Origin of the sequence: Streptomyces sp. NPDC059010, assembly GCF_042740355.1 — a bacterium.
Lineage (GTDB): Bacteria > Actinomycetota > Actinomycetes > Streptomycetales > Streptomycetaceae > Streptomyces.
The window spans coordinates 174502-218781 of the sequence record NZ_JBHYJA010000013.1 but is presented as its reverse complement, the minus strand read 5'-3'; the positions used below and the strand labels follow the sequence as shown (position 1 = coordinate 218781).

The 44280-nt window shown below is 70.8% G+C and carries 41 protein-coding genes and 1 pseudogene (1 of these 42 only partly in view); 24 read left to right on the top strand and 18 right to left on the bottom strand.

Going from position 1 to position 44280, the window contains the following annotated elements:
- Positions 1-141: 141 nt before the first annotated feature.
- From mmsA to iolC, 5 genes and pseudogenes are all read right to left on the bottom strand, one after another.
- The gene (mmsA, locus tag ACFWYS_RS16555) at positions 142-1650 is read right to left on the bottom strand and encodes a CoA-acylating methylmalonate-semialdehyde dehydrogenase (RefSeq protein WP_384768476.1); all 1509 of its coding nucleotides are present in this window, start codon (positions 1648-1650) and stop codon (positions 142-144) included.
- 14 nt (positions 1651-1664) lie between these two features.
- Positions 1665-3548: a 3D-(3,5/4)-trihydroxycyclohexane-1,2-dione acylhydrolase (decyclizing) gene (gene iolD, locus ACFWYS_RS16550; protein WP_384768473.1), complete on the bottom strand. Its 1884-nt coding sequence runs from the start codon at positions 3546-3548 to the stop codon at positions 1665-1667.
- Between the two features lie 59 nt (positions 3549-3607).
- Positions 3608-3727 (bottom strand): annotated as a pseudogene (locus ACFWYS_RS16545) (5-deoxy-glucuronate isomerase); the annotation flags it as partial.
- A 34-nt stretch (positions 3728-3761) separates the two neighbouring features.
- Positions 3762-4643 carry a deoxyribose-phosphate aldolase gene (locus ACFWYS_RS16540; RefSeq protein WP_384768470.1) on the bottom strand — a complete coding sequence of 294 codons (882 nt, stop codon included), beginning with the start codon at positions 4641-4643 and terminating at the stop codon, positions 3762-3764.
- Positions 4640-5605 (bottom strand): 5-dehydro-2-deoxygluconokinase, encoded by a 966-nt coding sequence (gene iolC / locus ACFWYS_RS16535; protein WP_384768467.1) that lies wholly within the window; start codon positions 5603-5605, stop codon positions 4640-4642. The genes ACFWYS_RS16540 and iolC overlap by 4 nt, the downstream gene beginning before the upstream one ends.
- A gap of 124 nt (positions 5606-5729) precedes the next feature.
- Here iolC and ACFWYS_RS16530 point away from each other — a divergent pair, with 124 nt between their 5' ends.
- From ACFWYS_RS16530 to ACFWYS_RS16515, 4 genes are all read left to right on the top strand, one after another.
- Entirely contained in the window at positions 5730-6647 is a 918-nt protein-coding gene (locus ACFWYS_RS16530; protein ID WP_384768464.1) for a sugar phosphate isomerase/epimerase family protein, read from the top strand.
- Between the two features lie 107 nt (positions 6648-6754).
- Positions 6755-7690 (top strand): helix-turn-helix domain-containing protein, encoded by a 936-nt coding sequence (locus ACFWYS_RS16525; protein ID WP_384768461.1) that lies wholly within the window; start codon positions 6755-6757, stop codon positions 7688-7690.
- Positions 7691-8019: 329 nt separating this feature from the next.
- A complete protein-coding gene (locus ACFWYS_RS16520) occupies positions 8020-8220 on the top strand; it encodes a helix-turn-helix transcriptional regulator (RefSeq protein ID WP_384768458.1) in 201 nt (66 codons plus the stop codon).
- A gap of 53 nt (positions 8221-8273) precedes the next feature.
- Positions 8274-8837 (top strand): GNAT family N-acetyltransferase, encoded by a 564-nt coding sequence (locus tag ACFWYS_RS16515; RefSeq protein WP_384768455.1) that lies wholly within the window; start codon positions 8274-8276, stop codon positions 8835-8837.
- On the opposite strand, the gene ACFWYS_RS16510 is transcribed toward ACFWYS_RS16515, so the two are convergent.
- Complete coding sequence (locus tag ACFWYS_RS16510; protein WP_384768452.1) at positions 8818-9861, bottom strand: zinc-dependent alcohol dehydrogenase family protein; 1044 nt, start codon at positions 9859-9861, stop codon at positions 8818-8820. The genes ACFWYS_RS16515 and ACFWYS_RS16510 overlap by 20 nt on opposite strands.
- A gap of 114 nt (positions 9862-9975) precedes the next feature.
- Positions 9976-12210 (bottom strand): MMPL family transporter, encoded by a 2235-nt coding sequence (locus ACFWYS_RS16505; RefSeq protein ID WP_384768449.1) that lies wholly within the window; start codon positions 12208-12210, stop codon positions 9976-9978.
- 159 nt (positions 12211-12369) lie between these two features.
- On the opposite strand from ACFWYS_RS16505, the gene ACFWYS_RS16500 reads away from it, so the two are divergent.
- The 3 genes from ACFWYS_RS16500 (at position 12370) to ACFWYS_RS16490 (ending at position 15651) form a co-directional block, all read left to right on the top strand.
- Positions 12370-13041 carry a TetR/AcrR family transcriptional regulator gene (locus tag ACFWYS_RS16500; RefSeq protein WP_384768446.1) on the top strand — a complete coding sequence of 224 codons (672 nt, stop codon included), beginning with the start codon at positions 12370-12372 and terminating at the stop codon, positions 13039-13041.
- A 104-nt stretch (positions 13042-13145) separates the two neighbouring features.
- Entirely contained in the window at positions 13146-13385 is a 240-nt protein-coding gene (locus tag ACFWYS_RS16495) for a heavy-metal-associated domain-containing protein (protein WP_384768444.1), read from the top strand.
- A 10-nt stretch (positions 13386-13395) separates the two neighbouring features.
- Positions 13396-15651 carry a heavy metal translocating P-type ATPase gene (locus ACFWYS_RS16490; protein WP_384768442.1) on the top strand — a complete coding sequence of 752 codons (2256 nt, stop codon included), beginning with the start codon at positions 13396-13398 and terminating at the stop codon, positions 15649-15651.
- A gap of 602 nt (positions 15652-16253) precedes the next feature.
- Here the strand turns inward: ACFWYS_RS16490 and ACFWYS_RS16485 are convergent.
- Together ACFWYS_RS16485 and ACFWYS_RS16480 are read right to left on the bottom strand one after the other, a co-directional pair.
- Complete coding sequence (locus tag ACFWYS_RS16485; protein WP_384768440.1) at positions 16254-17543, bottom strand: citrate synthase; 1290 nt, start codon at positions 17541-17543, stop codon at positions 16254-16256.
- A 265-nt stretch (positions 17544-17808) separates the two neighbouring features.
- Positions 17809-20067, bottom strand: coding sequence for an ATP-dependent RecD-like DNA helicase (locus ACFWYS_RS16480; RefSeq protein WP_384768437.1), 2259 nt, complete (start codon positions 20065-20067; stop codon positions 17809-17811).
- Positions 20068-20367: 300 nt separating this feature from the next.
- Between ACFWYS_RS16480 and ACFWYS_RS16475 the strand changes: the two genes are divergently transcribed.
- On the top strand, positions 20368-20796 hold the full coding sequence (locus ACFWYS_RS16475; protein ID WP_384768434.1) for a VOC family protein: 429 nt from the start codon (positions 20368-20370) through the stop codon (positions 20794-20796).
- Here ACFWYS_RS16475 and ACFWYS_RS16470 read toward each other — a convergent pair.
- Complete coding sequence (locus ACFWYS_RS16470; RefSeq protein WP_384768432.1) at positions 20781-21170, bottom strand: VOC family protein; 390 nt, start codon at positions 21168-21170, stop codon at positions 20781-20783. The genes ACFWYS_RS16475 and ACFWYS_RS16470 overlap by 16 nt on opposite strands.
- A 102-nt stretch (positions 21171-21272) precedes the next feature.
- Between ACFWYS_RS16470 and ACFWYS_RS16465 the strand changes: the two genes are divergently transcribed.
- From ACFWYS_RS16465 to ACFWYS_RS16435, 7 genes are all read left to right on the top strand, one after another.
- Complete coding sequence (locus ACFWYS_RS16465; protein WP_384768429.1) at positions 21273-21929, top strand: TetR/AcrR family transcriptional regulator; 657 nt, start codon at positions 21273-21275, stop codon at positions 21927-21929.
- 210 nt (positions 21930-22139) lie between these two features.
- Positions 22140-23177, top strand: coding sequence for a LacI family DNA-binding transcriptional regulator (locus ACFWYS_RS16460; protein WP_384768426.1), 1038 nt, complete (start codon positions 22140-22142; stop codon positions 23175-23177).
- Positions 23174-24694 (top strand): sugar ABC transporter ATP-binding protein, encoded by a 1521-nt coding sequence (locus tag ACFWYS_RS16455; RefSeq protein ID WP_384768423.1) that lies wholly within the window; start codon positions 23174-23176, stop codon positions 24692-24694. Before ACFWYS_RS16460 ends, ACFWYS_RS16455 begins: the two co-directional genes overlap by 4 nt.
- A complete protein-coding gene (locus ACFWYS_RS16450) occupies positions 24684-26630 on the top strand; it encodes a substrate-binding domain-containing protein (RefSeq protein ID WP_384768420.1) in 1947 nt (648 codons plus the stop codon). The genes ACFWYS_RS16455 and ACFWYS_RS16450 overlap by 11 nt, the downstream gene beginning before the upstream one ends.
- Positions 26631-26799: 169 nt before the next feature.
- Positions 26800-27720: a ribokinase gene (locus tag ACFWYS_RS16445; RefSeq protein ID WP_384768417.1), complete on the top strand. Its 921-nt coding sequence runs from the start codon at positions 26800-26802 to the stop codon at positions 27718-27720.
- A complete protein-coding gene (rbsD, locus tag ACFWYS_RS16440; protein WP_250085840.1) occupies positions 27717-28106 on the top strand; it encodes a D-ribose pyranase in 390 nt (129 codons plus the stop codon). Before ACFWYS_RS16445 ends, rbsD begins: the two co-directional genes overlap by 4 nt.
- Before the next feature lie 206 nt (positions 28107-28312).
- The gene (locus ACFWYS_RS16435) at positions 28313-28699 is read left to right on the top strand and encodes a DUF937 domain-containing protein (protein ID WP_384768413.1); all 387 of its coding nucleotides are present in this window, start codon (positions 28313-28315) and stop codon (positions 28697-28699) included.
- Between the two features lie 31 nt (positions 28700-28730).
- On the opposite strand, the gene ACFWYS_RS16430 is transcribed toward ACFWYS_RS16435, so the two are convergent.
- Positions 28731-29000: a hypothetical protein gene (locus tag ACFWYS_RS16430; RefSeq protein ID WP_384768411.1), complete on the bottom strand. Its 270-nt coding sequence runs from the start codon at positions 28998-29000 to the stop codon at positions 28731-28733.
- The gene (locus tag ACFWYS_RS16425; protein ID WP_384768408.1) at positions 28997-29170 is read right to left on the bottom strand and encodes a hypothetical protein; all 174 of its coding nucleotides are present in this window, start codon (positions 29168-29170) and stop codon (positions 28997-28999) included. The genes ACFWYS_RS16430 and ACFWYS_RS16425 overlap by 4 nt, the downstream gene beginning before the upstream one ends.
- A 129-nt stretch (positions 29171-29299) precedes the next feature.
- Between ACFWYS_RS16425 and ACFWYS_RS16420 the strand changes: the two genes are divergently transcribed.
- From ACFWYS_RS16420 to ACFWYS_RS16410, 3 genes are all read left to right on the top strand, one after another.
- Positions 29300-30124: a Scr1 family TA system antitoxin-like transcriptional regulator gene (locus tag ACFWYS_RS16420; RefSeq protein WP_384768406.1), complete on the top strand. Its 825-nt coding sequence runs from the start codon at positions 29300-29302 to the stop codon at positions 30122-30124.
- The gene (locus tag ACFWYS_RS16415; protein WP_384768403.1) at positions 30111-30323 is read left to right on the top strand and encodes a DUF397 domain-containing protein; all 213 of its coding nucleotides are present in this window, start codon (positions 30111-30113) and stop codon (positions 30321-30323) included. Before ACFWYS_RS16420 ends, ACFWYS_RS16415 begins: the two co-directional genes overlap by 14 nt.
- A 416-nt stretch (positions 30324-30739) precedes the next feature.
- Entirely contained in the window at positions 30740-31096 is a 357-nt protein-coding gene (locus tag ACFWYS_RS16410) for a class I SAM-dependent methyltransferase (RefSeq protein ID WP_384768400.1), read from the top strand.
- A 68-nt stretch (positions 31097-31164) separates the two neighbouring features.
- On the opposite strand, the gene ACFWYS_RS16405 is transcribed toward ACFWYS_RS16410, so the two are convergent.
- The 3 genes from ACFWYS_RS16405 to ACFWYS_RS16395 are packed head-to-tail and all read right to left on the bottom strand — an operon-like array spanning position 31165 to position 34309.
- Complete coding sequence (locus tag ACFWYS_RS16405; RefSeq protein WP_384768549.1) at positions 31165-31965, bottom strand: sugar phosphate isomerase/epimerase family protein; 801 nt, start codon at positions 31963-31965, stop codon at positions 31165-31167.
- Positions 31966-32003: 38 nt separating this feature from the next.
- Complete coding sequence (locus tag ACFWYS_RS16400; RefSeq protein ID WP_384768397.1) at positions 32004-33155, bottom strand: dihydrodipicolinate synthase family protein; 1152 nt, start codon at positions 33153-33155, stop codon at positions 32004-32006.
- The gene (locus ACFWYS_RS16395; protein WP_384768395.1) at positions 33152-34309 is read right to left on the bottom strand and encodes a Gfo/Idh/MocA family protein; all 1158 of its coding nucleotides are present in this window, start codon (positions 34307-34309) and stop codon (positions 33152-33154) included. The genes ACFWYS_RS16400 and ACFWYS_RS16395 overlap by 4 nt, the downstream gene beginning before the upstream one ends.
- Positions 34310-34638: 329 nt before the next feature.
- Here ACFWYS_RS16395 and ACFWYS_RS16390 point away from each other — a divergent pair, with 329 nt between their 5' ends.
- Positions 34639-35685 carry a LacI family DNA-binding transcriptional regulator gene (locus tag ACFWYS_RS16390; protein WP_384768392.1) on the top strand — a complete coding sequence of 349 codons (1047 nt, stop codon included), beginning with the start codon at positions 34639-34641 and terminating at the stop codon, positions 35683-35685.
- Positions 35686-35826: 141 nt separating this feature from the next.
- On the opposite strand, the gene ACFWYS_RS16385 is transcribed toward ACFWYS_RS16390, so the two are convergent.
- On the bottom strand, positions 35827-36621 hold the full coding sequence (locus ACFWYS_RS16385; RefSeq protein ID WP_384768389.1) for a DUF4389 domain-containing protein: 795 nt from the start codon (positions 36619-36621) through the stop codon (positions 35827-35829).
- Positions 36622-36896: 275 nt separating this feature from the next.
- On the opposite strand from ACFWYS_RS16385, the gene ACFWYS_RS16380 reads away from it, so the two are divergent.
- From ACFWYS_RS16380 to ACFWYS_RS16365, 4 genes are all read left to right on the top strand, one after another.
- Complete coding sequence (locus tag ACFWYS_RS16380; protein WP_384768386.1) at positions 36897-37496, top strand: dihydrofolate reductase family protein; 600 nt, start codon at positions 36897-36899, stop codon at positions 37494-37496.
- 75 nt (positions 37497-37571) lie between these two features.
- Positions 37572-38504: a GNAT family N-acetyltransferase gene (locus ACFWYS_RS16375; RefSeq protein ID WP_384768384.1), complete on the top strand. Its 933-nt coding sequence runs from the start codon at positions 37572-37574 to the stop codon at positions 38502-38504.
- Positions 38505-38586: 82 nt separating this feature from the next.
- Positions 38587-39387: a sugar phosphate isomerase/epimerase family protein gene (locus tag ACFWYS_RS16370; RefSeq protein ID WP_384768381.1), complete on the top strand. Its 801-nt coding sequence runs from the start codon at positions 38587-38589 to the stop codon at positions 39385-39387.
- A 134-nt stretch (positions 39388-39521) separates the two neighbouring features.
- Complete coding sequence (locus ACFWYS_RS16365; protein ID WP_384768378.1) at positions 39522-40829, top strand: MFS transporter; 1308 nt, start codon at positions 39522-39524, stop codon at positions 40827-40829.
- Here the strand turns inward: ACFWYS_RS16365 and ACFWYS_RS16360 are convergent.
- Both ACFWYS_RS16360 and aroA read right to left on the bottom strand, forming a co-directional pair.
- On the bottom strand, positions 40826-41467 hold the full coding sequence (locus ACFWYS_RS16360) for a GNAT family N-acetyltransferase (protein WP_384768376.1): 642 nt from the start codon (positions 41465-41467) through the stop codon (positions 40826-40828). The genes ACFWYS_RS16365 and ACFWYS_RS16360 overlap by 4 nt on opposite strands.
- A gap of 13 nt (positions 41468-41480) precedes the next feature.
- On the bottom strand, positions 41481-42719 hold the full coding sequence (gene aroA, locus ACFWYS_RS16355; RefSeq protein WP_384768373.1) for a 3-phosphoshikimate 1-carboxyvinyltransferase: 1239 nt from the start codon (positions 42717-42719) through the stop codon (positions 41481-41483).
- A gap of 454 nt (positions 42720-43173) precedes the next feature.
- Here aroA and ACFWYS_RS16350 point away from each other — a divergent pair, with 454 nt between their 5' ends.
- A protein-coding gene (locus tag ACFWYS_RS16350) for a glycoside hydrolase family 3 protein (protein ID WP_384768370.1) crosses the window boundary here: on the top strand, positions 43174-44280 show its 5' portion. It continues 729 nt past the right edge of the window; only the first 1107 of its 1836 coding nucleotides appear in the window; it begins with the start codon at positions 43174-43176; its stop codon lies off the right edge, out of view.

The window sequence follows — 44280 nt, the reverse complement described above, 5'->3', positions numbered from 1 at the left end:
CCACCTCACCCCCGCCCCCCACCCCCCACCCGGGGGGGCGGGCGCGGGCGCGCCCCCCCCGCGCGCCCACACACAACCGGGGGCGCCCCGCCGGCGCCGCCCCCCCCCCCGGACGCTCGGCGCCAACAGCGGCGCTCGGTGTCAGTGGTTGCGCGGGAAGCCCAGGTCCACGCCGGTGGGGGCGTCGGCCGGGTCGGGCCAGCGGGTGGTGACGACCTTGCCGCGGGTGTAGAAGTGCGTGCCGTCGTTGCCGTAGATGTGGTGGTCGCCGAAGAGCGAGTCCTTCCAGCCGCCGAAGCTGTGGTAGCCGACGGGGACCGGGATCGGCACGTTGACGCCGACCATGCCGGCCTCGATCTCCAGCTGGAAGCGGCGGGCGGCGCCGCCGTCCCGGGTGAAGATCGCGGTGCCGTTGCCGAACGGCGAGCTGTTGATCAGCGCCACGCCGTCCTCGTAGGTCTCGGCGCGCAGCACGCACAGCACGGGGCCGAAGATCTCGTCCTGGTAGGCCTTCGCGGTGGTGGGCACCTTGTCGAGCAGCGAGATGCCGATCCAGTGGCCGTCCTCGAAGCCGGCGCCTTCATAGGTGTACGCCGAACCGTCCAGGACGACCTCGCAGCCCTCGGCCGCCGCGCCCGCGACGTAGGAGGCCACCTTGTCGCGGTGGACGGCGGTGATCAGCGGGCCCATCTCGGAGGTCGGGTCGTTGCCCGGACCGATCTTGATCTTCTCGGCGCGCTCGCGGATCTTCTGCACCAGCTCGTCGCCGATCGCCCCGACCGCGACGACCGCGGAGATGGCCATGCAGCGCTCGCCCGCCGAGCCGTAGGCCGCGCTCACGGCGGCGTCGGCGGCCGCGTCCAGGTCGGCGTCGGGCAGGACCAGCATATGGTTCTTGGCGCCGCCGAGGGCCTGGACGCGCTTGTGGTTGGCGGAGGCGGTGGTGTGGATGTAGCGGGCGATCGGGGTCGAGCCGACGAAGGAGACCGCCTTGACGTCCGGGTGCTCCAGGAGGCGGTCGACGGCCACCTTGTCGCCGTGCACGACGTTGAACACGCCGTCCGGCAGCCCTGCCTCGGCCAGCAGCTCGGCAATCTTGATCGACGCCGACGGGTCCTTCTCCGACGGCTTCAGCACGAAGGTGTTGCCGCACGCGATGGCCATCGGGAACATCCACATCGGCACCATCGCCGGGAAGTTGAACGGCGTGATGCCCGCGACGACACCCAGCGGCTGCCGGATGGACGAGACGTCGACACGGCTGGCGACCTGCGTCGACAGCTCACCCTTCAGCTGCACGCTGATGCCACAGGCCAGGTCGACGATCTCCAGACCGCGGGCGACCTCGCCGAGCGCGTCGGAGTGCACCTTGCCGTGCTCGGCGGTGATCAGCTCGGCGATCTCGTCGCGGTGGGCGTCCAGCAGGGCGCGGAACTTGAACAGGATCGAGGTGCGCTGAGCCAGCGAGGACTGGCCCCAGGTCAGATACGCCTCCTTGGCGGCGGCGACGGCGGCGTCCACCTCCTCGACGGAGGCGAAGGCGACCTTCGTGGTGACCGCGCCGGTCGCCGGGTCGGTGACCGGCCCGAACGTGCCCGACGCGCCTTCGGCGGTCTTGCCGCCGATCCAGTGGTTGACGATCTTCGTCATGACCGGTTACTCCTTCACAGATGGCGGCGTCGGGTGGAGACGTGCCGTTCGTACAGCTCACGTGCCTTGACCGCCGACGGTCGGGTCGCGGTCTCGGCCACGGGAACATCCCACCAGGCCTGCGCGGGCGGCGCGCCCGACACTGTGTCTGCCGTTTGGGTCTCGACGTAGACACATGTGGGAGTGTCGGCCGCGCGGGCCTCGGCGAGCGCCTCGCGGAGATCGCTCACGGTCTTCGCACGCAGCACCCGCATACCCAGGCTCGCGGCGTTGGCGGCCAGGTCGACGGGGAGCGGGGCGCCGGTGAACGTGCCGTCGTCCGCGCGGTGGCGGTACGCCGTGCCGTAGCGCTCGGCGCCGGTCTCCTCCGACAGGCCGCCGATGGACGCGTACCCGTGGTTCTGCACCAGCAACACCTTGATCGCGACGCCCTCCTGCACGGCGGTCACGATCTCCGTCGGCATCATCAGATACGTGCCGTCACCGACCAGCGCCCACACGTTGCGCTCGGGCGCGGCCAGCTTCACGCCGATCGCGGCCGGGATCTCGTAGCCCATGCAGGAGTAGCCGTACTCCAGGTGGTACTGGTCCCGCGAGCGCGCCCGCCACAGCTTGTGCAGATCGCCGGGGAGGGAGCCGGCCGCGTTGATGATCACGTCCGTCTCGTCGACGATCGCGTCCAGGGCGCCCAGCACCTGCGGCTGCGTCGGCCGTACGTCGGGCTCGTCGGCCTCGTAGCAGGCGTCGACGCGCTGCTCCCAGCGCTCCTTGTCCTCGGTGTACTCGGTGACGTAGCTGTCGGCGACCCGGTGGGCGTGCATGCCCAGGGCCGCGGTCAGTTCCGCCAGGCCGCTGCGGGCGTCCGCGATCAGCGGCATCCCGGCGAGCTTGTGGCCGTCGTAGGGCGCGATGTTGAGGTTGAGGAAGCGGACGCCGTCGCCCGCGAAGAGGGTGCCGGAGGCGGTGGTGAAGTCGGTGTAGCGCGTCCCCACGCCGATCACCAGGTCGGCGGTGCGGGCGAGTTCGTCGGCGGTCGCGGTGCCGGTGTGGCCGACGCCGCCGACGTCCTGGGGGTGGTCGAAGCGCAGGGAGCCCTTGCCGGCCTGGGTGGAGGCGACCGGGATGCGGGTGACCTCCGCGAACTCGGCGAGGGCCGCCTCGGCGCGGCTGTGGTGGACGCCGCCGCCCGCGATGACCAGGGGCCGGCGGGCGGACCTGATCGCCGTTACCGCCTCGGCGAGTTCGGTCGGATCGGCGCCCGGACGGCGGACCACCCAGGTGCGCTCGGCGAAGAGCTCGTCCGGCCAGTCGTACGCCTCGGCCTGCACGTCCTGTGGAAGCGCCAGGGTGACCGCGCCGGTCTCGACGGGGTCGGTGAGGACCCGCATGGCCTGGAGGGCGGACGGGATCAGGGCTTCGGGGCGGGTGATCCGGTCGAAGTACCTGGACACCGGGCGCAGACAGTCGTTGACCGACACATCGCCGGCGTACGGCACTTCGAGCTGCTGGAGGACCGGGTCGGCGGGGCGGGTGGCGAAGACGTCGCCGGGGAGGAGCAGGACCGGGAGGTGGTTGATGGTCGCGAGGGCGGCGCCGGTGACGAGGTTGGTCGCGCCCGGGCCGATGGAGGTGGTCACCGCGTGCGTGGACAGCCGGCCCGACTGCCGGGCGTAGCCGACCGCCGCGTGCACCATCGCCTGCTCGTTGCGGCCCTGGTGGTACGGCATGACATCGGCGTACTCGATCAGCGCCTGGCCGATCCCGGCGACGTTGCCGTGGCCGAAGATGCCCCAGGTGGCGCCGATCAGGCGCTGTCGTACGCCGTCACGCTCGGTGTGCTGGGCGGACAGGAAGCGGACGAGCGCCTGTGCGACCGTGAGCCTCGTCGTCGAGGTCATCGGTACCCCCCTGTGTTCTCCGGGTGAGCCGGATGGAAGCGGATCCGCCCCTCTGGTACGGATCCACCACCCCGTACGACTCGACGGACCTCCGGCGCGGGGCCGTAGCGGGCGGGGAGTCTTCGCTCGCACTTCGCTCCTGCCAAAGCAAAGCGGCTACCCGCGCCGGAGGCGATCTGGGGGTGGAACATACGGCTCGTGGTCATGGGGACCTCACAGCAGTCCTACGGCAGTGTCCACCGCGGCGGCAACGTCCCCGTCCGCCGGGTAGAGCAGTGAACGGCCGACCACCAGGCCCCGCACGGTGGGCAGTTGGAGCGCGCCGCGCCACTTCTCGTATGCCCCCTCCTGGTCGTCCCCGACCTCGCCGCCGAGGAGTACGGCCGGCAGCGTCGATGTCGCCATGACCTCGGCCATGTCGTCGGGGTTGTCGGTGACCGGCAGCTTCAGCCAGGTGTAGGCGGAGGTGCCGCCCAGGCCGGAGGCGATGGCGATGGACTTGGTGACGGCCTCGGCGGACAGGTCGTTCCTGACCCTGCCCTGCGGGGTGCGGTGGCTGATGAACGGCTCGACGAAGACCGGGAGCCGACGCGCGGCCATGTCGTCGATGGCGCGGGCGGTGGACTCCAGGGTGGTGAGGGAGCCCGGGTCGTCGTAGTCGATCCGCAGGAGCAGTTTGCCCGCGTCGAAGCCGAGGCGCTGGATGTCCTCGGGGCGGTGGCCGGTGAAGCGGTCGTCCATCTCGAAGGACGCCCCGGCCAGCCCGCCGCGGTTCATCGAGCCCATGACGACCTTGCCGTCGAGGGCGCCGAGCAGGAGCAGGTCGTCCAGGATGTCGGCGGTCGCGAGGACCCCGTCCACGCCGGGGCGGGACAGCGCCAGGCAGAGGCGTTCGAGCAGGTCGGCGCGGTTGGCCATGGCGAGGCCCCGGTCGCCGACGCCGAGGGCGCCGCGGGCCGGGTGGTCGGCGGCGACGATCATCAGCCGGCCGGAGTCGCCGAGGAGGGGCCGCCGGGTGCGGCGGGCGGCGGCCTCGGCGATCGCCTCGGGATGCTGGGTGCGAAGGCGGACGAGCTCCGCGATGTCGACGCTCACTTGACGGCTCCCGCGGCGATGGCGGCCTCGATCTCGTCCGGCGTCGGCATCGCGGAGGAGCACTCCAGACGGGAGGCGACGATGGCGCCGGCCGCGTTGGCGTGCCGCATGACCTTCTCCAGGCCCCAGCCTTCGAGCAGCCCGTGACAGAGCGAGCCGCCGAAGGCGTCACCGGCACCGAGGCCGTTGAGGACGTGCACGGGCAGCGGCGGGACCTCCGCCTGGTCGCCCGCGCTGTTGACGGCGAGGACACCCTTCGGCCCCTGCTTGACGACGGCGACCTCGACACCGGCGTCGAGGAGTGCGCGGGCGGCGGCATGGGGCTCGCGTACGCCGGTCGCGACCTCCACCTCGTCGAGGTTGCCGACGGCGACGGTGGTGTGCTTGAGGGCCTCGGCGTAGAAGGTGCGGGCGGCGTCCGGGTCCGTCCAGGCTGTGTCTTTCCAGAACATGGGGCGCCAGTCGAGGTCGAAGACCGTCGTGCCCGACTTGGCGCGGTGGGCGAGCGCCGCCAGCGTCGCCGTACGGCTCGGCTCCTCGCTCAGGCCGGTGCCGGTGACCCAGAAGATCCGGGCCTCGCGGATGGCGTCGAGGTCGAGCTCATGGGCGTCGATCTCCAGATCCGGGGCCTTGGGCCGCCGGTAGAAGTACAGCGGGAAGTCGTCCGGCGGGAAGACCTCGCAGAAGGTGACCGGGGTGGGCAGGCCGGGGACGGGGGTGACCCAGCGGTCGTCCACGCCGAAGCCCTGGAGTGCCTCGTGCAGATAGGCGCCGAAGGGGTCGTCGCCGGTGCGGGTGATCACCGCGGTGCGCCGTCCCAGCCGGGCCGCGGCGACCGCGACGTTCGTCGCCGAGCCGCCGAGGAACTTGCCGAAGGACGTGACCTGCGGCAACGGGACACCGGTCTGCAGCGGGTAGAGGTCCACTCCGATCCGCCCCATGGTGATCAGGTCGTACGCCATCGCGTTCCCTTCGTATCGGCTCTCCCGGCTTTCTAGTCCGGCGCGCACACCCCTGTCAATGTTTTGTCCAGACATTCGGACCAGACCTTGACAGCGCTTGCCGTGCGCACGGAAGCTGACCGCCATGACGTCGTTGTCACCTCAGTCCTCACTGTCCCGCATCCGGATCGGTTCGGCTCCCGACTCATGGGGTGTGTGGTTCCCCGACGATCCCGCCCAGGTCCCCTGGCTGCGCTTCCTCGACGAGGTCGCCGAGTCCGGCTACGAGTGGATCGAGCTGGGCCCGTACGGGTATCTGCCGACCGACCCCGCGGTGCTCTCCGAGGAAGTGGGCCGACGCGGGCTGAAGGTGTCGGCCGGCACCGTGTTCACGGGGCTGCACCACGGCGAGGCCGTGTGGGAGAAGACCTGGGCGCATGTCGCGGACAACGCGGTGCTGGCGCAGGCCATGGGCGCGAAGCATCTGGTCGTCATCCCGTCGTTCTGGCGGGACGACAAGACCGGTGAGGTGCTGGAGCCGGACACGTTGACGCCGGAGCAGTGGCGCAATCTCACCTCGCTGACCGAGCGGCTGGGGCGGGAGGTGCGGGAGCGGTACGGCTTGCAGATCGTCGTCCATCCGCATGCCGACACCCACATCGACAGCGAGGAGAACGTCGTCCGGTTCCTGGACGGGACGGACTCGTCGGTGGTGTCGTTGTGCCTGGACACCGGGCACTACGCGTACTGCGGCGGGGACAGCGTCAAGCTGATCGAGACGTACGGGTCGCGGATCGGGTATCTGCATCTCAAGCAGGTCGACCCCGAGATCCTTGCCGATGTCCGGGCCAAGGGGACGCCGTTCGGGCCGGCCGTCGCTCAGGGCGTGATGTGTGAGCCGCCTTCGGGGGTGCCGGCGTTGGGGCCGGTGCTGGAGGCTGCGCAGAAGCTGGATGTCGACCTGTTCGCGATCGTGGAGCAGGACATGTATCCGTGTGCGCCGGACGCTCCGCTGCCCATCGCTCGGCGGACTCGGGCCTTTTTGAGGTCGTGCGGGGCGTGATGGGCGCCTAGTGGGGTGCCGGGTTCTGTGGTTGTGCGCGTGCGGGTTGTGTGTGGCTTGTCGCGCAGTTCCCCGCGCCCCTTGAAAGGGCGTTGCAGGATGGGGGGATGACCAGTCCCGTGCGTGTTCGGTCGGGGCACGGGGCCTGGGGTTCCTGGGAGGTCGCTCAGGCCCTGCCCCATCCCCGGCTGCGGCCCGGGGTGATGAGTTATCGCGGGGTGCGGCTTGCTCTGGACCGGCCTCGGCGGCGACTGGAGGTGCCGATCGGGGCGGCGACGTTGCTGCTCGGGTTCGATGAACCCGTACGGATCACCCGCCCCGGCCGCCCTCCGGACACCCTCGTCTGCGTGTACTGCGGGCCCACGACCACCCCGGCCGTCGGTGAGCACGGTGGGCGGCTCGGCGGTATCGAGGTGCTGTTGATGCCGTGGGCGGCGTTCACGCTGTTCGGGACGCCGCAGTACGAACTCGCCAACCGCACCGTCGATCCCGACGATCTGCCGCACGCCCTGCACACCCGCGTCGGCGAACTCGCCGCCGCGCTGGCCGCGTTGCCGACCTGGGCGGACCGGTTCGGGCTGCTGGACGATGTGTTCGCGCGGTGGTCGCGGGCGGGTACGCCCTGTTCGGCGCGGGTGGTGCGGGCCTGGGCGGAGCTGGTGCGCACGGGCGGTTCGGTGCCGGTACCGCGGCTCGCCGACGAGGTGGGGTGGAGCGTACGGCAGTTGGAGAACCGGTTCCGGGAGCAGATCGGGCTGGGCCCGAAGGCCGCGGCCCGCGTACTGCGGCTGCAACGGGCACGCAGGCTGCTGGCGGCGGGGCGCGGTCAGGCGGAGACGGCGGCGGCCTGCGGGTTCTACGACCAGGCGCATCTGAGCGGCGAGTTCAAGGCGATGACCGGGTGCACCCCGCGCGAGTTCACGGCGGCGCGAGAGGTGCCGGTCGGGACGCCGGCGTCGGACCGGCTGGCGGGCGAGGCGACGAGTCTTGTCCTCGCATCCGACCGCGGTGCGCATTTTTCCAAGACCCACGAGCTCGGCTGAATGCAGTCTGTGGCCCTCGGCGGAGCCGCAGGATGCGGGGGAGCTGGTGGGTCGGGCCCGGCGCAGCGGGTCCGGCCCACCGTTGTGTCAACTCACCACGCCCTTGCCCCGGCGAGCGCGTCTGCTGCACCTCTGTCACAAGCGCACCGCTCCTGTCACGCATGTCACATGTACGCGGACCCTGCGTCACACCCCGCACACAGCCCCTGCCCCGCACTCACTCTGTGTCGTTGACCGGTCACGGAACTTTGTGATCGCCAGCGCAGCGCCCGGTCCCCCCGACGACCGCCCCCGGTCGCCGCCGCGGCGCACGCAGGGAGGTACAACCGATGACCGACCGAATTCTCTGGTCCTACAAGGAGATCGCGGCACACATCAAGGTGCAGCCGGACACCGTGCGGTCGTATCGCAAACACGGGCTGCTGCCACCGCCCGACCATGTGGAGGGCGGCAAGCCCTACTGGTACCCCGACACGGTCCGGGCGTGGGTGGCGTCAAGGCCCGGCAACCGCGGGCGACGGACGGACTGACCTCCCGGAACACCGCCTGTGCCCCACCCGTCGGCGTGGGGCACAGTGACCCCATGAACTTCTCCGTCAAGCCCACGCTCACCGGCGCGAAGACCGTACTGCGGCCGTTCGGCGAGGCCGACGCCGAGGTCATGTGGGAGATCGTCACGGACCCCGAGGTCCAGCACTTCGCCTTCGACCCCGGCACCGAGATCACCCGCGAGCGGCTGCGCTCCTGGTACGCCTCCGCGTCCGGGCAGTCCGACCGTCTCGACCTCGCCGTCACCGACCGGGCCACCGGCGAGGTGCTCGGCGAAGTCGTCCTGTGCGGCTGGGATCCGGATGCCCGCTCCTGTACGTTCCGCACGCTCATCGGCCCCCGGGGCCGCGGCCGGGGCATCGGCACCGAGGCCATCCGCCTGATCGTCGGCCACGGCTTCGCCCAACTCGGCCTGCACCGCATCCAGTTGGGCGCCTACGGCTTCAACCACCGTGCCCTGCACGTGTACAAGAAGGTCGGCTTCGTGGTCGAGGGCGTCCGGCGCGACGCCCAGATACGCGACGGCGAGTGGGTCGACGAGATCCTCATGGCCATCCTCGACCACGAGTGGACCGCGGTCAGCTCCACGGCTCGATGACCGTCACCCCCGCCCCCGGCGCCGTCCCCATCGCCGTCAGTGCCGACGGTGCCGCGTCCAGCGGGATCGTCGATGTCACCAGCAGATCCGGCCGCAGCGTCCCCGCCCGGACCAGCTCCAGCATCGGCGGGTAGGTGTGCGCCGCCATCCCGTGGCTGCCCAGGAGTTCGAGTTCGAGGGCGATCGCGCGGGCCATGGGGACGGGTGTCGTACCGGATGCCGAGGGCAGCAGGCCCACCTGGATGTGCCGGCCCCGGCGGCGCAGGCCGTCCACGGAAGCGGCGCAGGTGACGGGGGAGCCGAGGGCGTCCAGCGAGAGATGGGCGCCGCCGTCGGTCAGGGCGCGGACGGCGGCCGCCGTGTCCGGTGTGCCCGACACGTCCACGCACTCCGTCGCCCCGAACTTCCGCGCCAGGTCCAGGGCCCCCGGGGAGACGTCCACCGCGACGACCCGCGCGCCGGACGCCGCCGCGATCATCACGGCAGACAGGCCGACCCCGCCGCAGCCGTGCACCGCGACCCACTCCCCCGCCGCCACCCGGCCCTGCTGCACGACCGCCCGGAACGCCGTGGCGAACCGGCAGCCGAGCGAGGCCGCCGTCGCGAAGGACATGCCCTCGGGCACGGCGACGAGGTTGACGTCGGCGTGGTCCAGCGCCACGTACTGCGCGAAGGAGCCCCAGTGGGTGAAGCCGGGCTGGGTCTGCCGCTCGCACACCTGCTGGTCGCCCGCCGCACATGCCGCGCAGCTGCCGCAGGCGCACACGAAGGGCACGGTGACCCGGTCGCCGGGGCGCCATCGGGTCACCCGGTCGCCCACCGCCTCGACGACACCGGCGAGTTCATGCCCCGGCACATGCGGCAGCGTGATGTCCCGGTCGTGCCCCTGCCAGCCGTGCCAGTCGCTCCGGCACAGCCCGGTGGCCTCGACCCGCACGGTCACTCCGTGGGGCGCGGGGTGCGGGTCGGCCACTTCACGCACCTCGGCAGGTTCCCCGTACCGCTCGAACACGACTGCCCGCATCCCGCTCTCCTCTCGGCCGCGCCCTTGCACGGAGATCATCGCGAACGCTAGACGCTCCATCCGCTCCGCGATACGGCACCCACCGTGCGTGCGGCCGGCCGGCCTCCGGGGAGGTCAGCCGTGTGCGCTCACCTTGTCCCGTTCCGGCGCGGGCTGTGTCTCCGGGGCGGCCGCCGACTCCCCCTCGCTCACCCCGAACCGCTGATGGAACCGCCGCAACGGCCCCGGCGCCCACCAAGTCGCCCGCCCCGTCAGGCGCATCACCGCCGGGACCAGGAGGCTGCGGACGATCATCGCGTCCATCAGGACCGCCAGGGCGATGCCCAGGCCGAGCATCTTGGTGTTGGTCACCCGGGAGGTGCCTATCGCGACCATCACCACCGCGAGGATTACCGCGGCCGCCGTGATCAGTCCGCCGGTGCGCTGCAGCCCGTGGCGGACCGCCTGGTCGTGGTCGCCCGTCGTGTCGTACTCCTCCTTGATGCGGGAGAGCAGGAACACGCCGTAGTCCATGGACAGGCCGAAGGCGACGCAGAACATCAGCACCGGGAGGGTCGTCTCGATCGAGCCGGGGCTGGTGAAACCGAGCAGGCCGGAGAGGTGGCCGTCCTGGAAGACCCAGACCACCGCACCGAACATCGCGGTGAGGCTCAGCGCGTTGAGCACGACCGCCTGGATCGGGATCAGCACACTGCCGGTCAGCAGGAACACCAGCAGCAGGGTGACGACGGCGATGAAGGCGGCCGCCAGCGGCAGGCGTTCGGCTATCGCGTCCTTGGAGTCGACCAGGACCGCCGCCGCGCCGGTCACCTTGGTGTCGAACGGCGCCTGGGTGGCGCGCAGTTCATCGACCAGATGCTGGGCCGGGGCGTCCACCGCCTCGCCCTTCGGCTGCACCGTGAAGTACGCCGAGTCGCCCCGCACCAGCGGCCCGTCGACCCGGACCACATCCGGGAGGGCGGCGATCCGCTCCTTGTAGTCGGCGTACTGCGCCTGCGTCGCCCGTCCCTCGGCGAGCACCTCCAGGCCACCGCCCGGGCTGCCCGGGAAGCCGTCGCGGATGTGCTGCTGCACCACATGGGACTCGGCGCTCGACGGCAGCTGACGGTCGTCCGCCGTGCCGAACTTCACGCCCAGGAAGGGCAGTCCGAGCAGCACCAGGACGGCGGTGGTGCCCAGGGCGAAGAACGGGGCGCGGCGCATGACGACGTCGGCCATGCGGGTCCAGGCCCTGCCCTGCGCGGCATCGGAGGCCAGGGCGGAGTCCTTCGGCCGCCCGCGTCGGAACAGGCGGCGCAGATCCAGCGAGTTGACCCGGTGGCCGAGCAGGACCAGGGCCGCCGGGAGCAGGATCAGGGCGGCCGCCGCGGCCAGCAGGACCACCGCGATCCCGGCGTAGGCGAAGGACCGCAGGAAGTACTGCGGGAAGAGCAGCATCGCCGCCAGGGAGACGGCCACCGTGAGGGCCGAGAACAGGACCGTGCGGCCGGCCGTGCGCAGGGTCGTGCCGACCGCCGCCAAGGGTTCGGCGCCGGTGGCCAGTTCCTCGCGGAAGCGGCGGACGATGAACAGGGCGTAGTCGATGGCGAGGCCGAGGCCGAGTGCCGTGGTGAGGTTCATCGCGAAGACCGACACATCGGTGAACTCGGTCAGTCCGCGCAGCACGGCGTTGGTGCCGAGGATCGCGACGATGCCGATGCCCAGCGGCAGCAGGGCCGCGACCGCGCTGCCGAAGACCATCACCAGCAGCACCAGGGTGACCGGCAGGGCGATCATCTCGGCGCGCAGCAGGTCCTCCTGGATGGTCGTCTGCATCTCGTGCCGCACGGCGACCGGGCCGCCGACGCCGACCTCCACCGGACCGTGCGTGCCCCGGAACTCGGGCGCGATGCGGTCCAGGGTCTCCCCCATCTCCTTCTCCTCGCCCGTGATGCGGGCGGCGATCAGCGCCTCATGGCCGTCCTCGGCGCGCAGCGCGGCAGCCGACGAGGGGTCCGCCTGCCAGTAGGAGCCGACACCTGTGACGCCCTTCTCCTCGGCCAGGCGCGCGGCGATCCGCTTGGCCTCGGCCGCGACCGCCGGGTCGTCCACGGAGGCACTGCCGGCGTCGACGAGGAGCAGGAGATTGGGCTGGGAGGCGGGGAACTCACGCTCCAGTGCCTTGGTCGCATACGTCGAGTCGGCGTGCGGGTCCTCCCAGCCGCCGCTGCCCAGCCGGTCGGCGACGCCGCTGCCCGCCACCACCGCGAGCGCGGTGATCACCAGGGCCACGAGCAGCGACAACCGAGGGCGGGCGGTCACGAAACGGGTCCAGCCTCCGACGCGGGGCGGCCTGTTGACTTCGGTCATTGTGCGGTGTCCCCTTCACCCTGATCCATCCTGTGCACAGCCGGGCAGCATGGAGCCGTCACTGCCATAGACTGGCTAACACGAGACATCGCTCGCGTTCCAAGAATGCGAGCGACCGCTCGCGTTTGTCAATCGCGTTCGGAGAACTGGGGATAACGCGTGTCCGCCAACCAGGAGAAGGACAGCCGGGCAAGCCAGGACAAGGAGCAGCCGCGCCGCCGCCAGGCCCGCGGCGAGCGCCGTATCGCCCAGCTGCTGGAGGCCGCGGCCACCGTCTTCACCACCACCGGGTACACGGCCGCCAGCACCAACGCCATCGCCCGCGAGGCAGGCGTCTCACCGGGCACGCTGTACCAGTTCTTCCCGAACAAGGAGGCGATCGCGATCGAGCTGGGCGACCGGCTCATGCACGAGATGCGCGAGACCTACGGCGAGGCGCTCGGTCCGGTCGACCCCGCGACCACGCTGGAGCAGGCCGTCGGCCAGGCCGTCGACCGGTTCATCGCCTTCAACTGCGAGCACCCGGTGTTCTTCGCGCTGATGCACGGCCCCGACATCCCCGGCCGTATCGCCGAGGAGCACGACGCCCTGCACGCGACCCTGCTGTCCCGGATCGAGGGCCTGCTCTCCTCGTTCCTGCCGGACGCGGACCCGGCCGACCTCACCCGGACCACCCAGATGTGCCTGGGCCTGTACAAGGCCGGCCTGGAACTGGTCCTCGCCCACGAGGGCGCCGAGCGCGACGCCTACGTCGGCGAGCTGAAGAACGCCCTGATCCGCTACCTCGACCCGCTGGTCGGCGCCGGACTCGGACACGTCACCGCGTCCTGAACCCGGCCCGACCGTAATCCGCTACCCCGTAGGGGTATACCGTTGAGGGTGGGGAAGGCCCCCGTGGGCCCCTCGGCCCCACACGCCTCGACGAGGAGAACGACATGACCGCCCACACCGACACCCCGAGCCCCGTCACCGCCGTCTACAAGGTGAGCGGCATGAGCTGCGGGCACTGCGAGGGCGCCGTATCCGGCGAGATCTCGGAACTCTCCGGCGTCAGCTCGGTGAAGGCCGTCGCCGCGACCGGCGAGGTCACCGTCGTCTCCGAGGCGCCGCTGGACGAGGAGGCCGTCCGCGCGGCCGTCGACGAGGCCGGATTCGAACTGGTCGGCAGGGCCTGACAGCGACGCCATGACCCGCACCGCCGACCAACCGCCGATAGCCGGGACAGCCGCTCCGGCCGCCACCTCCGACGTCGAGCTGCTCATCGGCGGGATGACCTGCGCCTCCTGCGCCGCCCGCGTCGAGAAGAAGCTCAACCGGATGGACGGCGTCACCGCCACGGTGAACTACGCCACGGAGAAGGCGAAGGTCAGCTACCCCGCGGGCATCCAGGTCGCCGACCTGATCGCCGTGGTGGAGAAGACGGGGTACACCGCCGAGGAGCCCGCTCCCCCGGCACCCGCACCGCAGGAGACCGAGCAGGCCCCGGAAGACCCGGAACTGGCCTCCTACCGCGAGCGCCTCACCGTCTCCGCCCTGCTCGCCGTCCCGGTCGTCCTGCTGTCGATGATCCCGGCCCTGCAGTTCGACAACTGGCAGTGGCTCGCGCTCACCCTCGCCTCGCCGGTCGTCGTCTGGGGCGCACTGCCCTTCCACCGGGCCGCGTTCACGAACGCCCGGCACGGTGCGGCGACGATGGACACGCTGATCTCGATGGGCACCCTGGCGGCGTTCGGCTGGTCACTGTGGGCGCTGTTCCTGGGTGACGCGGGCATGGCGGGCATGCGCGACGACTTCGAGTTCACCGTCGCCCGTACGGACGGCGCCTCGCAGATCTACCTCGAAGTGGCCTCCGGCGTCGTCACCTTCATCCTCCTCGGCCGCTATCTGGAAGCCCGCGCCAAGCGCCGCGCGGGGGCCGCGCTGCGTGCCCTGATGGAGCTGGGCGCGAAGGATGTGTCCGTGCTGCGGGAGGGACGCGAGGTCCGGGTGCCGGTGGACGCGCTGGCCGTCGGCGACCGGTTCGTCGTACGGCCCGGCGAGAAGATCGCCACCGACGGCACCGTCGTCGAGGGCACCTCCGCCGTGGACGCCGCCATGCTGACCGGCGAGTCCGTCCCGGTGGACGTGACCGTCGGGGACGCCGTCACCGGTGCGACCGTCAACGCCGGCGGGCGGCTCGTCGTGGCGGCGACCCGGGTCGGCGCCGACACACAGCTCGCGCGGATGGCGCGGCTGGTGGAGGAGGCGCAGAACGGCAAGGCCGAGGTGCAGCGGCTCGCCGACCGCGTCTCCGCGATCTTCGTGCCCACGGTCATCGTCCTCGCGGTCGCCACCTTCGGGGCCTGGCTCGGCGGCACCGACGACACGGTCGCCGCGTTCACCGCGGCCGTCGCGGTACTGATCATCGCCTGCCCGTGCGCGCTGGGCCTGGCCACGCCCACGGCCCTCATGGTCGGCACGGGACGCGGCGCCCAGCTCGGCATCCTCATCAAGGGCCCCGAGGTACTGGAGTCCACCCGCCGGGTCGACACCGTCGTCCTGGACAAGACCGGCACGGTCACCACGGGTCGCATGACCCTGCAGGGGGTGTACGCCGCCGAGGGCGCCGACGAGGAGCAGGTGCTGCGGCTCGCGGGCGCCGTCGAGCACGCCTCCGAGCACCCCGTCGCGCGGGCGGTCGCCGCGGGCGCCGAGGAGCGGTTCGGGCGGTTGCCGGAGGTCGAGGGGTTCGAGAACGTCCCCGGGCGCGGCGTCCGCGGGCGCGTGGAGGGCCGTGACGTGGCCGTGGGGCGCCTCTTCGACGCCCTGCCACCCGGGCTCGCCCGCGCACGGGAAGAGGCCGAGAGAGACGGTCGTACGGCCGTCGTGGTCGGGTGGGACGGAGCGGCACGCGGTGTCGTCGCCGTCGCGGACGCCGTGAAGGAGACCAGCGCCGAGGCGGTGCGCGAGCTGCGCGCCCTGGGCCTGACTCCGGTGCTGCTGACCGGGGACAACCGCACGGTCGCCGAGGCCGTGGCGGAGGCGGTCGGCATCGATCAGGTGATCGCGGAGGTCCTGCCCGAGGACAAGGTCGAAGCCGTACGGCGGCTGCAGCGCGAGGGGCGGTGTGTCGCCATGGTCGGCGACGGCGTCAACGACGCGGCCGCGCTCGCCACCGCCGATCTGGGTCTCGCCATGGGGACGGGGACGGACGCGGCGATCGAGGCGGGCGATCTGACGCTGGTGCGCGGAGACCTCCGGGTGGCGGCGGACGCGATCCGGCTGTCCCGGCGGACGCTGGCCACCATCAAGGGCAACCTCGTGTGGGCCTTCGGGTACAACGTCGCCGCGTTGCCGCTGGCCGCGGCGGGGCTGCTGAACCCCATGATCGCGGGTGCCGCGATGGCCTTCTCGTCCGTGTTCGTGGTGACGAACAGCCTGCGACTGCGGACGTTCCGGTGAATTCGTAGTAAGAACCCCGCCAGGGCCCTCTGGAGTCCTACGCCCAGCTCACATAAGCTCTTCACAAGGCTCACGCATCATCCTTACGCTTGAGCCCCGATCGCCATATCGGGGCTCTTGCGTATCTAACGGACATATGCAAGAGACGCAGATCACAGTGATGTGAAGGTAACCATCGAAGGGGTTCGAAGGTCTAAGTTGACGATGTCAGACGGCGTCTTGGGGGGCGCTTGCTGACATCTGAGGATGTCTTGGGGGACTTCCTCGGAATTGCGTTGCCGGGGCACGTACGCAGGGAAGCTTTGAGCGGCCCTCCCGAGCGTGCGCTGTCCCGGCAGAGCGCAGACCGCAACCGCATACATGAGTACGTCGAGTTTTGCTCGTTCTGCTCAAACGGCGACACAGAAAGACAGCGATTCAGGCGCTGCTCTCTCAGACGCCCGGCCGGATCCCGTGGGGGGAATCCGCACCGGGACATGGGAAGGCGCCCTGGACGTCGGCCCGTGGGGGGACCGCCGCCAGGGCGCCTTCTTCTATCTGCAGCCGTACACACAAGAGCCCCGCACCCGACCGAAGTCAGGCACGAGGCTCTGATACGAGGCTCAGCGCTCCTCTACGGGAACGAAGTCGCGCTCGACCACGCCCGTGTAGATCTGCCGCGGGCGGCCGATGCGGGAACCCGGCTCCTTGATCATCTCGTGCCACTGGGCGATCCAGCCCGGCAGCCGGCCGAGGGCGAACAGGACCGTGAACATCTCGGTCGGGAAGCCCATGGCCCGGTAGATCAGGCCGGTGTAGAAGTCGACGTTCGGGTAGAGGCTGCGCGAGACGAAGTAGTCGTCGGAGAGCGCGTGCTCCTCCAGCTTCAGGGCGATGTCCAGCAGCTCGTCGGACTTGCCGAGAGCGGAGAGGACGTCGTGCGCGGCGGCCTTGATGATCTTGGCACGGGGGTCGAAGTTCTTGTAGACCCGGTGGCCGAAGCCCATCAGGCGGACGCCGTCTTCCTTGTTCTTCACCTTGCGGATGAAGGAGTCGACGTCGCCGCCGGCGTCGCGGATGCCCTCCAGCATCTCCAGCACGGACTGGTTGGCACCGCCGTGCAGCGGGCCCCAGAGCGCGTTGATGCCGGCCGAGATCGACGCGAACATGTTGGCCTGCGACGAACCGACCAGACGGACCGTCGAGGTGGAGCAGTTCTGCTCGTGGTCCGCGTGCAGGATGAGCAGCTTGTCCAGGGCGGAGACGACGATCGGGTCGAGGTCGTACTCCTGCGCCGGCACCGAGAAGGTCATCCGCAGGAAGTTCTCGACGTAACCGAGGTCGTTGCGCGGGTAGACGAACGGGTGACCGATCGACTTCTTGTACGCGTACGCCGCGATCGTCGGAAGCTTGGCGAGCAGGCGGATCGTCGAGAGGTTGCGCTGCGTCTCGTCGAACGGGTTGTGGCTGTCCTGGTAGAAGGTGGACAGCGCCGAGACGACCGACGACAGCATCGCCATCGGGTGGGCGTCGCGGGGGAAGCCCTTGTAGAAGTTCTTGACGTCCTCGTGCAGCAGGGTGTGCTGGGTGATGTCGTTCTTGAACACCGAGAGCTCGTCCACGGTCGGCAGCTCGCCGTTGATCAGCAGGTAGGCGACCTCCAGGAAGGTGGAGCGCTCGGCCAGCTGCTCGATCGGGTAGCCGCGGTAGCGGAGGATGCCCGCCTCGCCGTCCAGGTAGGTGACGGCGGATTTGTAGGCGGCGGTGTTGCCGTATCCGCTGTCCAGCGTCACCAGACCGGTCTGGGCGCGGAGTTTGCCGATGTCGAAGCCCTTGTCGCCGACGGTGCTGTCAATCACCGGGTAGGTGTACTCGCCGTCGCCGTACCGCAGTACTACAGAGTTGTCGCTCACGTCTTCCCTCACCGACGTTGTGCCTCATCTTCGAGGTTGCCCTGACTGTCTCTACCCTCCCCCATTTGGCTCAGGAGAGTGCACTCGGGGTCGACCATTGGGCCTATTGGCGGCACTCAGTGCCGCCAACCTGCCATCCTGCCCCCTGTTTTCCCCATCTGGAAGTGCTGTGTGACCTTCACGACTCGTTTGATCGATCATTTTTTTCGCTGCCTCACGAAACGGCAGGTCACAAGGGGGTCCGGAAGCGGGCCGAACCCGGGGTTCAGCGGCCCGCGAGCCGGAAGTCGAGTGCCGTGCAGCGCCGCCCCGCCGACACCGTGCGCACCGCCTGGCCGATCGCCTTGCGCGAACCCACGAGGACGACAAGCTGCTTGGCGCGGGTCACCGCCGTGTACAGCAGGTTCCGCTGGAGCATCATCCATGCTCCGGTGGTGACGGGGATCACCACTGCGGGATATTCACTTCCCTGTGAACGATGAATCGTCACCGCGTACGCATGCGCCAATTCATCCAGTTCGTCGAATTCGTACGGAACCTCCTCGTCCTCGTCCGTCAGCACCGTGAGCCGCTGGTCGACCGGGTCGAGCGAGGTGACCACACCCACGGTGCCGTTGAAGACGCCGTTCTTCCCCTTCTCGTAATTGTTGCGAATCTGGGTGACCTTGTCGCCGACCCGGAAGACCCGGCCGCCGAACCGCTTCTCCGCCAGATCCGGGCGTCCGGGCGTGATGGCCTGCTGGAGCAGCCCGTTCAGCGTGCCCGCGCCGGCCGGCCCTCGGTGCATGGGGGCCAGCACCTGGACGTCCCGGCGTGGATCGAGCCCGAATTTGGCCGGAATCCGACGGGCCGCGACGTCCACGGTGAGCCGTCCCGCCGCCTCCGTGTCGTCCTCGACGAAGAGGAAGAAGTCCTTCATGCCGTCGGTGACGGGATGCTGCCCGGCGTTGATCCGGTGGGCGTTCGTCACCACGCCCGACTGCTGGGCCTGCCGGAACACCCGTGTGAGGCGCACGGCCGGGATCGGGCCGCCGTCGGCGAGCAGATCCCTCAGCACCTCGCCCGCCCCGACGCTGGGCAGTTGGTCGACGTCCCCCACGAAGAGCAGATGGGCACCCGGCGGTACGGCCTTGACCAGCTTGTTCGCCAGCAGCAGGTCCAGCATCGACGCCTCGTCGACCACCACCAGGTCGGCCTGCAGGGGGCGGTCCTTGTCGTAGGCCGCGTCGCCGCCGGGCTTGAGCTCCAGGAGGCGGTGGACGGTGGACGCCTCGGCGCCGGTGAGTTCGGCGAGGCGCTTGGCGGCACGGCCGGTGGGGGCGGCGAGCACGACCCTGGCCTTCCTGGCGCGGGCCAGCTCCACGATCGAGCGCACGGTGAAGGACTTGCCGCAGCCGGGACCGCCGGTGAGGACGGCGACCTTCTTCGTCAGGGCCAGCTTGACGGCGGCCTCCTGCTCGGGGGCGAGGTCCGCGCCCGTACGGCCCTTCAGCCAGCCCAGCGCCTTGTCCCAGTCGACGTCATGGAACCCCGGCATCCGGTCCTCGTCGGTCCGCAGCAGCCGCAACAGCTGGGCGGAGAGGGAGAGTTCGGCACGATGGAAGGGGACGAGGTACACGGCGGTGACGGGATCGTCCGAGCCGCCGTCGGGGCCGGGGACCTTCTCCCGTACGACACCGGGGTCACCGCCGTCCTCGGGGACCTGGGCCAGTTCGGCGAGGCACTCGATGACGAGCCCGGTGTCGACCTGGAGGAGCTTCACCGCGTCGGCGATCAACTGCTCCTCGGGGAGGAAGCAGTTGCCCTGGTCGGTGGCCTGTGACAGGGCGTACTGGAGCCCCGCCTTCACCCGCTCCGGGCTGTCGTGCGGGATGCCCACGCTCTGGGCGATCTTGTCGGCGGTGAGGAAGCCGATGCCCCAGACGTCGGCTGCCAGCCGGTAGGGCTGGTTCTTCACCACGGAGATGGAGGCGTCGCCGTACTTCTTGTAGATCCGCACGGCGATGGAGGTGGACACCTCGACGGTCTGGAGGAAGAGCATGACCTCCTTGATCGCCTTCTGCTCCTCCCAGGCGTCGGCGATCTTCCTGGTCCGCTTGGGCCCGAGCCCCGGGACCTCGATCAGCCGCTTCGGCTCCTCCTCGATGATCTTGAGGGTGTCCAGCCCGAAGTGCTGGGTGATGCGGTCGGCGAAGACCGGTCCGATGCCCTTGACCAGGCCGGAGCCGAGGTAGCGGCGGATGCCCTGAACGGTGGCGGGAAGGAGTGTCGTGTAGTTCTCGACGCTGAACTGCTTGCCGTACTGCGGATGGGACCCCCAACGCCCCTCCATCCGCAACGACTCACCGACCTGCGCGCCGAGCAGCGCGCCGACGACGGTGAGCAGGTCGCCGGCGCCCCGGCCGGTGTCGACCCGGGCGACCGTATAGCCGTTCTCCTCGTTGGCGTACGTGATCCGCTCCAGGACACCTTCGAGCACGGCCGGCCGCCGTTCGCCTGCGGAGTTCCCCGCCTGGTTGGACATGACCCGACGGTACCGGCCGGGTGTGACAGTGGCGGGGTGCGCTGGCCAGGGGGCGGCGGTCAGGGATGCGGAGGTCGGCGGTGCTGAGCGGGGAAACGGCGTTGCCCCGGCCCTCGACGGTCACTAGAGTCCGTCGGGTGACTGCCGGGTCGGCCATGGGCCATGCACGAGTGAGGCTCCCGGCCTCGGCGTGAGCGCGAGGCGGGCAAGAGCCCCGCCCCCTCTCCGAGTTCTTCTGCCCGGCGCCCGTATACGGCGCCCGTCCCAGCGGACCCCAGGACTCGGAGACACACAACCCACATGCCGAACGCACAGCAGCACCAGACCGGATCCGAACTGCCGGACGCCTCGGTCCAGTTGAACCACACCGCCGTCTACGCCAGGGACCGACAGCTGTCGGCCGAGTTCCTGGCCGTGATACTGGGCTTGAAGGTTGGCGCCCCCTTCGGGCCGTTCCTCCCCGTCGACCTCGGCAACGGCGTGACGCTCGACTACTACGAGAAGCGCGATGAGCCGATCCAGTCGCAGCACTACGCGTTCCTCGTGCCGGAGGAGCGGTTCGACTCCATGATCGCCCGCCTGGAAGCGGTCGGGGTCACCCACTACGCCGACCCCGGCCACACCGAGCCCGGCCGCATCAACCGCCTCTTCGGCGGTCGCGGCGCGTACTTCGACGACCCGGACGGCCACAACATGGAGATCATGACTCGTCCCTACGCCCGCCCCTGAGCAGTCCATTCGACGAACTGGATGAGCACGCCGTTGGGGTCGGTGACCTGGAACAGGCGCTCGCCCCACGGCTCCTCACGCAGCGGCATGGTGATCTCGATTCCGGCGTCACGCAGCCGCTTCTCCTGCTCTGCCAGTCCGCTTTCGAGGGTGAAGGCCAGGATCAGGCCGTCGGCGTGCCGGTCGCGCTGCTCAGGCGGCAGTACCTGGATGCCACGGGCGAGCAGGACGACATCTACCGCGTCGGGGCGTGCCAGGGAGGCGAAACCGTCGGCGGCCTGCTGGACGGTGTAGCCCAGGTGGGAGGTGAAGAACGCCTGGGAGGCGGCGACGTCGTCAACGGTGAGCGAGACGGTGGAGGCGGTGAACTGCACGGGGCTCCCTGGGGGTGCGGCATAAAATTACGACGGTCGTAAAATTAGCCCGAGGCTTCTAGGGGTGTCAACGTAAAAATGCTACGAGGGTAAGATTCCGTCATGGCTAACCAGGCTACCCAGACGTCCGTCCCGGTCACCGGGCTGCGCGAGGCGAAGAAGCAGGAGACCCGGCAGCTCATCTCCGACCACGCCACCCGGCTGTTCATCGCCCAGGGCTTCGAGCGGACGACCATCGCCGAGATCGCCGCCGCCGCCCGCGTCGCCAAGAAGACCGTCACCAACTACTTCGCCCGCAAGGAAGACCTGGCCCTGGACCACCAGGAGGAGTTCGCCACCTCCCTGGCCCGCGCCGTCGCCGCCCGGCACCCGGGCGAGTCGGCGCTGGCCGCACTGCGCCGCGCGTTCGCCGACGCCACCGCGGCCCAGGACCCGGTCGCCGGGTTCTCCGGCCAGGAGTTCGCCCGCATGATCGCCGACAGCCCCACCCTGACCGGCTGCCTGCACGGCCTGCACGAGCAGCGCGAACACCACCTGGCCCGGACACTCGCCGAGATCACCGGCGCCGAACCCGACGACATCACCGTCCAGACCACCGCCGGCCTGCTGAGCACCGTCCACCGCGTGCTGTTCCACCGCATCCAGACCCTCACCCTCGCCGGCCATTCCAACGACGAGATCGCCCGCGTCATCGCCACCGAGGCCGACCGGGCCTTCGGCCTGCTCGAACCCGCCCTGTCCGACTACGCCACGGCCTGACGCGAGCGCCTCGCCGAGGTCCGCCACCCGCGCCTTCGCCCGCCCCGGCGCGCCGCGCCGCGAGATCACGATCCGGTTTCGGGATGTGGTTGAGGGCTTGATTAACCGGCGTGTAATCGTTTCCAATCCTCCGTACACGTCGATGTAATCGATTCCATGAGTCTGCGGGTTCCACGAGCTCCGCAAGTTCCACAAGGAGGTGGAGCGGCGATGGCGAGCATCAAGGACGTCGCTGCCGAGGCGGGGGTATCCGTCGCCACGGTGTCGCGTGTCCTGAACGACCATCCGTCGGTCAGCGCCGAGGCACGCACGCGTGTGCTGGCCGCTGTCGAGACCCTGGGCTACCGCCCGAACGCCGTCGCCCGCTCCCTGCGCACCGACCAGACCCACACCCTCGGCCTGGTCATCAGCGACGTCATGAACCCGTACTTCACCGAACTGGCCCGTTCCGTGGAGGAGGAGGCCCGCGCGCTCGGCTACAGCGTCATCATCGGCAACGCCGACGAGCGGCCGGATCTGCAGGACCACCACGTGCGGAACCTGCTGGACCGGCGTATCGACGGGCTGCTGGTCTCGCCCACCGACGGCGGCTCCCCGCTGATGCTGGACGCCGTGCGGGCGGGGACGCCGATGGTGTTCGTGGACCGGTGGATCCCGGGCGTGGACGTGCCGGTCGTGCGGGCGGACGGGCAGGCCGCCGTACGGGATCTCGTGGCGCATCTGCACGGGCTCGGGCACCGGCGGCTGGCGATCATCGCCGGGCCCGCCGCCACCACCACCGGACGCGAACGCATCGAGGCCTTCCGCGAGGCCCTCGGCGCCTACGGGCTCGAACTCCCCGACGCCTACATAGGCCAGGGCGACTTCCAGGCCGAGAGCGGACGCCGGGTCACCGAGGGGTTCCTCGACCTGCCCGAGCCGCCCGAGGTCGTGTTCGCGGCCGACAACCTGATGGCGCTCGGCGCGCTGGACGCCGTACGCGCGCGTGGGCTGCGGATTCCCGAGGACATCGCGCTCGCGGCGTTCGACGACATCCCGTGGTTCGTGCACACCGATCCGCCGATCACCGCGGTCGCCCAGCCGACGGGCGAGCTGGGCCGGGCCGCCGTACGCGCCCTGGTCGACCGCATCGAGGGACGGCCCGGCGAGTCCGTCACCCTGCCCGCCCGACTCGTCGTACGCCGCTCCTGCGGCGAGCCCCCCAACCCCCCGCAGTCCCCCACCCCAGTGCAAAGGAGCACTTCGTGAGCAACCCGGACGAGTTGCTGCGCATCGAGGGCATACGGAAGACCTTCCCGGGCGTGGTCGCGCTGGACGGCGTCGACTTCGATCTGCGCCGGGGCGAGGTGCACGTACTCCTCGGTGAGAACGGCGCCGGCAAGAGCACCCTCATCAAGATGCTCTCCGGTGCCTACACGCCCGACGCCGGGCGGATCCTGGTCGGCGGTGAGGAGACGCGCATCCACGGTGCGCAGGACTCCGAGCGGCTCGGGATCGCCACCATCTACCAGGAGTTCAATCTCGTACCCGATCTGACGGTCGCCGAGAACATCTTCCTGGGCCGCCAGCCGCGCCGCTTCGGGATGATCGACCGCAAGCGGATGGACGCCGACGCCGAGGTCCTGCTCAAGCGCGTCGGGGTCGACGTGTCGCCACGCGCGCGGGTGCGTGAACTCGGCATCGCGCGGCTGCAGATGGTCGAGATCGCGAAGGCGCTCAGCCTGGACGCGCGCGTGCTCATCATGGACGAGCCGACCGCCGTGCTCACCTCCGAGGAGGTCGAGAAGCTCTTCGCGATCGTGCGCACGCTGCGCGAGGACGGCGTCGGCATCGTCTTCATCACGCATCACCTGGAGGAGATCGCCGCCCTGGGAGACCGGGTCACGGTCATCCGCGACGGCAGGAGCGTCGGACAGGTCCCGGCCGCCACGCCCGAGGACGAACTCGTACGGCTCATGGTGGGGCGCTCGATCGAGCAGCAGTACCCGCGTGAACGGGCCGAGGCGGGGGCCGCGTTGCTCTGCGTCGAAGGGCTCACCCGCGACGGCGTCTTCCACGACGTCAGCTTCCAGGTGCACGCCGGTGAGGTCGTCGGCATCGCCGGGCTGGTCGGCGCCGGCCGTACCGAGGTCGTGCGGGCCGTGTTCGGCGCCGACCCGTACGACAAGGGCGCCGTGAAGGTCTCCGGCGCCCCGGTCGCCAAGTACGACGTCAACGCGGCGATGACCGCGGGCATCGGGCTGATCCCCGAGGACCGCAAGGGCCAGGGCCTGGTCCTTGACGCGTCCGTGGAGGAGAACCTGGGCCTGGTGACGCTGCGCTCGGCCACGCGCGCGGGGCTCGTCGACCTCAAGGGGCAGCGGGAGGCCGCCGAGAGGATCGCCCAGCAGTTGGGCGTGCGGATGGCCGGGCTCGGCCAGCAGGTGCGCACCCTCTCCGGCGGCAACCAGCAGAAGGTCGTCATCGGCAAGTGGCTGCTCGCCGACACCAAGGTGCTGATCCTCGACGAGCCCACGCGCGGGATCGACGTCGGCGCCAAGGTCGAGATCTACCAGCTCATCAACGAACTGACCGCGGCCGGTGCCGCCGTCCTCATGATCTCCAGCGATCTGCCCGAGGTGCTCGGCATGAGCGACCGGGTCCTGGTGATGGCCCAGGGCCGGATCGCGGGCGAACTCGCCGCCGACGAGGCGACCCAGGACGCCGTGATGGCGCTCGCCGTCAGCAACCACACCACTGAGAAGGAGGCCACCCGTGGCCACTGACACGCTCAAGAGCACGACGGGCGCGAGTGGCGCCTCGGGGCTTCGCCGCCTCCTGCTCGACAACGGCGCGCTCACCGCGCTGATCGTCCTCGTCGTCGCGATGTCGGCGCTGTCCGGCGACTTCCTGACGGCCGACAACCTCCTCAACGTCGGCGTCCAGGCGGCCGTGACCGCCATCCTCGCCTTCGGTGTCACCTTCGTCATCGTCTCGGCGGGCATCGACCTGTCGGTCGGTTCGGTCGCCGCCCTGTCGGCCACCGTCCTGGCCTGGAGCGCCACGTCGGAAGGCGTCCCGGTCCTCCTCGCCGTGCTGCTGGCCATCGCGACCGGCATAGCGTGCGGCCTGGTCAACGGCTTCCTGATCTCGTACGGCAAACTCCCGCCGTTCATCGCGACGCTGGCGATGCTGTCGGTGGCCCGCGGTCTGTCGCTGGTGATCTCGCAGGGCTCGCCCATCGCCCTGCCCGACTCGGTCTCGCATCTCGGCGACACGCTCGGCGGCTGGCTGCCGGTGCCGGTGCTCGTGATGGTCGGCATGGGGCTGATCACGGCGTTCGTGCTGGGGCGGACCTACATCGGCCGCTCGATGTACGCGATCGGCGGCAACGAGGAGGCGGCCCGTCTGTCCGGGCTGCGGGTGAAGAAGCAGAAGCTCGCCATCTACGCGTTCTCCGGTCTGTTCGCCGCCGCCGCGGGCATCGTGCTCGCCGCCCGGCTGTCCTCCGCGCAGCCGCAGGCCGCGCAGGGCTACGAGCTCGACGCCATCGCGGCCGTCGTCATCGGCGGCGCCTCGCTGGCCGGCGGCACGGGCAAGGCGTCCGGGACGCTGATCGGCGCGCTGATCCTGGCGGTGCTGCGCAACGGCCTCAACCTGCTGTCCGTGTCCGCGTTCTGGCAGCAGGTCGTCATCGGCGTCGTCATCGCGCTGGCGGTGCTGCTGGACACGGTGCGCCGCAAGGCGGGGGCGACCCCGGTGACCACGGGCGGCGGCGGAAACAAGGGCAGGCAGGCGGCGACGTACGTCCTCGCGGCCGTGGTCGCGGCGGCGATCGTCGGCGCCACCTCTCTCCTGCACGGCGGTACGTCGGAGGCGAAGAGCCAGAAGATCGGCCTGTCGCTGTCGACCCTCAACAACCCGTTCTTCGTGCAGATCCGGGCCGGTGCGCAGGCCGAGGCGAAGAAACTGGGCGTGGACCTGACCGTCACCGACGCGCAGAACGACGCCTCGCAGCAGGCCAACCAGCTGCAGAACTTCACCAGCGGGGGCCTCGGCACGATCATCGTCAACCCGGTCGACTCCGACGCGGTGACCCCGGCGGCAAAAGCCGTCAACAAGTCGGGCATCCCGCTGGTCGCCGTCGACCGCGCGGTCAACAACGCCGACTCGGCCGCGCTCGTCGCCTCCGACAACGTCACCGGCGGCAAGCTGGCCGCCAAGGCGCTCGCCGAGAAGCTGGGCGGCAAGGGCAGGATCGTGATCCTCCAGGGCCAGGCCGGCACCTCCGCCAGCCGTGAGCGCGGCTCCGGTTTCACCGAGGGCCTCAAGGCGTACCCGGACATCGAGGTCGTCGCCGAGCAGCCCGCCGACTGGGACCGCACCAAGGGCCTGGACGTCATGTCCAACCTGCTCCAGGCCAACCCGGACATCGACGGCGTCTTCGCGGAGAACGACGAGATGGCACTCGGCGCGATCAAGGCGCTGGGCTCCAAGGCCGGCAAGTCCGTGCAGGTCATCGGCTTCGACGGCACCGAGGACGGCCTGAAGGCGGTCGAGGCGGGGACGCTGTACGCCTCGGTGGCCCAGCAGCCGGCGGAGCTCGGCCGGATCGCCGTGCAGAACGCGGTGAAGGCAGCCGAGGACAAGAAGGTGGAGAAGTCGGTGATGGTGCCGGTGAAGGTGGTCACGAAGCAGAACGTGGCGGGCTTCGGCGGCTGACACCGATTGACATCGACCGACAATCGACCGACATCGGTGAACGGCGAACGAGTGGACGGCCGTTGCAGGAGCATGGGGCCCATGAACCGGCCCCATGGCTCATGGCCCCATGCCTCATGACGGCCGTCCGACTCAAGCCACCACGGGGACCTACCAGGGGAGCAACCTCATGTACGACTACGACCTCCTGGTCGTAGGGTCGGCCAACGCCGACCTGGTGATCGGTGTCGAGCGTCGGCCGGGGGCCGGCGAGACCGTGCTCGGCTCCGATCTGACCGTCCACCCGGGCGGCAAGGGCGCCAACCAGGCGGTCGCGGCCGCCCGGCTCGGGGCCCGTACGGTCCTGCTGGCCCGCGTCGGCGACGACGGGCACGGCAGGCTGCTGCTCGACTCGCAGCGGGCGTCCGGTGTCGACACGGTGGGTGTCCTGGTCGGCGGTGCGCCGACCGGCGTCGCGCTGATCACGGTGGATCCGTCCGGGGACAACAGCATCGTGGTCTCGCCGGGCGCGAACGGGCGGCTGACACCGCAGGACGTCCGGGCGGCGGCCAGCCTGTTCCAGGCGTCGCGGGTGGTCTCGGCCCAGCTGGAGATCCCGCTGGAGACGGTCGTCGAGGTGGTCCGCAACCTGGCGGACGGCAGCCGCTTCGTGCTGAACCCGTCCCCGCCCCGCCCGCTGCCGACCGAGGTGCTGGCGGCCTGCGACCCGCTGATCGTGAACGAACACGAGGCGAAGGTGATCCTCGGCGACTCGGCGGTCGGCGAGACGCCGGAGGACTGGGCCCGGATCCTGCTCGCCAAGGGACCCCGCTCGGTGGTGGTGACCCTGGGCGCGGAGGGTGCGCTGGTGGCGTCCGCGCAGGGCGTGACACGGGTGCCGTCCGTGAAGGTGGCCGCGGTGGACACGACCGGCGCGGGTGACGCGTTCACGGCCGCGCTGGCCTGGAAGCTGGGCACGGGGTCCGCCCTGGCCGAGGCGGCGGCGTACGCGGCCCGGGTCGGGGCGGCGGCGGTCACGAGGCAGGGCGCGCAGGAGTCGTTCCCGACCGCGGCGGACGTCGAGGCCCTGACCTACGGGGGGTCCCGGTGAAGAAGGCCGGAATCCTGAACCGTCACCTCTCCGGCGCCCTGGCCGAGCTGGGCCACGGCGACGGAGTGCTGGTGTGCGACGCGGGCATGCCGATACCCGACGGCCCCCGGGTCGTGGACCTGGCCTTCCGGGCCGGGGTGCCGTCCTTCGCCGTCGTACTGGACGGTCTGCTGGCCGAGCTGGTGGTGGAGGGCGCGACGGCGGCGAAGGAGATGCGGGACGCCAATCCGGCGGCGGCCGCGCTGCTGGAGGGTGAGTTTCCCGAGCTGGAGCTGGTCACGCACGAGCGGCTCAAGGAGCTGTCGGCCGGGGCGCGGCTGGTGGTGCGGACCGGGGAGGCCCGGCCGTACGCGAATGTGCTGCTGCGCTGCGGAGTGTTCTTCTGACCGACTCCCTGGATATTTCGAGGGGCCCGGTCCGTCGACCGGGCCCCTCGGGTTTTCCCCTCCCATCAGGACTCTCGCGATCCCCCCAGATCCCCCTCCAGAAGTCCTGATGCCAAGTACGACCGGCGAGGTGGGGGAAGGGTTGTACGTCTCCGGAGACTTTTTTCGGCGTGCCGAGGAACCGCCGCGGACGTAGCGTTTCAGACATGTCAGAGGTAGACGAGAACCCCCTCACGTCCCTCCAGGACGACGTGCTCGAAGAGCTCGGCGACGACCGGATCGGGGACATCGCGGGGCTGCTGGGCACGGACGAGGCGGGCGCCCGCCAGATGGTCGGTACGACGGTGGCGGCCCTGTCCGGCGAGGCACACACCGTCGCGACCCCGCACGAGGCCCCGCTCACGGGCGTGGCCACGGTGGGCGGCTTCGCGACGGGCGGCCTCATGGCCGGGGTACTGGCCGAGGAGGCCGAGCGGGTGGCGACCGCGGTGGCCCGACGGACGGGGTTGCCGCCGGGGGCGGTGTCCCGGATCGTGGAGACGGTGATTCCGGTGGTGCTGGCGGTGCTGACGAAGCGGGCGGCGAGGCCGTAGCCACCTCACCGGATCGGCCTGCCATCACCGGCTACAGCCGGGCTCCCCTGCTCTCCGCGACCCGCTTGACGTCCCGCAGGGCTTCGCTGAGCCGTTGGGCGAGGTAGTGCAGCTCCTCACTGGTCACGTGGTGCTCCGCGAGGAGCTCGGCGGCGTGATCGAGCAGCTGGTCCGCCATGCCGAGCTGCACACTCTCGATCTGGTCCGCGACACGCGAGACGTAGCCCGTGCCGTCGCTTGAGAGATAGCAGGGCTTTCCTTCGGCGCCCGCCCAGGGCAGGAGACGTTCCGCGCCGCTCACCTGCCGCTCTCCTCGTGAGGGAAGCCCACCGAGCCGGCGCCCACTCCAAGGACGGGGGTCGGCTGCGGGCGGGAGGGCGGGGGCTTCGGCGTCGTACGGCGGCGGCGTGTGCGCATCAGGGGGAAGAGCCTGAGCAACGGCTTGAAGACGCGGGTGATGGTGGGGGACACGTCGGCCTGCTTTCTGACTTGCGGTGATTGCTTTCTGTGGCGAACCGCTCACAGCGTGGCGTGTCCGCTGGCTACGCTTCCAGTAGCCGGGCCTTGACAAAGCGCCCGTCAGGGAAGGGAGTTGGCCGCGTGCTCGGACAGCGCAAGCCTCGGACGCAACGGGAGAAGTACGGAGAGGAGCTGAGACTGCGGCGGGTCGCGGCCGGGCTCACCCAGGAGGAGTTGGCCAATCAGGTCGTGTGCTCGCCCACACTGATCAGCCATTTCGAAGCGGGTAGGCGGCTGCCCAAGCCCGATGACGCACGACGGATCGACCGGGTGCTGGGGACGGACGGGTTCTTCGAGCGGTGGCTGGAGGACCTGGAGTCGAAGTACGCCGACCACTTCGCGGCCGTGGCCGAACTGGAGCAACAGGCCACCCTGATCCAGCAGTTCGCGCTCTCGCTGGTCCCCGGTGTGCTTCAGACCGACGACTACGCGCGCGCCGCCTTTCGTGCCCACTGGCCGAACCACACGGCGGAGGCACTTGACGAGGCCGTTGTCATCCGAACAAAGCGTGCCCGGATTCTTGACGGCCCGTTGAATCCGGTCGTCTGGACGCTGCTCGACGAGTCCGTGCTGCGGCGCCGCGTCGGCGGCCCGCAGGCCATGGCCGAACAACTGCACAAGATCGCGGACATGGCTGAGGCGGGACGGCTGCGGCTGCATGTGCTGCCGTACGGTGTCGGGGCGCATCCGCTCCTGCAGAGCCTGCTCACGCTCATGAGCTTCGAGGACTCCGCACCGGTCGCCTACGCCGAAGCCTTTCGCACCGGCCACTTGATGGACGATCCGGCGCTGGTGGCCGCAAGTCACTCCGCCTACGCTCTGGCCCTGAGCGACGCGTTGTCGCAACAGGAGTCACTGGCCCTTGTCAGGGCGGCAGCAGAGGAACACACGCATGGTCAGCAGTGAGCACACCGTCTCCGACTCGTCCGCCCTCACCGGGTGGTACAAGTCCAGCTACAGCGCTGGCGATCAAGGCGAGTGCCTCGAAGTCGCCACCACCCCCGACACAGTCCGAGTCCGGGACTCCAAAGACAAGCAGGGCCCCCAACTAGTCCTCTCCCCCAGCGCCTGGGCCGACTTCACCTCATACGCGGCCGGCGAGTAGCGCCCGCGCACGTGAGCCCGCTGAGACACGCCCAGCGGGCTCGGTGCTTACTTCCGAGGCCCCCCGGAAGACGCCCGAACCATCAGCTCCCCCGAATCGTCGCGATCCCAGTGCCGCGCACGCGCCCAGCGCGACGGAGTCGTTCGCCGCGACCCATGGCCGTCAGGGTCGGATCCCGGCGCAGCAGCTCCAGTGTGGCCTCGTAGCCGGGCAGTTCGCGCCCGCCTCCACCTCGACGCGGAGACCGCCTGGCGCCTGTGCGTCCGCGGGTATCGAACCGGCCGACGTCCTCACCGGCCCCGTACTCACGTCGACGGTGACCGCCAACTCGTGGAAGCCACCTGCCGGATCGTGTCCGTCGTTCACTGGACCGCCCCCTCCAGCCGATCCCCGACGCCTCCGGGCAGGATGACCACATGACATGGAAGAACGGCAGGCGATGGAACAGCAACATCCATTACCACCCCCGGATCCTCCACGCGGTCCCCGCCGACGCCCACCGCGCACTCGACATCGGCTGCGGCGAAGGCATGCTCGCCCGCGAACTCCGACGCACCGTGCCGCAGGTCACCGGCATCGACCTGCACGCTCCCAGCATCGAGCAGGGCCACGCGTTCGAGGACGACGTCGACTACGTCCTCGGCGACTTCCTCACCCACCCCTTCGAGCCCGCGGAGATGCGCGCCCTGGCCGCCGAGATCCTGCCCGGCTCCGAGTACCGCCGTCACCTCCTGTGGCGCTACAGCATCGTCTGGCGCAAACCACAGGACTGAGCGGCCTCGTCCCGGGGACTGATGGGTGGCCTGTTCACCGATGCCGACGCGCACAGGCCACCGCGAGGTCACGCTCCCACGTGCTCCACGAACCGCGCCGCGGTCTCCGCCAGCACCTCCCGCCCGTCCCGAGCCCACAACCCGTCGTTGAACAGCTCGACCTCGATGGCGCCGCGATACCCCGCCGCCTCCACGTACCCGAGCCACTCCCGCATGTCGATCGCCCCGTCCCCGATCTGCCCGCGCCCGGTGAGCACACCCTCCGGCAACGGGGTCGTCCAGTCGGCGAGTTGGAAGGTGTGGATACGGCCTCCCGCCCCGGCCCGGGCGATCTGGGACGGCGCGGTGTCGTCCCACCAGATGTGGTACGTGTCGACCGTGACGCCGACCTGGTGGGGCGGGAAGCGTTCCGCGAGGTCCAGGGCCTGGCCCAGGGTGGACACCACGCAGCGGTCGGCTGCGTACATCGGGTGCAGCGGCTCGATGGCCAGTTTCACGCCATGCGACTCCGCGTACGGGCCCAGCTCGCCCAGCGCGTCGGCGATCCGCTCCCGCGCGCCGTGCAGGTCCCTGGAGCCGGCGGGCAGGCCGCCGGAGACCAGCACCAGTACGTCCGTGCCCAGCGTCGCCGCCTCGTCGACGGCGCGGCGGTTGTCGTCCAGGGCCTTGGTCCGCTCGGCCGGGTCGATCGCCGTGAAGAAGCCGCCGCGGCACAGGGTCGTGACCGTCAGGCCCGCGTCGCGGACCAGCTTGGCCGTCGCCTCCAGGCCGTACGACTGGACGGGCTCGCGCCACAGGCCGACGTTGGCGATGCCCAACCGGCCGCATTCCTCGACCAGTTCGGGCATCGACAGCTGCTTCACGGTCATCTGGTTGATCGAGAAGCGGGAGAGGTCTCCGAGTGCGCTCACTGGTTCACCCCGTACAACGCGAGCAAGCTCTTCATCCGCTCCTCCGCCAGCTTCGGGTCCGGGAACAGGCCCAGGCCGTCGGCGAGTTCGTAGGCGCGGGCGAAGTGCGGGAGGGAGCGGGCCGACTGGAGGCCGCCGACCATGGTGAAGTGCGACTGGTGGCCGGACAGCCAGGCCAGGAAGACCACGCCGGTCTTGTAGAAGCGGGTCGGGGTCTGGAAGAGGTGGCGGGAGAGTTCGACGGTCGGGTCCAGCAGGGCGCGGAAGCCCGCCACGTCCCCGGTGTCGAGGACGCGTACCGCCTCCGCCGCCAGCGGGCCCAGCGGGTCGAAGATGCCGAGCAGGGCGTGGCTGAAACCCTTCTCGTCGCCCGCGATCAGCTCCGGGTAGTTGAAGTCGTCACCGGTGTAGCAGCGCACGCCCTGCGGGAGGCGGCGGCGGATGTCGATCTCCCGCCGGGCGTCCAGCAGGGACACCTTGATGCCGTCCACCTTGTCGGGGTGCGCGGCGATGACCTGCAGGAAGGTGTCGGTGGCCGCGTCCAGGTCGGCGGAGCCCCAGTAGCCCGCCAGCGCCGGGTCGAACATCGGGCCCAGCCAGTGCAGGATCACCGGCTCGGCGGACTGGCGCAGGAGGTGGCCGTAGACCTCCAGGTAGTCCTCCGGCCCGGAGGCCGCGGCGGCCAGCGCGCGGGAGGCCATCAGGATCGCCTGGGCGCCCGACTCCTCCACGACGGCGAGCTGCTCCTCGTAGGCCGCCCGGACCTCCACGAGAGACCCGGCGGCGATCTGGTCGGTGCCGACCCCGCAGGCGATCCGGCCGCCCACGCTCCGGGCCTCCGCCGCGCTCCGGCGGATCAGCTCGGCCGCGCCCGCCCAGTCCAGGCCCATCCCGCGCTGGGCGGTGTCCATGGCCTCGGCGACACCGAGCCCGTGGGACCACAGGTGGCGGCGGAAGGCGAGGGTGGCGTCCCAGTCGACGGCGGCGGGCGAGTCGGGGCTCGTGTCGGCGTACGGGTCGGCGACGACATGCGCCGCCGAGAAGACCGTACGGGAGGCGAAGGGCGCGCCCGGGGTGAGCGCGAGGGGCGCGGGGCGGGGGTCGTACGCCCTCAGCCCGCCCTGGAAGTCCGGTAGTTGGATGGTCACAGTCCGATCTCCGGTACGTCGATACGGCGGCCCTCGGCCGACGACTTCAGGCCCAGCTCGGCGAGCTGGACGCCGCGGGCGCCGGCGAGGAGGTCCCAGTGGTAGGGGGCATCGGCGTAGACGTGGCGGAGGAACAGCTCCCACTGGGCCTTGAAGCCGTTGTCGAAGTCGGCGTTGTCCGGGACCTCCTGCCACTGGTCGCGGAAGGAGTAGGTGGCCGGGATGTCCGGGTTCCAGACCGGCTTGGGGGTGAGGGAGCGGTGCTGGACGCGGCAGTTGCGCAGGCCCGCGACCGCCGAGCCCTCGGTGCCGTCGACCTGGAACTCGACCAGTTCGTCGCGGTTGACGCGCACGGCCCAGGAGGAGTTGATCTGGGCGATCGCGCCGCCGTCGAGCTCGAAGATGCCGTACGCGGCGTCGTCGGCCGTCGCGTCGTACGGCTTGTCGTCCTCGTCCCAGCGCTGCGGGATGTGGGTGGTGGCGATGGCCTGGACGGACTTCACCCGGCCGAAGAGCTCGTGCAGGACGTACTCCCAGTGCGGGAACATGTCGACGACGATGCCGCCGCCGTCCTCCGCACGGTAGTTCCAGGACGGGCGCTGGGCGGTCTGCCAGTCTCCCTCGAAGACCCAGTAGCCGAACTCGCCGCGGATGGACAGGATCCGGCCGAAGAAGCCGCCGTCGATGAGGCGCTTCAGCTTGAGCAGGCCGGGGAGGAAGAGCTTGTCCTGGACGACGCCGTGCTTGATGCCTGCCGCGGCGGCGAGCCTCGCCAGCTCCAGGGCGCCCTCCAGCCCGGTCGCCGTCGGCTTCTCGGTGTAGATGTGCTTGCCCGCGGCGATCGCCTTCCTGATCGCCTCCTCGCGGGCGGAGGTGACCTGGGCGTCGAAGTAGATCTCGACGGTCGGGTCGGCGAGGACCGCGTCGAGGTCGGTCGAGATGTTCTCCGGGTCCAGGCCGTGCTGCTCGGCGAGCGCCCGCAGCGCGTGCTCGCGGCGGCCGACCAGGATCGGCTCGGGCCACAGCACGGTGCCGTCGCCGAGGTCGAGGCCGCCCTGTTCACGCAGGGCCAGGATGGAGCGGACCAGGTGCTGGCGGTAGCCCATGCGCCCCGTCACACCGTTCATGGCGATACGCACCGTCTTGCGTGTCACGTCGTTCCCTTCGTACGCGATGTCTGCGATCTCTGCTCGTCCGCGATGTCTGCGATCTCTGCGATGCCTGCGCCGCGTATCGCCCTGTCTTTTACTGGTGAGCGTCGCAGCAAGCGCTTTCTACTGGATAAGAAGCTAGCCTCTGATCAGTGGTCCGGACAAGACCGTGACCAGCCTGAGTTGTTCGAGGGGACGAACAGCGGGGGTTTCTGGCCGTAAGGTTCGCTCGACACACCTGGAACAGTGCACCTGGAACCGTGAGCCGTGGCTGCCTGTCTACGAGCACGTACGAGGTGGTACGACGAGATGCGCGACCGGAGGACGACGAGATGACGGTGACCCTGGCGGATGTGGCGGCCCGCGCCCAGGTCTCCCCCGCGACGGTGTCGCGCGTACTGAACGGGAACTACCCCGTGGCCGCCACCACCCGGGAGCGGGTGCTGCGCGCGGTGGACGAGCTGGACTACGTCCTCAACGGACCGGCGAGCGCACTGGCCGCCGCCACCTCCGACCTGGTCGGCATCCTGGTCAACGACATCGCCGACCCCTTCTTCGGGATCATGGCGAGCGCGATCCAGGCCGAGATCGGCGGTCCTGGCGGCCGTGCGGGCGGCGAGCGGCTGGCGGTGGTCTGCAACACGGGCGGCTCCCCGGAGCGCGAGCTGACGTATCTGACCCTGCTGCAGCGGCAGCGGGCGGCCGCGGTCGTGCTGACCGGCGGTGCCGTGGAGGACGCCCCGCACGCGGCGGCGGTCGCGTCGAAGCTGCGGAAGCTGGCGGACGCCGGGACGAGGGTCGTGCTGTGCGGGCGGCCGCCGGCGCAGGACACCGGTGCGATCGCGCTGACCTTCGACAACCGCGGCGGCGGACGCGAACTGACCGAGCATCTGATCGGCCTCGGCCATCGGCGGCTGGGCTACATCGCGGGCCCGGAGGAGCGCACCACCACCCGGCACCGGCTGGAGGGCCACCGGGCGGCGCTGGAGGCGCACGGGATCGAGGAGGACGCCCGCTGGACGGTCTACGGGCGCTACGACCGGCAGTCCGGCTACGAGGCCACGCTTGAGCTGCTGCGCCGGGATCCGTCCCTGACGGCCGTGGTCGCGGCGAACGACTCCGTCGCGCTCGGCGCGTGCGCGGCACTGCGGGACTCCGGACTGCGGATCCCGGACGACGTGTCGGTGGCCGGCTTCGACGACCTTCCGTTCAGCATCGACGCGGTGCCGTCCCTCACGACGGTGCGGCTGCCGTTGGCGGAGGCCGGGGCGCGGGCCGGGCGGATCGCCATGGGGCGGGAGGAGGTGCCGCCCGGGGGGATCGCGACGATTCGGGGGGAGCTGATGGTCCGGGGGTCTTCCGGGGGGCCTCGGTCGTAGGAGAGCTGCGGGTGGCTCGGGGGTCTTGAAGCGTGCCTGTGGCCAGGTAGCTCGCCGGGGACGATGACATGGTGCCACCCGCGGTGCCGTCGCGACGGCAGGTGCGCACCGGCCGGACGAGGCCGGTGCCTGCGCCGCTGTTCAGCGTGCGGGCACCGCGGCCGGGGCCATGACTTCGTCGTTCTCCCGGTCGTCGTCGTAGTCCACGGTGCCGCCGGCGATATGGCCGGCCAGGCCGAGCAGCAGGAAGAGCATGACGAGGGCCTTGGCCGTGGTGTCCATGAGCAGCGGCCGGGTGCCGGAGCGGACCTCGTCCGGCGGGGTCGGTTCGTCGCCGAACAGCCGCTTGGGGTAGGCGGGGGTCAGCATCGAGGCGTACGCGGTGAACCGCATCTCGTAACGGGCGACGCCGGCCGTGGCGGCGAAGACCGGCGCGGGCAGCCGGCCCAGCACGATTCCGATGAGCCAGAACACCCAGCTCAGCGTGAACCAGCCCGCCATCGCGAGGTTGCTGATGACCCCTGCCGGGATCATCAGGATCAGGCGGAAGAACACCGCGAGCCGGTTCAGCGGCGTGGCGCGCAGTTCGATCTGCACGGGGTGGCCGGGAGCCGAGAACGCGAACGGCGGATAGCGGTCGACCAGGAGCATCGAGCTCACGCCGACCCGTGTCCGGTAGACGAGGACCGAGCCGAGGAAGGAGAAGATCGCGTCGGGCAGCCGCCCCATGAACAGGGCGGCGAACCAGCCCACGATGGTCACGAAGAACGCCGCGACGGAGAGCAGGCAGACGACCACGAACTGCGGCAGGAGCAGCAGCCAGCGCAGCAGGACGGTCCAGCGCCGCTGCGGTCCGGCAGGGGGGATGTCCAGGACGGGCAGCCACTCGGCACCCCCTGGATCGGTAGCGGCCCGTGAATCCCAGCCCGTCGCCATGAGGACTCCTAGTCGTGCCGATGACGCTTGCCGATGACGCTGCCTGCCACCACCATGCTGCGGCGATGCGGCGACCCCCGCGCCCCGCAGAGGCCCAAACGGAGGTGTCCGCCCGCCCTGTCGGCCGTCCGTCAGGCGTCCCGGCCTCTGCTGAATGGTCCGTTCCGCGGCTTGACTCGACCCCACCGATGATTTCCGGGCTCCACCCGGGTCTTCCATGCCGTAGAGAAGAGACCGGAGCGGGCGAGCCCGGCCGAACCACAGGAGCGAATCCCATGCGCATCGTCATCACCGAGTTCATCAGCCTCGACGGCGTCGTCCAGGCGCCCGGCGGTCCCCAGGAGGACACCGACGGCGGGTTCGCGCACGGTGGCTGGTCGCACCCGTACTTCGACGAGGAGGTGCTCGGCCCGGCGTTCGCCGAGGGGATGGAGAAGGCCGAAGCGCTGCTGTACGGGCGTCGTACGTATCTGACGATGGCCGGCGCCTGGCCCGACCGCGCGGGTGACCCGTTCGCCGACCGGCTGAACGCCCTGAAGAAGTACGTCGTGACAGACACGCTGACCGACGACGAGCTGACCTGGAACAACAGCACCCGCATCCCCGGCGGCGAGGCCGTCGCCCGCATCCGTGAGCTGCGTGAGCGCGAGGGCGGCGACCTGGCGATGATGGGCAGCCCCACCCTCGTACGGACCCTCATCCAGGAGGGGCTGGTCGACGAGCTCCAGCTCATCGTGATGCCGGTGCTGCTCGGCGGCGGCAAGTCGATCTTCCCGGCGGACGGTGGGAAGCGGCCGTTCGAGCTCGTGTCCACGGTCGCCGGCAAGACGGGCGTACAGGTCTGCGTCTACCGGCCGGCGGGCGCCGAGGGGTAGCCGCGGGGGCGCGGGCGTCCTAGGCTCGAACCGACGATATCTCTGACTCAGTCAAATATCCGGGAGTCGCCGATCATGACCGTCCACGACATCCGCGCCTTCAACCGCTTCTACACGAACGTCATCGGCGCCCTCGACTACAGCCGCCACCTCTACGCCCCCTACACCCTCACCGAGTCCCGCGTCCTGTACGAGCTCGCGCACTCCCCGCGTACGGACGCGGCCGACCTGCGGGCCGAACTCTCCCTGGACGCGGGGTACTTGAGCCGTATCCTGAACAAGTTCGAGCAGGACGGGCTGATCGAGCGCACGACGTCCCGGCACGATCCGAGGCGTCGGCGCGTCACGCTCACCGCGCGCGGCCGGGAGACCGGCAAGCTGCTGGAGGAGCGGGCGAGCGAATCGGTCGGCTCACTGCTGTCGACCGTGCCGGCCGCCGACCGCCCGCGCCTGGCCGACGCGATGACGACCGTACGCACGATCCTGTCCCATGGCCGCCCCGCCCGCCGCGAGGACGTCCTGCTGCGCGAGCCCGCCCCCGGCGACCTCGGCTGGATCGTGCAGCGCAACGCCTCCCTGTACGCCGCCGAGTACGGCTTCAACGCCGACTACGAGGGCCTGGTCGCGAAGATCGTCGCGGACTTCGCGCAGGACCACGATCCGCATCTGGAGCGGGTGTGGATCGCCGAGCTGGACGGCCGTCCGGTGGGCTGTGTGATGTGCGTACGGGACGAGGCCCCCGCCACGGCCCGGCTGCGGCTGCTGCTGGTCGAGCCCGACGCCCGCGGCCTGGGCATCGGCGACCGGCTCGTCACGGCCGTCGTCGACTTCGCCCGCGAGGTCGGCTACCGCGAGCTCGTCCTGTGGACCAACGACGTCCTGGCCGCCGCCCGCCGCATCTACCAGCGCCACGGCTTCGTCCTCGTCACCGAGGAACCCCACCGCTCCTTCGGCAAGGACCTGACCGGCCAGGACTGGCGCCTGGATCTGCACGGCACACCGGAATGACGCCCGGGCCGGGCACGGGCCAGGGCCCCCGATGGCCCGGTGCCGGATGGGCGTCCCTCCGTTTCCCTGGCAAGGTGGATGCATGAAACTGGCGTTCTCCACCCTTGGCGTCCCCGGTCTCCCCCTCCCCGCCGTGCTGCGGCTCGCGACCGAGCACGGTTATCACGGCGTGGAGTTGCGCACGCACCCGGAGGAGCCGGTGCATCTGGGGCTCGGGCCCGCCGAACGGGCGGACGTGGCGGCCGAGTTCAAGGCCGCCGGCATCGAGCTGCTGGGCCTCGCCGGGTACGCCCGGGTCGCCGCGCCCGGTGACGACGGGCCCGTGATCGAGGAGATCCGCAGGCTCGTCGACCTCGCCCATGACCTCGGCGCCCCCTTCGTCCGCGTCTTCCCCGGCGCCGACCCCGAGCAGAGCCCCCAGTCGGCGGACGCCATCGCCGCACGGCGCCTCGGTACGGCCGCGGAGTACGCCGCCGACATGGGCGTACGGATCCTGCTGGAGACCCACGACTCGCACCGCACCGCCGCCGCCGCGATCCGTGTCCTCGGCCTGGTCGGCCACCGCCACGTCGGCTCGCTGTGGGACGTCATGCACACCTGGCTGGGCGGCGAGCAGCCCACCGAGAGCTACGCCGCCCTCTCCCCGTACCTCGGCTACGTCCAGGTCAAGGACATCGCCTCCGCCGACGACACGACCCCGCTGCCGCTCGGCGCCGGGGTACTGCCGCTCGCCGAGTGCGTGGAGGTGCTCTCCCGGCACGGCTGGGACGGCTGGCTGTGCTGGGAGTACGAGAAGCGGTGGTACGAGGAGGCCGCACCGCTGGACGGGCTGCTCGGGGCGGGGCGGGACCATCTGGCGCGGCTGCTGAACGAGTCGGCCTAGATGTGACCTGGCGGTGGCCCAGCCGTGGCCTAGCTTCCGTGGGCACAGGCCCGTAATTCGCTCGCACGGCGCGCGGGCCGCCGTATAGCCTCGCGCCTCGTGCCCGAACCCACTCCGCGTCCCGTCATGCCGTCATGAGCCTCGCCCGTACGTTGATCGACGTACGGCCGCTGCGCACCTCCCCCGTCTTCCGGCGGCTGCTGATCGGGCGGACCGTGTCCGTGCTCGGTGGCTTCATGACGATGGTGACCGTCATGTACCAGGTGTGGGACATGACCCACAGCACGGTCTGGAGCGGTGCGGTCGGTCTCGCGCAGGCGTTGCCGATGGTGGGGGTCGGGCTGTTCGCCGGGTCGTGGGTGGACCGCGGCGACCGGCGGCGGATCTTTCTGCTGGCCACCGTCGGGCAGGCGGTGTGCGCGCTGCTGCTCGCGGTGCAGGGCTTCACCGGGGGTGTGCCGGTGGCCGGGATCCTCGCGCTCGTCGCGGCCGGGTCGTGCTTCGGGGCGGTCGGCGGTCCGGCGGCGGGGGTGTTCGTCCCGCGGCTGCTGCCCAAGGAGCAGGTGGCGGCCGGGCTGGCCCTCAACCACGCCTCCGGTCAGGCGATGATGCTGCTCGGCCCGGCGCTGGGCGGGCTGTTCCTCGGCTGGTTCGGCATCGGCGTCTGCTATCTGCTGGACGCCCTGAGCTTCGGTCTCGCCTTCTACGGCGCGTTCGGGCTGCCCGCGCTGCCGCCCGAGGGCGAGCCGTCGCGGGCCGGGCTGCACGGCGTTCTGGACGGCCTGCGCTTCCTGGCCGGGCATCGGGTGGTCCGGGGCGCGCTCATCACCGACCTCGCCGCCACGGTCCTCTCCATGCCGGTCAGCCTCTTCCCGCTGGTCAACGCCGAACGCTTCGGCGGCGACCCACGCACCCTCGGCCTGTTCCTGTCGGCCGTCGCGGTGGGCGGCGTCACGGCCACGGCCCTGTCCGGGGCGGTCACCCGGCTGGGCCGCCCCGGTGTGGTGATGCTGTGCGGGGCGGGGGTCTGGGGCTCGGCACTGGCCCTGTTCGGGCTGATGACCGACCCGTGGGCGGGGCTCGCGGTGCTGGCGCTGGCGGGGGGTGCGGATGCCCTGGCCGTCATCTCGCGCAGCACGATCGTCCAGACCCATACGCCCGATGCGCTGCTGGGGCGGGTGACGGCCGCGGAGCAGATCGTGGGGCAGGCGGGGCCGCATCTCGGCAACATGCGGGGCGGGTTGGTCGCCGGGTGGTCGTCCGGGGCGACCGCACTGGTGACGGGTGGGGTGCTGTGCGTGGTGGCGGTGGCGTATGTGAGCACCGGTACGCCGGAGCTGCGGGACGGGCCCGGGGAGGGGGCCGAGGAGGCGGCCGGGGAGAAGTCCGAGGAGGCGGCCGTTGAGGAGTCCGAGGAGGGGCCAACTGCCAGCTCCCTCTAGCCGGTTGAGGATTCCCGCCGCAAGAACCGGGCGACCCGGCTCTCCAGCCGCCCCCGGCACTGCGGCCACTCCGCCGCCGTGACGGAGAAGATCGCGGAGTCCCGCAACCGCCCGTCCTCCCCCGGCGCCCAGGACCGCGACCAGTTCCTCAGCACGCCCTCGAAGCGGGCGCCCACGCTCGCGATTGCCGCGCGGGAGCGCTCGTTGCGGGCGTCCGTCTTCAGGTCCACGCGGGAGACGTCCCACTCCTCGAAGGCGTGCCGGAAGAGGAGCAGCTTGGCCTCGGCGTTCAGGCCCGTGCCCTGGGCCGAGCGGGCGAGCCAGGTGAAGCCGACCTCGACGGCGTCCAGTCGGTCGGCGGACCGCCAGCAGCGCGGCTCCCAGTACGAGGTGGCGCCCACCGCCCGGCCCGTCGCCAGGGACACCTGTGCGTACGGTGCCAGCCGCCCCGTGGCCGCCCGTTCGAGCTGCGCGTCGACGTAGTCGCCGATCTCGTGCTTCCTCGGCACCCACGTGAACGCGTACGTCCCGCGGTCCTCCTCCGCCGCCACCGCCAGATCGGCGGCGTGCCGGTGCGTCAGCGGCTCCAGCCGTACCAACGCGCCCTCAAGGACCGGACCCTCCAGCTTGAAGCCCACCCGTCGACCCCCGTCACAACCGCGCCCGCAGCGCCCCGAACTCCTCATGGAAACCAGGGAAAGTCTTCCGTACGCACCCGGGGTCGTCGAACGAAATACCCGGCACCCGCAGCCCGGTCACCGCGAAGGACATCACGATGCGGTGGTCGCCGTACGACTTGATCTCCGTGTCGGTCGCGAGGGGCGCACCGGGCCGGATCTCGATCCAGTCCGGGCCCGTCGCCACCTCCGCCCCCAGCCGCCGCAGGTTCTCCGCGCAGGCCTCCAGGCGGTCGCACTCCTTCACCCGGGTGTTGGCCACGTCCTCGATCCGCACCGGCCCGGAGGCGAACGGGGCGATGGCCGCGAGGGTCGGCATGGTGTCGGAGATGTCGCGCATGTTGACGGTGATGCCGTGCAGTTCGCCCGTGCCGCGAACCGTCGTCGCGTCCGTGCCCACCGTCACCCGCGCGCCCATCCGCCGCAGTACGTCGACGAAGCCCAGGTCGCCTTGGAGCGCGCCCTCGCCCAGGCCCGGGACCGTCACCTCGCCGCCCGGCGTCACGGCCGCCGCCGCGAAGAAGTAACTGGCCGTCGACGCGTCGGGTTCCACGGCGTAGGTCGCGGCGCGGTAGCCGCCAGGCGGGACCACAAAGGTGTTCCCCTCCCTGCTCACCTCCACCCCGAACGCCCGCATCATCGCGATCGTGATCTCGACGTACGGCACCGACACCAGGTCGGTGACGGTGATGCGCAGGCCCCTGCGGGTCAGCGGTCCGAGCAGCAGCAGTGCCGTGAGGTACTGCGACGACTGGCCCGCGTCCAGTGTCACCTCCCCGCCCTCGACGCCGGCCGCGGCGATCGTCAGCGGGTGGTGGCCCTCCTTCTCCGCGTGCCGCAGGTCCACACCCAGGTCGCGCAGGGCCTTGCTCAGCGGCCCCAGTGGGCGTCGGCGCATCTGGGGCGAGGCGTCGAAACGGTAGGTGCCGTGGCCGGCCGCGGCCAGCGTCGGCAGGAAGCGGGCCGTGGTCGCGCCGTCGCGGCAGTAGACGTCCGCCTCCGCGACCGCGGGTCCCTGCGGGCGGCCGTCGACCTGCCAGGTGTCCGGGGTCCTGCCCACGCGGTAGCCGAGCCGCGTCAGGCCCTCCGCGAACCCCTCCGTGTCGTCGGAGCGCAGCGGCCGTACGAGGGTGGTGACACCGTCGGCCGCGGCCGCCAGGAAGAGGGCGCGGGCGGTGATGGACTTGGAACCGGGGATGGCGACTACGGGCATGGCCTCATGATCGCCCGGCCGTCCGTTCCGGTGCCCGGACGTCCACGGGATGGACCCGCACCCGGCCCTCGTCCGTGGCCCACTCGTCTGCCCGTTCGTCTGCCCATTCGCATGCCCGCTCGTCTACCCATCCGTCACACCACCCCCCGGCTCACCAACTTCGCCGATTCCGGCCATCCCCGGGAACCCAGCCCCCTCCCCGCTCGTCCAACCCGCAAGCTGCCGGAGAGTCACCGTGGTGCGGTGTCGGCCCTCGCTGCTGGCTGCGATCGCTGACCACCCTCTCCGCCGTGCCGCGGCCGGCAGCATGCCGCCATCGGCGCGCCCCCCTCCAACTGCGCCGATGGCGGCCCCTTGTCGGCTACGGCCCGCTCCCTTGACCGGCAGAAACTTCCCGGTTATTGGTGACTTCTCGGAAGTTTCCTTCAGAGCACCACCTCCGGAAGGAGCGCACGTGCCCGACACCAGCACGGGAAACACCGCAACGCCCGCAAGACGGACGGTCCTCGCGGCCACCGCCGGTCTGACCACCGCCCTCTGCGTCGGCGGCGCCGCCCACGCCGCCACCCCCGACGACCGCAAACTGCGCGCGCTCATCGCCCGGATGACCCTGCCGGAGAAGGTCGGCCAGCTCTTCGTCATGCGGGTCTACGGCCACTCCGCGACCGCCCCCGACCAGGCCGACATCGACGCCAACCTCAAGGAGATCGGCGTCCGCACGGCCGCCGAGCTGGTCGCCGAGTACCGGGTGGGCGGCATCATCTACTTCACCTGGGCGCACAACACCCGCGACCCGCATCAGATCGCCGACCTGTCCAACGGCATCCAGCGGGCCTCCCTCACCCAGCCCCGCGGTCTGCCCGTGCTCATCTCCACCGACCAGGAGCACGGCATCGTCTGCCGCGTCGGCGAGCCCGCCACCCTCTTCCCCGGCGCCATGGCCATCGGCGCGGGCGGCTCGCGCACCGACGCACGCACCCTCGGCCGTATCGCCGGACGGGAGCTCAAGGCGCTCGGCATCCGGCAGAACTACTCCCCCGTGGCCGACGTGAACGTCAATCCGGCCAACCCGGTCATCGGCGTCCGCTCCTTCGGTGCCGAACCGGCCGCGGTGGCCGGCATGGTCGCCGCCGAGGTGGCCGGATACCAGCGCGGGCGGCAGATCGCGGCCACCGCCAAGCACTTCCCGGGGCACGGCGACACCGCCGTCGACAGTCACTACGGCTTCCCGGTCATCACCCACACCCGTGAGCAGTGGGAGAGCCTGGACGCGCCGCCCTTCCGGGCCGCCGTCCGGGCCGGCATCGACTCGATCATGACCGCGCACATCATGGTCCCGGCCCTGGACGACTCCGGCGACCCGGCCACCCTCTCCCGCCCCATCCTCACCGGCATCCTGCGCGGCGAACTGGGCTACGACGGAGTCGTGGTGACCGACTCGCTGGGCATGGAGGGCGTACGGACGAAGTACGGCGACGACCGCGTCCCGGTCCTCGCGCTCAAGGCGGGCGTCGACCAGCTCCTCAACCCGCCGTCCCTCGACATCGCGTGGAACGCGGTC

What these genes read in the sequence shown, in the direction of transcription:
- ACFWYS_RS16390 (WP_384768392.1), top strand. Translation starts at nt 34,639, where the DNA reads ATGACGGTGACCCTGGCGGATGTGGCGGCCCGCGCCCAGGTCTCCCCC.
- ACFWYS_RS16530 (WP_384768464.1), top strand. Translation starts at nt 5,730, where the DNA reads ATGACGTCGTTGTCACCTCAGTCCTCACTGTCCCGCATCCGGATCGGT.
- ACFWYS_RS16385 (WP_384768389.1), bottom strand. Translation starts at nt 36,621, where the DNA reads ATGGCGACGGGCTGGGATTCACGGGCCGCTACCGATCCAGGGGGTGCC.
- ACFWYS_RS16365 (WP_384768378.1), top strand. Translation starts at nt 39,522, where the DNA reads ATGAGCCTCGCCCGTACGTTGATCGACGTACGGCCGCTGCGCACCTCC.
- ACFWYS_RS16435 (WP_384768413.1), top strand. Translation starts at nt 28,313, where the DNA reads ATGTCAGAGGTAGACGAGAACCCCCTCACGTCCCTCCAGGACGACGTG.
- ACFWYS_RS16405 (WP_384768549.1), bottom strand. Translation starts at nt 31,965, where the DNA reads ATGACCGTGAAGCAGCTGTCGATGCCCGAACTGGTCGAGGAATGCGGC.
- ACFWYS_RS16370 (WP_384768381.1), top strand. Translation starts at nt 38,587, where the DNA reads ATGAAACTGGCGTTCTCCACCCTTGGCGTCCCCGGTCTCCCCCTCCCC.
- ACFWYS_RS16480 (WP_384768437.1), bottom strand. Translation starts at nt 20,067, where the DNA reads ATGTCCAACCAGGCGGGGAACTCCGCAGGCGAACGGCGGCCGGCCGTG.
- ACFWYS_RS16445 (WP_384768417.1), top strand. Translation starts at nt 26,800, where the DNA reads ATGTACGACTACGACCTCCTGGTCGTAGGGTCGGCCAACGCCGACCTG.
- ACFWYS_RS16490 (WP_384768442.1), top strand. Translation starts at nt 13,396, where the DNA reads ATGACCCGCACCGCCGACCAACCGCCGATAGCCGGGACAGCCGCTCCG.
- ACFWYS_RS16475 (WP_384768434.1), top strand. Translation starts at nt 20,368, where the DNA reads ATGCCGAACGCACAGCAGCACCAGACCGGATCCGAACTGCCGGACGCC.
- ACFWYS_RS16520 (WP_384768458.1), top strand. Translation starts at nt 8,020, where the DNA reads ATGACCGACCGAATTCTCTGGTCCTACAAGGAGATCGCGGCACACATC.
- ACFWYS_RS16510 (WP_384768452.1), bottom strand. Translation starts at nt 9,861, where the DNA reads ATGCGGGCAGTCGTGTTCGAGCGGTACGGGGAACCTGCCGAGGTGCGT.
- ACFWYS_RS16410 (WP_384768400.1), top strand. Translation starts at nt 30,740, where the DNA reads ATGACATGGAAGAACGGCAGGCGATGGAACAGCAACATCCATTACCAC.
- ACFWYS_RS16380 (WP_384768386.1), top strand. Translation starts at nt 36,897, where the DNA reads ATGCGCATCGTCATCACCGAGTTCATCAGCCTCGACGGCGTCGTCCAG.
- ACFWYS_RS16375 (WP_384768384.1), top strand. Translation starts at nt 37,572, where the DNA reads ATGACCGTCCACGACATCCGCGCCTTCAACCGCTTCTACACGAACGTC.
- iolC (WP_384768467.1), bottom strand. Translation starts at nt 5,605, where the DNA reads ATGGCGTACGACCTGATCACCATGGGGCGGATCGGAGTGGACCTCTAC.
- ACFWYS_RS16505 (WP_384768449.1), bottom strand. Translation starts at nt 12,210, where the DNA reads ATGACCGAAGTCAACAGGCCGCCCCGCGTCGGAGGCTGGACCCGTTTC.
- mmsA (WP_384768476.1), bottom strand. Translation starts at nt 1,650, where the DNA reads ATGACGAAGATCGTCAACCACTGGATCGGCGGCAAGACCGCCGAAGGC.
- ACFWYS_RS16465 (WP_384768429.1), top strand. Translation starts at nt 21,273, where the DNA reads ATGGCTAACCAGGCTACCCAGACGTCCGTCCCGGTCACCGGGCTGCGC.
- ACFWYS_RS16525 (WP_384768461.1), top strand. Translation starts at nt 6,755, where the DNA reads ATGACCAGTCCCGTGCGTGTTCGGTCGGGGCACGGGGCCTGGGGTTCC.
- aroA (WP_384768373.1), bottom strand. Translation starts at nt 42,719, where the DNA reads ATGCCCGTAGTCGCCATCCCCGGTTCCAAGTCCATCACCGCCCGCGCC.
- ACFWYS_RS16495 (WP_384768444.1), top strand. Translation starts at nt 13,146, where the DNA reads ATGACCGCCCACACCGACACCCCGAGCCCCGTCACCGCCGTCTACAAG.
- ACFWYS_RS16415 (WP_384768403.1), top strand. Translation starts at nt 30,111, where the DNA reads ATGGTCAGCAGTGAGCACACCGTCTCCGACTCGTCCGCCCTCACCGGG.
- ACFWYS_RS16460 (WP_384768426.1), top strand. Translation starts at nt 22,140, where the DNA reads ATGGCGAGCATCAAGGACGTCGCTGCCGAGGCGGGGGTATCCGTCGCC.
- iolD (WP_384768473.1), bottom strand. Translation starts at nt 3,548, where the DNA reads ATGACCTCGACGACGAGGCTCACGGTCGCACAGGCGCTCGTCCGCTTC.
- ACFWYS_RS16515 (WP_384768455.1), top strand. Translation starts at nt 8,274, where the DNA reads ATGAACTTCTCCGTCAAGCCCACGCTCACCGGCGCGAAGACCGTACTG.